The organism is Saccharothrix sp. ST-888 (assembly GCF_000955975.1).
In the GTDB taxonomy this organism is placed as follows: Bacteria; Actinomycetota; Actinomycetes; order Streptomycetales; family Streptomycetaceae; genus Kitasatospora.
This window is the reverse complement of record NZ_JYJF01000038.1, coordinates 1-56150: the sequence shown is the minus strand read 5'-3', so window position 1 is coordinate 56150 and position 56150 is coordinate 1. Positions and strand designations below refer to the sequence as shown.

Annotated in this window: 49 protein-coding genes; 34 read left to right on the top strand and 15 right to left on the bottom strand. The window is 71.2% G+C overall.

The window, feature by feature from the left end:
• Positions 1–185 precede the first annotated feature (185 nt).
• Positions 186–1733: an MFS transporter gene (locus UK12_RS14885; RefSeq protein WP_231591217.1), complete on the bottom strand. Its 1548-nt coding sequence runs from the start codon at positions 1731–1733 to the stop codon at positions 186–188.
• Positions 1734–2045: 312 nt separating this feature from the next.
• On the opposite strand from UK12_RS14885, the gene UK12_RS14880 reads away from it, so the two are divergent.
• The 3 genes from UK12_RS14880 to UK12_RS37985 all read left to right on the top strand — a co-directional run bounded on the left by UK12_RS14880 (position 2046) and on the right by UK12_RS37985 (position 4325).
• Positions 2046–2675 (top strand): TetR/AcrR family transcriptional regulator, encoded by a 630-nt coding sequence (locus UK12_RS14880; protein WP_082119624.1) that lies wholly within the window; start codon positions 2046–2048, stop codon positions 2673–2675.
• Positions 2676–2831: 156 nt separating this feature from the next.
• A complete protein-coding gene (locus UK12_RS14875) occupies positions 2832–3515 on the top strand; it encodes a ribonuclease HII (protein WP_045303421.1) in 684 nt (227 codons plus the stop codon).
• A 336-nt stretch (positions 3516–3851) separates the two neighbouring features.
• Positions 3852–4325, top strand: coding sequence for a hypothetical protein (locus tag UK12_RS37985; protein ID WP_197084864.1), 474 nt, complete (start codon positions 3852–3854; stop codon positions 4323–4325).
• Between the two features lie 256 nt (positions 4326–4581).
• Here UK12_RS37985 and UK12_RS14865 read toward each other — a convergent pair whose 3' ends face one another.
• Positions 4582–5049: a hypothetical protein gene (locus UK12_RS14865; protein WP_197084863.1), complete on the bottom strand. Its 468-nt coding sequence runs from the start codon at positions 5047–5049 to the stop codon at positions 4582–4584.
• 534 nt (positions 5050–5583) lie between these two features.
• Entirely contained in the window at positions 5584–7872 is a 2289-nt protein-coding gene (locus UK12_RS14860; protein WP_045303419.1) for a DEAD/DEAH box helicase, read from the bottom strand.
• Positions 7873–8092: 220 nt separating this feature from the next.
• Here UK12_RS14860 and UK12_RS36585 point away from each other — a divergent pair, with 220 nt between their 5' ends.
• Positions 8093–9772, top strand: coding sequence for a DUF4192 domain-containing protein (locus UK12_RS36585; protein WP_197084862.1), 1680 nt, complete (start codon positions 8093–8095; stop codon positions 9770–9772).
• 140 nt (positions 9773–9912) lie between these two features.
• On the opposite strand, the gene UK12_RS14850 is transcribed toward UK12_RS36585, so the two are convergent.
• Positions 9913–11226, bottom strand: coding sequence for an alpha/beta fold hydrolase (locus UK12_RS14850; RefSeq protein ID WP_045303418.1), 1314 nt, complete (start codon positions 11224–11226; stop codon positions 9913–9915).
• Positions 11227–12434: 1208 nt separating this feature from the next.
• On the opposite strand from UK12_RS14850, the gene UK12_RS14845 reads away from it, so the two are divergent.
• The 7 genes from UK12_RS14845 to UK12_RS14815 all read left to right on the top strand — a co-directional run bounded on the left by UK12_RS14845 (position 12435) and on the right by UK12_RS14815 (position 22278).
• Positions 12435–14540 carry a glycogen debranching N-terminal domain-containing protein gene (locus UK12_RS14845; protein ID WP_045303417.1) on the top strand — a complete coding sequence of 702 codons (2106 nt, stop codon included), beginning with the start codon at positions 12435–12437 and terminating at the stop codon, positions 14538–14540.
• Between the two features lie 296 nt (positions 14541–14836).
• On the top strand, positions 14837–15580 hold the full coding sequence (locus UK12_RS14840; protein ID WP_045303430.1) for an NUDIX hydrolase: 744 nt from the start codon (positions 14837–14839) through the stop codon (positions 15578–15580).
• Positions 15581–15795: 215 nt separating this feature from the next.
• Positions 15796–17130 (top strand): ATP-binding cassette domain-containing protein, encoded by a 1335-nt coding sequence (locus UK12_RS14835; RefSeq protein ID WP_052681888.1) that lies wholly within the window; start codon positions 15796–15798, stop codon positions 17128–17130.
• Positions 17131–17133: 3 nt separating this feature from the next.
• Entirely contained in the window at positions 17134–17964 is an 831-nt protein-coding gene (locus tag UK12_RS14830; RefSeq protein WP_052681887.1) for a hypothetical protein, read from the top strand.
• 235 nt (positions 17965–18199) lie between these two features.
• Positions 18200–19048, top strand: coding sequence for a FadR/GntR family transcriptional regulator (locus UK12_RS14825; RefSeq protein ID WP_269432015.1), 849 nt, complete (start codon positions 18200–18202; stop codon positions 19046–19048).
• 348 nt (positions 19049–19396) lie between these two features.
• Complete coding sequence (locus UK12_RS14820; protein ID WP_331386650.1) at positions 19397–21208, top strand: RNA polymerase sigma factor; 1812 nt, start codon at positions 19397–19399, stop codon at positions 21206–21208.
• A 203-nt stretch (positions 21209–21411) separates the two neighbouring features.
• Complete coding sequence (locus tag UK12_RS14815) at positions 21412–22278, top strand: S1 family peptidase (protein WP_231591216.1); 867 nt, start codon at positions 21412–21414, stop codon at positions 22276–22278.
• Between the two features lie 178 nt (positions 22279–22456).
• Here the strand turns inward: UK12_RS14815 and UK12_RS14810 are convergent, their stop codons facing one another.
• Positions 22457–22687 carry a DUF7455 domain-containing protein gene (locus UK12_RS14810; RefSeq protein WP_045303414.1) on the bottom strand — a complete coding sequence of 77 codons (231 nt, stop codon included), beginning with the start codon at positions 22685–22687 and terminating at the stop codon, positions 22457–22459.
• A gap of 520 nt (positions 22688–23207) precedes the next feature.
• On the opposite strand from UK12_RS14810, the gene UK12_RS14805 reads away from it, so the two are divergent.
• From UK12_RS14805 to UK12_RS14780, 6 genes are all read left to right on the top strand, one after another.
• A complete protein-coding gene (locus tag UK12_RS14805) occupies positions 23208–25319 on the top strand; it encodes a DNA gyrase/topoisomerase IV subunit B (RefSeq protein WP_045303413.1) in 2112 nt (703 codons plus the stop codon).
• 145 nt (positions 25320–25464) lie between these two features.
• On the top strand, positions 25465–25947 hold the full coding sequence (locus tag UK12_RS14800; protein WP_045303412.1) for a CcdC protein domain-containing protein: 483 nt from the start codon (positions 25465–25467) through the stop codon (positions 25945–25947).
• A gap of 31 nt (positions 25948–25978) precedes the next feature.
• On the top strand, positions 25979–27139 hold the full coding sequence (locus UK12_RS14795) for a sensor histidine kinase (RefSeq protein WP_045303411.1): 1161 nt from the start codon (positions 25979–25981) through the stop codon (positions 27137–27139).
• Between the two features lie 30 nt (positions 27140–27169).
• The gene (locus UK12_RS14790; RefSeq protein ID WP_045303410.1) at positions 27170–27916 is read left to right on the top strand and encodes a response regulator transcription factor; all 747 of its coding nucleotides are present in this window, start codon (positions 27170–27172) and stop codon (positions 27914–27916) included.
• A gap of 310 nt (positions 27917–28226) precedes the next feature.
• Positions 28227–28631 (top strand): DUF485 domain-containing protein, encoded by a 405-nt coding sequence (locus UK12_RS37305; protein ID WP_197084861.1) that lies wholly within the window; start codon positions 28227–28229, stop codon positions 28629–28631.
• A gap of 143 nt (positions 28632–28774) precedes the next feature.
• Positions 28775–30379 carry a solute symporter family protein gene (locus UK12_RS14780; RefSeq protein ID WP_045303426.1) on the top strand — a complete coding sequence of 535 codons (1605 nt, stop codon included), beginning with the start codon at positions 28775–28777 and terminating at the stop codon, positions 30377–30379.
• 71 nt (positions 30380–30450) lie between these two features.
• Here the strand turns inward: UK12_RS14780 and UK12_RS14775 are convergent, their stop codons facing one another.
• From UK12_RS14775 to UK12_RS14765, 3 genes are all read right to left on the bottom strand, one after another.
• Positions 30451–30858, bottom strand: a complete 408-nt coding sequence (locus tag UK12_RS14775) for a hypothetical protein (RefSeq protein ID WP_045303408.1) — start codon at positions 30856–30858, stop codon at positions 30451–30453.
• Positions 30859–31073: 215 nt separating this feature from the next.
• Positions 31074–31763 (bottom strand): response regulator, encoded by a 690-nt coding sequence (locus UK12_RS14770; protein WP_045303407.1) that lies wholly within the window; start codon positions 31761–31763, stop codon positions 31074–31076.
• On the bottom strand, positions 31760–33466 hold the full coding sequence (locus UK12_RS14765) for an ATP-binding protein (protein ID WP_045303406.1): 1707 nt from the start codon (positions 33464–33466) through the stop codon (positions 31760–31762). Before UK12_RS14765 ends, UK12_RS14770 begins: the two co-directional genes overlap by 4 nt.
• A gap of 353 nt (positions 33467–33819) precedes the next feature.
• On the opposite strand from UK12_RS14765, the gene UK12_RS14760 reads away from it, so the two are divergent.
• Genes UK12_RS14760 through UK12_RS14750 form a run of 3 tightly spaced genes read left to right on the top strand, consistent with a single transcriptional unit; the run spans position 33820 to position 36596 of the window.
• Positions 33820–34638 (top strand): ABC transporter ATP-binding protein, encoded by an 819-nt coding sequence (locus tag UK12_RS14760; protein ID WP_045303405.1) that lies wholly within the window; start codon positions 33820–33822, stop codon positions 34636–34638.
• On the top strand, positions 34628–35485 hold the full coding sequence (locus tag UK12_RS14755) for an ABC transporter permease (RefSeq protein WP_045303404.1): 858 nt from the start codon (positions 34628–34630) through the stop codon (positions 35483–35485). Before UK12_RS14760 ends, UK12_RS14755 begins: the two co-directional genes overlap by 11 nt.
• A 55-nt stretch (positions 35486–35540) precedes the next feature.
• Complete coding sequence (locus tag UK12_RS14750) at positions 35541–36596, top strand: ABC transporter substrate-binding protein (RefSeq protein ID WP_045303403.1); 1056 nt, start codon at positions 35541–35543, stop codon at positions 36594–36596.
• Positions 36597–36647: 51 nt separating this feature from the next.
• Here the strand turns inward: UK12_RS14750 and UK12_RS14745 are convergent, their stop codons facing one another.
• On the bottom strand, positions 36648–37547 hold the full coding sequence (locus tag UK12_RS14745) for a sucrase ferredoxin (RefSeq protein ID WP_045303402.1): 900 nt from the start codon (positions 37545–37547) through the stop codon (positions 36648–36650).
• A 462-nt stretch (positions 37548–38009) separates the two neighbouring features.
• Here UK12_RS14745 and UK12_RS14735 point away from each other — a divergent pair, with 462 nt between their 5' ends.
• The gene (locus tag UK12_RS14735) at positions 38010–38225 is read left to right on the top strand and encodes a hypothetical protein (protein WP_156178729.1); all 216 of its coding nucleotides are present in this window, start codon (positions 38010–38012) and stop codon (positions 38223–38225) included.
• Between the two features lie 84 nt (positions 38226–38309).
• Here the strand turns inward: UK12_RS14735 and UK12_RS14730 are convergent, their stop codons facing one another.
• Complete coding sequence (locus UK12_RS14730; RefSeq protein WP_045303399.1) at positions 38310–40772, bottom strand: DNA gyrase/topoisomerase IV subunit A; 2463 nt, start codon at positions 40770–40772, stop codon at positions 38310–38312.
• 304 nt (positions 40773–41076) lie between these two features.
• Here UK12_RS14730 and UK12_RS14725 point away from each other — a divergent pair, with 304 nt between their 5' ends.
• The 3 genes from UK12_RS14725 to UK12_RS14715 all read left to right on the top strand — a co-directional run bounded on the left by UK12_RS14725 (position 41077) and on the right by UK12_RS14715 (position 45459).
• Entirely contained in the window at positions 41077–42402 is a 1326-nt protein-coding gene (locus UK12_RS14725; protein WP_045303398.1) for a M16 family metallopeptidase, read from the top strand.
• Positions 42403–42422: 20 nt separating this feature from the next.
• Complete coding sequence (locus tag UK12_RS14720; protein ID WP_231591215.1) at positions 42423–43862, top strand: M16 family metallopeptidase; 1440 nt, start codon at positions 42423–42425, stop codon at positions 43860–43862.
• A gap of 340 nt (positions 43863–44202) precedes the next feature.
• Complete coding sequence (locus tag UK12_RS14715) at positions 44203–45459, top strand: RtcB family protein (RefSeq protein WP_045303397.1); 1257 nt, start codon at positions 44203–44205, stop codon at positions 45457–45459.
• A gap of 106 nt (positions 45460–45565) precedes the next feature.
• Here the strand turns inward: UK12_RS14715 and UK12_RS14710 are convergent, their stop codons facing one another.
• Together UK12_RS14710 and UK12_RS14705 are read right to left on the bottom strand one after the other, a co-directional pair.
• On the bottom strand, positions 45566–46282 hold the full coding sequence (locus UK12_RS14710) for a creatininase family protein (RefSeq protein ID WP_045303396.1): 717 nt from the start codon (positions 46280–46282) through the stop codon (positions 45566–45568).
• Positions 46283–46296: 14 nt separating this feature from the next.
• A complete protein-coding gene (locus UK12_RS14705; RefSeq protein WP_156178727.1) occupies positions 46297–47541 on the bottom strand; it encodes a hypothetical protein in 1245 nt (414 codons plus the stop codon).
• Positions 47542–47764: 223 nt separating this feature from the next.
• On the opposite strand from UK12_RS14705, the gene UK12_RS41270 reads away from it, so the two are divergent.
• The 5 genes from UK12_RS41270 to UK12_RS14685 all read left to right on the top strand — a co-directional run bounded on the left by UK12_RS41270 (position 47765) and on the right by UK12_RS14685 (position 49491).
• On the top strand, positions 47765–48229 hold the full coding sequence (locus UK12_RS41270; RefSeq protein WP_197084860.1) for an ATP-binding protein: 465 nt from the start codon (positions 47765–47767) through the stop codon (positions 48227–48229).
• On the top strand, positions 48226–48381 hold the full coding sequence (locus UK12_RS39715; protein ID WP_156178725.1) for a hypothetical protein: 156 nt from the start codon (positions 48226–48228) through the stop codon (positions 48379–48381). Before UK12_RS41270 ends, UK12_RS39715 begins: the two co-directional genes overlap by 4 nt.
• Before the next feature lie 47 nt (positions 48382–48428).
• Complete coding sequence (locus UK12_RS14695) at positions 48429–48740, top strand: hypothetical protein (protein ID WP_045303394.1); 312 nt, start codon at positions 48429–48431, stop codon at positions 48738–48740.
• Between the two features lie 38 nt (positions 48741–48778).
• Positions 48779–49039 carry a hypothetical protein gene (locus UK12_RS14690; RefSeq protein ID WP_045303393.1) on the top strand — a complete coding sequence of 87 codons (261 nt, stop codon included), beginning with the start codon at positions 48779–48781 and terminating at the stop codon, positions 49037–49039.
• Positions 49040–49197: 158 nt separating this feature from the next.
• Positions 49198–49491, top strand: coding sequence for a hypothetical protein (locus UK12_RS14685; RefSeq protein WP_045303392.1), 294 nt, complete (start codon positions 49198–49200; stop codon positions 49489–49491).
• A gap of 489 nt (positions 49492–49980) precedes the next feature.
• On the opposite strand, the gene UK12_RS14680 is transcribed toward UK12_RS14685, so the two are convergent.
• Positions 49981–50418 carry an SMI1/KNR4 family protein gene (locus tag UK12_RS14680; RefSeq protein WP_045303391.1) on the bottom strand — a complete coding sequence of 146 codons (438 nt, stop codon included), beginning with the start codon at positions 50416–50418 and terminating at the stop codon, positions 49981–49983.
• A 137-nt stretch (positions 50419–50555) separates the two neighbouring features.
• The gene (locus tag UK12_RS14675; RefSeq protein ID WP_045303390.1) at positions 50556–51350 is read right to left on the bottom strand and encodes a GntR family transcriptional regulator; all 795 of its coding nucleotides are present in this window, start codon (positions 51348–51350) and stop codon (positions 50556–50558) included.
• A 251-nt stretch (positions 51351–51601) separates the two neighbouring features.
• Here UK12_RS14675 and UK12_RS14670 point away from each other — a divergent pair, with 251 nt between their 5' ends.
• The 5 genes from UK12_RS14670 (at position 51602) to UK12_RS14650 (ending at position 55337) form a co-directional block, all read left to right on the top strand.
• Complete coding sequence (locus UK12_RS14670) at positions 51602–51967, top strand: SCO3933 family regulatory protein (RefSeq protein ID WP_045303389.1); 366 nt, start codon at positions 51602–51604, stop codon at positions 51965–51967.
• Positions 51964–52173: a hypothetical protein gene (locus tag UK12_RS14665; RefSeq protein WP_156178723.1), complete on the top strand. Its 210-nt coding sequence runs from the start codon at positions 51964–51966 to the stop codon at positions 52171–52173. Before UK12_RS14670 ends, UK12_RS14665 begins: the two co-directional genes overlap by 4 nt.
• Positions 52173–53507 carry an FtsK/SpoIIIE domain-containing protein gene (locus UK12_RS14660; protein WP_045303387.1) on the top strand — a complete coding sequence of 445 codons (1335 nt, stop codon included), beginning with the start codon at positions 52173–52175 and terminating at the stop codon, positions 53505–53507. The genes UK12_RS14665 and UK12_RS14660 overlap by 1 nt, the downstream gene beginning before the upstream one ends.
• A complete protein-coding gene (locus UK12_RS14655; RefSeq protein WP_045303386.1) occupies positions 53504–53695 on the top strand; it encodes a hypothetical protein in 192 nt (63 codons plus the stop codon). Before UK12_RS14660 ends, UK12_RS14655 begins: the two co-directional genes overlap by 4 nt.
• A gap of 169 nt (positions 53696–53864) precedes the next feature.
• Positions 53865–55337, top strand: coding sequence for a replication initiator (locus UK12_RS14650; RefSeq protein ID WP_231591214.1), 1473 nt, complete (start codon positions 53865–53867; stop codon positions 55335–55337).
• 239 nt (positions 55338–55576) lie between these two features.
• Here UK12_RS14650 and UK12_RS41265 read toward each other — a convergent pair.
• Positions 55577–56150: hypothetical protein (locus UK12_RS41265; protein ID WP_045303385.1), on the bottom strand; the 574-nt coding region annotated here is incomplete at its 5' end.

Genomic DNA, 56150 nt, shown 5'->3' with positions numbered 1-56150 from the left:
CTACTTCGTCCGGGGACTGCTGGCCGGATCGGTCAAGGGGTGAGAGGTGTTCCGTCGTGGCCGTCGTGGCCGTCGTGGCCGTCGTGGCCGTCGTGGCCGTCGTGGCCGTCGTGGCCGTCGTGGTGCGGGCGGGGCGGTAGGCCGGGTGGTGGGCGGATCGGCGCGGCCCACCATCCGGACACCGGTCAGTGCATCGCGCCCACTGAGCCTTCGGTGGGCAGGTCACCGCGCTTGGCCTTGATCACGACCACGGACACCACCAGGGCGACCGCAGCCAGCGCGGCCCCGACCACGAAGGCCTGGGCTATGCCGTGTGCCAGGATCTGGTTGTACCAGCTGGTGCCGACGGCGAAGTCGTGGGTGGCGGCGAACTGGGCCTTCTGCTCGGGCGTCCCATGGGCCAGCAGATCGACGGCCTGGGTCTTCGCCTCGTTGCGGGTGGCGGTGGCGAAGACCGTGGTCAGGATCGACAGGCCGAGCGAACCACCGATCTGCTGCATCGAGTTCAGCAGACCCGAGGCGGCGCCGGTCTCGTGGGCCGCCACCCCCGCCACCGCGAGGAGCATGACCGGGACGAAGATCAGACCCATGCCGAAGCCGAAGATCACGGTGGGGCCGAGCACGCCGTCGACGTAACTGCTGTCGGCGCTGGTCTGGGTGAGCCAGCTCAGACCGATGGTGACCAGCAGGGCCCCGCCGGCCATGAACGGCTTGGGGCCGTACTTGGCCTGCAGCGCGGAGGCGAGCTGGGCGGCGCAGATGATCGCCACGCTGATCGGCAGGAAGGCCACACCGGCCTTCAACGGGCTGTAGCCGAGTACGCGTTGGACGAAGATGGTGATGTAGAAGAAGATGCCGAACATGGCTGCTGCCAGGCAGAGCATCATCACCAGGCCGCCGGTGCGGTTCCGGTCGGCGAACAGGTGCAGCGGGGTGATCGGCTGCGCGGTCCGCCGCTCGACGACCAGGAACGCCGCCAGCAGGACGGCGCCGAGGGCGAACGAACCCAGTGAGAGCGCGTCGCTCCAGCCGTCGGAGGCGGCTCGGATGAAGCCGTAGACCAGGCTGACCAGGCCGATCGTCGAGGTCAGCGCGCCGGGCAGATCGAAGCGGCCCGCGCGGCGCTCGGACTCGCTGATGTACAGCGGTGCGGCGATCGCGATCAGGACGGCGATCGGGACGTTCACGAAGAAGACCCAGCGCCAGTTGAGGTACTCGGTGAGCAGGCCGCCGGCCAGCAGGCCAATGGCCGCGCCGGAGCCCGCCACCGCAGAGAAGACCCCGAAAGCCCGGTTCCGCTCGGGCCCCTCCTTGAAGTTGGTGGCGATCAGTGCGAACGCGGTCGGCGAGCAGATCGCACCACCGATGCCCTGGAGGGCCCGGGCGGCCAGCAGCATGCCGGAGTCCTGCGCGAGACCGCCGAGCAGTGAGGCCAGGCCGAAGAGCAGCACACCCGTGATGAACACCTTGCGGCGTCCGAGGATGTCACCCGCCCGACCGCCGAGCAGCAGCAGGCCGCCGAAGGTGAGGGTGTAGGCGTTGATCACCCAGGACAGGCTGGTGTCGGAGAACTTCAGGGCGTCCTGGATGTGGGGAAGGGCGATGTTCACGATCGTGGCGTCGAGCACGACCATGAGTTGGGTGGCCGCGATGACCGTGAGGGTGATCCCCTTGCGCTGCCCGTGACCGGCTTGCGGCGGTGCGGTCTTTCTCAGCGTGTTCGAGATAGCCACTTTCTGCCCCCTGTTGGCTATGGCTGATGAGTTCGGCCGATTCCGCCGACGCCGCGCGTAGCGCACCCGAGGCGCACGGTGTGCACGTGCGGTGCACGTGTGCAGCGCGCCTGATGCGCGGTTGCCAGGACCCTCCCCGCTGCCCGTGAACGTCCTGAACTGCGGCCCTGCCGGAAGCTCTGCTCGAAACGGTGGTGAAGTGCTGGTTGGAACCGGGTATCGAGACTATGCGTCGAGAGTGAACGGATACGTTCACTACGATGGACAGTAGCCGACTGAGATTGTGAACGCAAGCGTTCTTTAGGATTGGTGATGATGGATCAGATCGTGCAGCAGAAGGCGGTCGACGCTGCCGGGCCGACCCGGAAGCGTGGCAAGGCGCTGGAGGCCGCGATCTTCGAGGCGGCCCTCGACCAGCTCACCTCCGGCGGCTTCGCGCGGATGACGATGGAAGGCGTGGCCGGTGCGGCACAGACCGGGAAGGCAGCGCTGTACCGGCGGTGGGCCTCCAAGGCCGATCTGGTCCTGGATGCCCTCGGCTCCACTCTGCCACCCCCCACGGACATCCCCGACCTCGGGTCCGCACGGGCCGAGTTGATGCAGCTCATGGAGTACTTCGGCGCTGCGATCGACTCCCGGGCGGGAGCTGCCATGCGGGCCCTGATGGCTGAGCTGGACCACGAACGGGCCCGGTTCTTCAAGGACTTCATCGTCGAGCGGGTGCTGCAGCCGGCCACTCTGGCCACCCTGCAGATCCTGCGCAGGGGTGAGCTGCGCGGCGATGTGAGGCCCGGAGCCGCGACCCGGCTGGTCGCCGAGGTCGCCCCGGCCATGCTCCTCTACCGGGCCAAGCTCTGCGACGGGCGGCTGGATCCGGGCTTCGGCGAGGCGATGGTCGACGAGGTACTGCTCCCGATGGTGCGCCCGAACGATCGCAGCTGAGCGCCGGCCGCCGCCGGTGGCGGCCGCTGCGGAACCATCCGGTTCCGGCGGGCCGCAACGAGCTGCGGCGGGCTTCGGGGCGGAGTCGGGGCGGGAGTCGGGATGGGAGCCAGGACGTAGGCTGGAGGCGCCCAGGACGCAGCCGAAGGACCTCCGATGCCCTACGATCCCCCGACCCACTCGGTCGAACGCTCCCTCCGCCGGGCCGGTGCCCAGCTGGTGGTCGGCCTCGACGAGGTCGGCCGTGGCGCCTGGGCCGGACCGGTCACGGTCGGTGCAGCGGTGACCGGGCTGCGCAGGGCGCCGGAGGGGCTCACCGACTCCAAGCTCCTCACCGAGCGCCGCCGCACGGCGCTGGCTCCGGTCCTCGCCGACTGGGTCACCGCTTATGCGCTCGGCCACGCCTCGCCGCAGGAGTGCGACGAGCTCGGCATGACCGCCGCCCTGCGCCTTGCCGCGCTGCGCGCGCTGGAGGCTCTCCCGGTGCGGCCCGATGCGGTCATCCTCGACGGTAAGCACGACTACCTCGGCGGTCCGTGGCGAGTGCGCACGGTGATCAAGGGGGACCAGTCCTGCATCTGCATCTCGGCCGCCTCCGTCCTCGCCAAGGTCCACCGCGACGGCCTGATGGCCGAACTCGGCGAGCAGTACCCGGCCTACGGCTTCGCGGACAACGCAGGTTACCCGTCGCCGATCCACCGGTCCGCGCTGGAGGAGTACGGGCCGACCGAGCACCACCGGCTGTCCTGGGCGTACCTGGATGCGCTGCCCAAGTGGAGCCACCTGAAACGAAGGAGAGCGGCGGAGCCGCAGGATGAGCAGCTTTCGCTGGGTTTCTGACGTCTGCTGACGTTTCGTCCGCCTGCCTGCACGGGAGGCCGGTTGGGCGCGCGGGTCCCGACTGGTGGGGCGCCCGTGCGCACCCGACCGGCATTTGATAGATATCCGGGTATGCCTGTCTTCCCCGAGGAGCCGGAGATTCGCGAGAGTATCCCGGGCCCCGGCGTTCCCAGCCCCCGCGAGTCGGACGCACACGCCCGCCGTAAGCCTGCCGTCGGCAGTGCGACCCCTGCCCCTGCAACCGCCCCTGCCCGCGGCGTTGTCGTGACCGGGCCGCGGCCCGCTCCGCCCCGCCCGGCCCCGCCCAGGAGTGCGGCCCGGCCGACGCCGCCGCCGGTGCGAAAGTCGATTCCCAAGCCCGGCCCCGGCGTTCGCCGTTCCGCCGCCGATGGGCAACTCCCGGTCGGGCAGCCCGAGGTGCGCGTGGTGGCGGCGGCCGTGGCGGATGCGATCGAGCGGGCCGACGAGACGGTGGACCTGCTGCTGGAGTCCGGGCGCTGCCCGGACGACATCCTGGTGCTGACGGTGGGTGAGCCGCACCCCTGGCAGCAGCACGAACTCTCCTTCGGCGCGGACCGCTACTGGGCCCAACTCGCCGAGGGCGGCGACGTCTTCTACGCGGAGGTCGCCTCGACCAGGCCGCTCCGGCGCGATGTCGTGGTGCTGGCCGTCAACGAGGCTCGTTCCGAGCGGGTGGAGCAGGCGGCGCGGAAGGCACTCGGTCACGCCGGAGCGTTGCTGGTGGTCTGCGGCGAGCCGGAGCTGACGGCAGCGGTCTTCCCTGACGCGAACCGACCTGTCCCGGCCTGAGCCAGCCTTGATCTGAGCCGGCCTTGATCTGAGGCAGCCTTGAACTGAGTCGGCCCTGGCATGAGTCGGTCCCGGCCCGGGCGGGCCGGGTCCTGCCGATGCGCCCGTCCGTGCCAGTCCGGCTCGTCGGCTCCGGCTGATACCGACCGCCGACCGCCGCGCGGCAGCCCGGCGCCCCGGGCCGTACTTCCAAGCCCTGCCAGGGTCCTCCAGGACCGCCCCGACCGTCCGTACCGGAGGGCTTCGGGCAGGCCGGTCAGCGCGCGGCCGCGCGGCGGACCGTCTCGATCGAGGTGATACCGGTCGGTCGCCAGGCCCGGTCCTGCGCGAGCTCCCGGGTGGAGCGCGGCGGGAGCTCGGTGACGGTGTGCACGGGCCCCTCGGCCCAGGACCCCGAGTGCGGGTTGCGTCCGCGTCGGCCGTCGCCGAGCGACTGCCAGCCGGTCGGGGTCAGGGTGATGTACGACCCGCAGCGCAGACCGTGCAGAGCGGTCGCGTCCCGAAGCGCCCACATCCACGCGCCGTCCTGCTCCGTCCAGTCTCCCGAGCCCTCGCGGCAGCGCAGCAGCACCGCCGTTCGGGTGGGCCTGGCCAGCCGCAGGTCGTGCGGGGTCACCTGGCGCAGGTGTGCGAGGATCGCGTTCCGGTGGTGCCAGCCGTCCTCGACATGCGGCCGTGGAGCGAACGAGGCGGAGGCCGTCACGCGGTGCTGGGCATCCAGCACGGCCACCACGGTGGTGCCCGGTTGCGGCAGGTGCAGCCGGTGCAGCTCGGCGACGAACTCGCGCGGCGCACGCAGCAGTGGGATCCCGGCGCCGGTCCAGGTCTCCAGGTCGATGGACCGTTTCCGGGCGGTGGGATACCGAGGCCGGTCGATGCCGCTGATCGCGATCCTCCTGACCCGCCCGCCGGGCGTACTGGTACCCGCGTACGCCTAAGGCCAGGTCCACTGGACCAGGGGCGGGGTACGGACCAATTCTCAGGTCAGATCGGCCTGACCGGCAACGACGACTTGATGTATGCCGCCCGCATTCGGACGGTCTGTCGGACATATTCCGCCTTCGGGCGGTCGCCATTCGCCGTTTGGCTGAGACGTTGGCCGGAAGTTTGGCCGACACGCCGCGCGGTGGTTCGGACGGCCACTCGAAGGACCATTCGGATACAGGTTCGGGCGGGTGTCCAGGGGCCTGCCCGGGCAGCGGCTCAGGTCGCGTGCGGCTGCCCGGGACGGGATGCCGGACCGACGGTGCGGCCCGGCTCACGCCTGCACCGCCAGGACCAGTGGCAGCACCGCACTCGCACCCGCCTGGCGCAGCAGCCGTGCGGCCACCGTGACCGTCCAACCGGAGTCCACCAGGTCGTCGATCAGCAGTACCGGACCGGGTGTCGCGGCCAGCGCCGACGCGAGCCCGGTCGGCACCACCAGCGTGCCGGCGAGTGAGTTCAGCCGCTGGGCACTGTTGCTGCGCGGGCCGTGCGGTGACTGGCCGGTGGCGTACTCGAGCCGACCCAGCAGCGGCAGCCGTCCGATCGCGGCGAGCTCCGTGGCCAGGCTCTCCACCAGCGTCGACCGGGTGGCGGACGTCATCGCGACCACCCCGACCGGCCGGGTGAGGCGGCTGCCGTCGGCGGCCTCGGGACCGGCCCAGCCACCGGGACCGCGTGCCCAGTCGGCGAGCACGTCGACCAGCGCGTCCCGCACCTGGGCCGGGACCGGGCCGTCGGGTGCCTGCTCGGACAGCAGCGTGCGCAGCCGGGTGCCCCAGCCGATGTCCGAGAGCCGACCCAGGGCCCGGCCGGTCTCGGCCTGCTCGCTCGCCGGGATCCTTCCCCTGAGCGGTACGCCGAGTGCGTCCATGCCGGTGGGCCAGAGCCGGCGCGGTTCGAACGTCACACCCGGCCGCCCGAGCGCGGCCCTGGCGGCGGCCAGGGCATCGGCGGAGACCTCCGACGAGTGGCGTGGGCCTGCGCAGTTGTCGCACCGGCTGCAGGCCGCCGCCTCCTCGTCGTCCAGCTGGCGCCGGAGGAACTCCATCCGACAGCCTGCCGTCGCCGCGTACTCGCGCATCGCCCGCTGCTCGGCTTCACGGGACTCGGCGACCTTGGCATAGCGCGCGGCATCGTAGGCCCAGGCTGCGCCCGTGGCCGTCCAGCCCCCGCGCACCCGGCGGACCGCGCCGTCCACGTCGAGCACCTTGAGCATGGTCTCCAGCCGCGCCCGGCGAAGATCCACCCGGGGCTCCAGGGCGGCTGTGGACAGCGGCCGCCCGGCCTCGGCGAGCGCGTCGATCGTCCGGCGGACCTGCTCCTCGGCGGGGAAACCGAGCGAGGCGAAGTACCGCCAGATCGCCTCGTCCTCGCGGCCCGGCAGCAGCAGCACCTCGGCCTGCGCCACACCGCGCCCGGCCCGGCCGACCTGCTGGTAGTAGGCAATCGGTGAGTTCGGCGAACCGAGGTGCACCACGAAGCCGAGATCCGGCTTGTCGAAGCCCATGCCGAGAGCTGAAGTCGCCACCAGGGCCTTGACCCGGTTGGCCAGCAGGTCGGCCTCTGCGGCCCGCCGTTCGGCGTCCTCCGTGCGGCCGGAGTACGAGGCGACCTGGTAGCCGCGGGCACGCAGGAAGGCAGTGACCTCGTCGGCGGCGGCCACGGTGAGGGTGTAGATGATGCCGGAGCCGGGCAGCTCGTCGAGGTGGTCGGCCAGCCAGCCGAGGCGGTGTGCGGGGTCGGGCAGTGACAGGACCCCGAGGCTGAGGCTCTCGCGGTCGAGCGGGCCGCGCAGCACCAGCGCGCGAGTGTCGGCGCTCGGCGTGGTCGCGGCGCCGGCGGCGGCCGTCGTCCCAGAGGCGGTCGCGGTGCCGGACCCCGCGCCGGACCTGGTCGTGGCGCTGTCGGAGGCGCCTGTGCCCAGCTGCTCGGCGACATCGGCGGTGACGCGGGCGTTCGCGGTGGCGGTGGTGGCCAGGACGGGCACGCCGGGGGACAGGTCGGCCAGCATCGTCCGCAGGCGGCGGTAGTCCGGCCGGAAGTCGTGGCCCCAGTCGGAGATGCAGTGGGCCTCGTCGACCACGAGCAGGCCGGTGGAGGCGGCCAGCTTGGGGAGCACCTGGTCGCGGAAGTCCGGGTTGTTCAGCCGCTCCGGGCTGACCAGCAGGACATCCACCGCTCCGGCGGCGACCTCGGCCTGGATCTCGTCCCACTCCTCGGGGTTGGCCGAGTTGATGGTCCGGGCGTGGATCCCGGCTCGACCGGCCGAGTCGACCTGGTTCCGCATCAGGGCGAGCAGCGGAGACACGATCACGGTCGGGCCGGCGCCACGGGCGCGCAGCAGGGCGGTGGCGATGAAGTAGACGGCCGACTTGCCCCAGCCGGTGCGCTGGACCACCAGGGCCCGGCGGTGGTCGATGACCAGGGCCTCGATCGCGAGCCACTGGTCCTCGCGCAGCACGGCGTCGGGGCCGGCCAGCTCGCGCAGCACGGCCTCGGCCTGAGCCCGGACGGCGGCGCGGTTGGGGGCGGTGTCTTGGGCTTCGATGGGTGCGTGCATGGCTCCATGAATACCGGGTGGGACGGACAACCGGCGAACAGCGGAAATGTGCGGAGTTAGGAATATCAGCAGACAGTCTGCCGAGTAGGCGCTATTTGTCCTGAAATCTTGGCAATTTCGTTTCACTCGAACGAGTGAGTTAATGCTGTACCCCCCGGTTTGTCCACAGGCGGGAGCCAACTTCAGCCGGAGGGGTCCGGGCTGCGGCACGCTTCCCGGCATGAACGAGGACCTCACTCCCACCGCGCCGTCCGGGCCTGTTCCCGGGCACCTGTCCAACCAGCCGCCCGTTCGGATGCGAGGGCCGGCCGACATGGCCGAGATGCTGCCCTACCTGCTGGGTTTCTTCCCCGACGACAGCATCGTCGCCGTGGGTCTGCAAGGACCGTCCCTCCACCAGGGCGGGGTGATCAGGATCGACATCCCCGACGACACCGCCCTGTGGGAGTCGATCGCGACGGACACGGCGCGGCTGCTGGTCGAGCTGTCCGAGCAGCGCGATCGCCGCCCCGACCAGGTACTGCTCTATCTCTGTCGCGATCCCGCGGACGGCGACGGCCGCAGCGTGGTCGCGGCGCTCAAGCCGTTGGCGCAGTACCTGGCGCAGGCGTTCGGCGACCGCAACGTGGTGGTGAAGGAGTCCCTCTGCGTCTCCGCCGGTCGCTGGTGGTCCTTCCTCTGCGAGGGGACAGGCTGCTGCGACCCGAAGGGCGTCCTGGTCCGTCCGGCCAGGACGGCGAGCCCGGCCGCGGCGGCGGCCACCTTCGCGGGCCTGGCGCCCAGAGGCAGCCGGAAGTCGATCGTCGCGGGCCTGGCGCCGATCGGGGCACCCGGCGACGCGCCGCAGCGTGTCGCGATCGAGCGGGCGGGCCCGCTGCTGCTCCACGAGATGGTCGGGCCCGGTGGCCGCCAGGCCACGCTGGCGCGCACGGTGGAGCTGCTCGACGAGACCATGGCCGAGTTCCAGGCCGGTGCACGCGAGGTCACCCCCGAGCGCGCGGCGAGGCTGCTGGTCGGCCTGCAGGACAAGATGGGCAGGGACCGCGCGGCCGAGTACGCGGAGTCGGAGGAGCTCGGCTCGGCCCAGCGGCTCTGGCGGTTCCTCGCGCAGCGCTGCGTCCCGCCGTTCGAACCCCTCGCGGTGGCTCCCCTGACGCTGCTCGCCTGGACGTCCTGGCTCGCGGACGACTCCGCAACGGCCCGGGTCGTGCTGGCGAGGGCACTCGACCTCGACCCCGAGTACACGCTGGCGCAGCTGCTCTACGAGTCGCTCAACGGCGGGCTGCTGCCGGACCAGCTGCTCGACAGCGTGCGCCAGGAGCGGGCAGCTCACCGGGAGGTGACTACCCCGCCCGTGCCTGTCACGGAGGCGGTTGTCACCGGAGCACCCGTCGCGGAGAGACCGCTTTCCTCTCCGCCGGCTGCCCACCCGTCAGCTGGCGGGCCGGAGAGCGTCCCGGCAGGGCATCGGCTGCCCGGTGGCCGGGAGACGGCTCGGTCGTCGGGAGGCGTACCGGAAGAAGCCCCGGAGGGCGAGGCGGACGGCCCAGCCACCCCGGGCCCGGACCGGGCGTCCCCGGGCGGTGCGAGCGCAGGTGCACCGTCGGGCGACGGCGACGGCGACGGCGACGGCGAGGGTGAGGGTGAGAGGCCGGGCTTGCGCGACGGGCGCAGTCCCGGGGCCGACTACGACTCGCCCAGCCGTGCGGCTGATCCGGGAGAGCGACGGCAGGTCGGCCGGGGCGGCCTGCGCAGCCAGGTTCGCCAGGCCGGGCGGCGGCTGTCCGACAGACTCCGAACGGCGGGGCCCGGAGTGACGGCGGCTCAGCAAGGCGGCATCCCGCAGTGTGGCGCCGACGCCCGGCGCAGGGCGCCGAGGGGGAACAGGAAGCCGGTATGAGCCAGCCCTTCTCGCCCCGGGCCGTCGCACCCGCCGGGCCCCGGGCGGTGGCCACCACGCAATGGCCACCGGCCCGACCCCGGCGTGGAGTCCCACCGGCCGGGTGCCTCGCCCGCCTCGGCCGGTGGACCGCGGCTCGGCTACAGCTCGCCGCGCGCCATCCTGATCAGCCGGTCCAGCACCGCACCACCGCTCACGCGCAGGCCGTCGTGCTCCCACTCGTTGGTCACCCAGGTGCGCAGTCCTCGCACGGCGCGCGCGGTCTCCAGGGAGTCAGCAGTGTCCACGAACATGTCGTCGTGGAACACCGCCGCAACCACCGGCACCCGGTTCTCGGCCAGCCGAGCCGGGTCGTAGAGGTCGGACCAGTCACGGCGCTCCGCGAGCACTCGGGCGACCTCGCGCAGCGGCTGAAGCGCCGGGTCGGTCTCGAACAGCGCCGGGTAGATCATCTCGCCGGTGAACAGCACCGGCCGACCCTCCGCCAGCGCCAGTTCGGCGTCGAAGTCGGGGAACTCCTTGCGGACGCGCTCCGCCGCCCAGCCCGTACCCGCCGGGTCCACCGAGCGCTGTCCGTAGATCGACTCGTGCAACACGGCGTACAGCGGCCCATGAGCGAAGGACAGCTGCGCCTGGACACCACCGAGGAAGGTGTCCGACAGTTCCGGGCCGTCGACGCCCTCGACCCAGGCTTCCTCCAGCAGGTAGTGCAGGGTGTGCGAGCCGGCCCCGGTTCCGAGCAGCATGCCGAGCCCCTGGAACCCCTGAACGGTCAGCAGGCCGCCGTCGGGGAGCCGGGCCGGTCGCCCGACCAGGTGCTCGGCGATCCGTCGAATGCGGTCCACGTCCTGCGGGTAGCGCGCGTAATGCGCCTCGTTCTTCGTCGCCACGCGCGGGTAGGCGGCGCGGTACACGTCCTCCGCCGAGCTGCGAAGCCCGGCCAGACCGCCCGTCACGAACGCCTCGCGCAGGCCCTCCGGAGCCAGCGACAGGTAGGTGAGCGTGCAGAAGCCACCGAAGCTCTGGCCGAGCAGGGTCCAGCGGCCGTTGTCACCGAGCAGCCGACGGCGGATCAACTCGGCATCTCGGACGATCGAGTCGGCCCGGAAGTGGGCGAGGTAGTCCGCCTGCTGATCGGGCGTGCCGCGCCGAGCCAGGGTCTGCCGATTCGCCGGGGTGGAACGCCCGGTGCCGCGCTGGTCGAGCAGCAGCACCCGGTAGTCGTCCAGGGCGCGGGTCAGCCAGGTGTCCCGGCCGAGCGGGCGCCCGGCCTTGCCGCCGGGCCCGCCCTGGAGGAACAGCAGCCACGGCAGCTCGTCCGACTCCCGCCCTGCGGCGACCACTTCGCGGGCGTAGACCTCGATCTGCTCACCGTCGGGCATGTGGTGATCCAGCGGCAGCTGGAAGACGTGGTCGGTCGTGACGATCCCGGGCAGTCGACTGGTAGTGGACATGCAGCTCCTCGGTATCAGCTGGTCACGGGTGCGGAGCGACGGATACCAACCGGGTTCCCAGCGCGAGGCCCGCCGCCCCCGCACCGTATCCTGACGCCGCACCGGAGCCGGTACGGCAGGCAGCTCCGAGGGCCGGCCGACCTTGGGGGAACGGCTCCGTTCGTTCAGGTGCCGTCAACTGCAGCCACGGCTGTCGCAGACAACAGCGCAGCCCGAAACAGCCCGAAGCAGCTCGGAGCCGGCCGCCGGCTCAGGCACTCGACTCAACCGATCGAATCATTGGCTCGATTCACGGGGGTTCGAGCGGATCTCGAGCGGATGTCGACGGCACTCGATACTGGGGCGGGCGCTGTCGGAGCGGTTGTCGGCGGCACGGCGTGACCTGGGGGAGGTGCGCTGCGTTCATCCTGCGGGGTGCAGTCCCTACGGGTGTTGCCACCCACCGATCCGGTGTCGAGTGCTCAGGAGGCGGAGCTGCACAGGGGGGCCGTCCTGGCTCCGCCCGTGAGGGGACTGTGGCGGTGCCCGGCGGGGCCTGCCCCGGCTCGGACGAGGAACGGCGGGCCGGGCAGCAGGCCTGACCGGCCCGCCGAACGCCGCCGGGCGGGGACGGGCAGAGCCGGGACGCTGGGTTTTTGGGGCGCCGTTGGGGGCGGTGCCGAGGGCAGGGCGGAGAGCCCGGCCGCTCGCGGGGTGGTTCACCCGTACCGGCGGCATAGACATCAGATCGCGATCGAGCACGCTCGCGGCCGACCGGCACGGCAGCCGTCGGTCGGCCGAGGGAGGAGAGCCAGGTGACCGCCATGAGGCCACCAGAGGCAGTGCCACAGACAGCGCCGCCGACCGCACCACCATCCGTACCGCAGTCCGTACCACCGACATCGACCAATTCCGGCCAGGTGGTCGTTCCGGCTGCTCCGCCGGTACCGACTGCGCCACCACCGTGGGATGACGCGCCGTTCGGGGCGTCGCGGCCGGGGCTGCCTCAGTCCGGCTCCGCCCAGCTGGGTGGGTCTGCCGCCGCTGCCGGGGTGGTCCTGCCCGGGGTCGCTCCGGTCGAGGCCGCCCCGCGCCCTGCGGTCCGCTCCGACCAGCCGGGTACAGGTCAGCTGCGCCCGCCGAACCAGCCGCGCCCGCAGCAGCCGCCCACGTACACGGCTGCCCAGACCGCAGCCCATGCCGCGGTCCTGTGCGTGAATGCTCCGGCGATGGCCGCTTCAGGGGCCGACGGTCAGCTCCGCGGCCAGGGTCTCCACGGCTTCTACCGCTCGGGTATCCGGGTTCTGGCCCGGATGGAGCTGCGCCTGGGCGGTGTCGAGCCGCTGCCCCTCCAGGGCGCGCTGACCTTGGCGGCCGAGGCGCGCTTCGTCGGTGCCGTCCGCATCCCGGGAGACCCGGATCCGGATCCGGCGCTGACCGTCGAGCGGCTCCGCCACGCCGACGGAGTGGAGACCATCACCGTCCGGAACACGGGTGGTCGTCTTGCGCGCCTTCCCCTGGAGATCGCACTCGGGACGGACCTCGGCCTGCTGGCCGACACCGCCGCCGGACGACGTCTGGCCGACCTCCCCGGCCAGGTGCAGTCGGCCGGGCTGCGGTGGGTCAGGCCGGGGCACAGCGCCACTGTCGCGGCGCGCCCGTCCCCGCACGCCGTCCTCGCCGGGGCCGGGGTGCTGCGCTGGGACTTGGAGCTGCAGCCCGGTGCCCGTTGGTCGGTCGAGCTGCGGGCGGAGATCGAGTCCTCGGTCCCGACGGCCTTCCGTCCGCCGACAGGTCGAGCTCAGGCGGTGCCACTGCCCTGGTCGGAGCCGGCGGTGCGGTGCGACGACTCCCGGGTGGAGCTGCTCGTCCCGCGCTCTCTGGACGCGCTCGGTGGCCTGCTGCTCGCCGACGCCGACCGTCCGACGGACCTCTACGCGGCCTCCGGTGTGCCGTGGCGCTTCGGGCTGACTGCGGCCGACGCACTCTGGGCAGCCAGACTGCTGCTGCCCCTCGGCACACGCCTCGCGGCCGGGACTCTGCGCTCCCTGGCGCGCCGTCAGCACCAGGGCACCGGTTCCCCCGGCCCCGGCGGCTCGGCCACCTGGACGACCTCCGGTACCGCGAGCACTGCGGGCGCCCCGGCCGCCTCCGGGGCGCCTGGTGCGGCAGGCGGGCCCGCTGCGGGGCTGGGCCCGTGGGCCCGGCCGGAGGGTCTCCTCCCGGGCGGGCTGAGGCACGGCGGCCCGGAACTGCCGCCGTCCTGCACGGCCACCGAGGCCACACTCCTCTTCGTGACCCTGCTGGCCGAGGCGTGGCGCTGGGGGTTGCCGGAGCAGGAGGTAGCCGAGCTCCTCCCGGCCGCCGAGCGTGCCCTCGCAGCACTGCGGGCCAACGTGAGCGACGACTCGGGGGCTTTCCTGGCCGATGGCCCCAGCAGTGTTGTGACCGATTTTGTGACCGATCTCGGGCGCTCTGCCGAGGAGCGCGCTGCCCGCCCGCTGCCTGCGCGCTGCGAGGTACAGGCCCAGGCGTACCGGGCGGCGCTGCACGGGGCCGAGCTGCTGGACGCCTTCGGCCGCCACGGTGGGGCGGAGTGGCGGGCGTGGGCAGCCGGCCTGCGTGAGCGCTTCCGAGAACAGTTCTGGATCGACGACCTGTCAGGGGGGCGGCCGGCGGCGGCGCTCGCCGGTCCGGGGCGCCCGGTGCCTGCCGTCGCGGCCTCGTTCGTACACCTCCTCGACCTCGGTCTGTCGGCCGACGGCGCGTATCACGAAGGTCTGCTCGATCGGGAGCAGACCCGGGCCCTGGCCCAGCGGCTGGCCGCCCCCGAGTTCGACTGTGGCTGGGGTCTGCGGACGCTGAGCGCGAAGTCCCTGCGCTTCAACCCGCTCGGGCACCGCAGCGGCGCCGTCCGGGTGCACGAGACTGCACTCGCCGTGGCGGGCCTGTCCGAGGCGGGGTTCGAACGGGAGGCCGGAGTCCTGCTGGAGGGTCTGCTGGATGCCTCGACGCACTTCGAGGGCCGACTGCCCGAGATGTACGCGGGGGAGCAGCGGATGTCGGGCTGTCCACCGGTGCCGCACCCGGCCGCCTGCCGCCCCGCGGCAGTGTCGGCGGCCGCAGCGGTTCACATGGTGCTCACTCTCGCTGGTGTCCGCCCCGACGTCCCGGCAGGGCGAGTGGTGGTGCGCCCGGCCAGTACGGCTCCGCTGGGAGAGCTGGAGCTCACGGGGCTGCGAGTGGCCGGGGAGCCGTTCTCGGTCAGGGTCAGCCGGATCGGTGTCGCCGTGGTGGAGGAGGCGCCGCCGGCACTTCAACTGGGAGCCCGCTGACGGGAGCCCGCCGACGGGGCCCACCGAGTCGGAGGAGATGTCGAACAAGCCGGAGGGAATGTTGGGCAAGGTGGTGCCGGTCGACTGGTCGACCGGTGCGGGCAGAGTCGAGGTGATGTGACGAGGTGAGGCCTGGGCTGGGAGTGGTGGAGGAGCCGGCGGGGCAGTGACGAGTCGGTGGGGCAGTGTGGTCTGCGAGCTGGGGAGGGGCGCGATGGTGCAGTCCGACAGACCTGTCCGGTCTGTCCTTGCCCAACCCTGTGCTTATCGTCAGAAAGACGACTATGATCGTCGCCATGTCGCGTTATGACCGGTCGGCCTTCCCCCCGTTCGCTGTCACGGTCGACCTGGTGGTGCTGACGGTGCGGGAGCACGCGTTGTGCGCACTGCTGGTACGCCGTGGCGAGCCTCCGTTCCAGGGGTACTGGGCGCTGCCCGGCGGCTTCGTCCGCCCGGACGAGGGCCTGGCCGAAGCGGCCTCCCGAGAGCTTGCCGAGGAGACCGGACTGCGCGCCCACTCCACCCCGGGCCAGGGTTCGGCCGGTGCGCACCTTGAGCAGCTCGCGACCTACGGCCACCCTCAACGCGACCCCCGGATGCGGGTGGTCAGCGTGGCGCACCTGGCGCTCGCCCCCGACCTGCCCACCCCGCGCCCGGGCGGGGACGCCCGCAGTGCTCGCTGGGCGCTGGTCGCCGAGCTGATCGGACAGGGTCCGGACGCGGGCGTGCCGCTGGCCTTCGACCACGGCGGGATCCTCGCCGACGGTGTGGAGCGGGCCCGGTCCAAGATCGAGTACTCCTCGCTCGCCACCGCGTTCTGCCCGCCTGAGTTCACCGTCGGTGAGCTGCGCCAGGTCTACGAGGCTGTCTGGGGCGTGGCCCTGGATCCGCGCAACTTCCATCGCAAGGTCACCGGCACCCCGGGCTTCCTGGTGCCGTCCGGCAGCACCACGACCCGTCAGGGCGGCCGTCCCGCGCAGCTCTTCAAGGCGGGTGGGGCGACTGTCCTCAACCCGCCGATGCTCCGTCCGGAGTCCTGACGGGTCGGCCCGACGCCGGGTGGGCCCTGGTGAACTGATCATCTGTCGTAGCTGTCGCCTGATTGAGTGAGCTGCGCGGCCACACCGTGCACGATGCATTCGTAATGCCCGAAATATCCGATGGTGCGCCCTAGTGTGCTGGCGCGGGCACGCACCCGGAGACCAATCGCGATGCCCGCGGACCCGGTCGGCCGAAGACGTGGGAGCAGGCATCGATGATCCAGATCACCGGACTGACCAAGGTCTACCGTCGGGGCCGCCCACCGGCTCTGCTGGACCTGACCTTCGACGCCCGTCCCGGCGTGGTCACCGCGCTACTGGGAGCCGAGGGCGCGGGGAAGACCACCGCCCTGCGGCTCATGGTGGAACTGGAGCGCGGATCGGGCATCACGCTGTTCGACGGGCGCACCTACCGCAGGCTGCGCCGTCCCGAGCGGGAGGTCGGTGTGCTGCTCCCCGGCGGGCGTCCGCTGGCGGGGCATCCGGGGCGCCGAGCGCGCAACCACCTGAAGATGCTGGCCGGAGCAGTCGGGGTACCGTCCGCCCGAGCCGATGAGCTGCTGGACCAGACCCGGCTGGCCGCGGTCTCGTCCCACCGGCTGCGCAGCTTCTCGCCCGGTATGCACCGGCGACTGGCTCTTGCCGCAGCCCTGCTCGGTTCCCCGCACACCCTGCTGCTCGATGCCCCCACCGAGGGCCTGTCACCCCGGAACGTCGAGTGGCTCCACTCGTTCCTGCGCTCCTTCGCGGCCTCGGGCGGGACGGTGCTGGTCACCACCCGCACCCCGCAGGAGGCAGCGGTGCTGGCGGACCGGGTGATCACACTGGACCAGGGGCGGCTGCTCGCGGACCAGCAGGCGGTGGAGTTCCGCCGGACACGACTGCACCCGGAGGTATCCGTCCGCGGCCCGCAGATGGCCCGGTTGGCCGACCTGCTCGCCGGGCAGGGGGCTCAGGTCCGGCGGGACGGTGGCGCCGGGATCGCGGTGAGCGGCATCGACCGCACCGAGATCGGCGAGCTCGCCTACCGGAACGGCATTCTGCTGCACGAGCTGTCCGACCGGGTGGTCGAGCAGCTGGTCCCGCACCTGAGCCTGCCGTCCGCCTCGGACAGATCGGGCCATGTCCAACTCCGGCCTGCAGCAAGAGCCGCAGCAAGAGTCGCGGCGAAGCCCGCAGCTCACCGCGCAGAACAACCCACAGGACAGTCCGCAGCGCAGCCCGATGACGCCCCGACGCCGGACACCCTTCCGGTGGACGCGCAGGCCACCGGCGGAGAGCTGGTCGGACCCAGGAGCACCGCATCGGCCCAGCCGGTGATCGGACAGCCTGGACGGCCTATGGGCAGCCGAGCACTCGGCAGGCAGTCCGGCCGGGCCGGAGGCCAGCCGGTGGATCAGTCGGCGGGGCGGTCCTTGGTCAGCCGCCCGACCCAGGCCGACCGGGCGGCGGCGCCGCCGTCGGTGTCCGTGCCGACACCGGGGCCGGAGCCCGAGCCCATCGTGCTGTCCCAGCCCCTGCCCGGCCTCGACCACCACCGGAGCGAGTGAATCGTGCGAGTCCTTGCCTACGAGCTGCGGCGACTGCGCGGCCTCCGTTCCACCTGGTGCGTCCTCGCCGCGGTGCTGCTCGGCGATGCCGCCGTGGCCGCGGTGATCGCCCATCAACTGCCGTCGGGGACTCTCTCGGTGTCCGCAGCCGTCCGTTCGCTGACCGCGATCGTCCCGCTGCTGCCGCTCCCGATCGCCGCGCTCGGGGCGGGCGCTCTGGGAGCCCTCTCGTACGGGCACGAGGTCCGGCACCCCGGTCTGGCGGCCTCGCAGGTCGCGTACCGGCGCAGGATCGGGCTGCTGGCCGGGAAGCTGGCGGTGATCGGCCTGCTCGCGGTGGCGCTCGCGGTGGCCACCATCGTGCTGGACGTCGTGGTGCTGCGCTTCGCGCTCCCGCTGCGGGTGGACGCCGGGCAGCTGTTCGCCGGGGACGTCCCGAGCCTGCTGGCCGCGGGTCGGGCGCTCGCGGTGTTCGGGGCCCTGGTGGTGCTGGCCGGCTGGTCGGGGGTGCTGACGACCTCGCTGGTGCGCAGTGCGGCCGCAGGGATGCTCATCCTCTGCGCGCTCCCCGCGCTGCTGGAGCCCGCGCTCGTGCTGGCGCTCCGCCAGGTGGGACGGCCGCTGCCGGATCAGGTCCGTGAGCTGCTGCCGTTCCAGTACGGGCTGGACTGGCTGGGAGTCACGCCCCAGGGCACTGCTCCGACGCTCGGTCCGGCGCTGAGCCCCGAGCTGCAGTCGGTGCTGCAGCCGGTGTTCCTGGCGGCCTCGCTCGCCCCGGCGGCGGCACTCCTGGTCGCCTGCCTCGTGGTGCAGGCCCGGCGTCGGGCCCTCTGACGGTCACTGTCGTCCGGCCCGGCGCAGCGCTCGTCGCCGGGCCGGACGGACGGGCTCGGTGGCAGCCCGTCAGGGCCGGCGGAGGGAAGAGATCGAAACAAGCGCTTTCTGCCTGATAAGAAGTCAATTATCCGATCATGGGCGATCACCCTTTCGTGTGCTTTTCACGAGAATTCTCAAGCCAGCCCCGCCGATCGCCGACAAAGGACGTGTGAGTACCCTTGCGCACCCCACCATGACCGCAGCTCGATCGGCAGACCCTGTCGGCGCCGGCGAGCTGGACCGCTTCTCGTACGCCGATCGGCCCACCCCGCCCGTGCCTCGCTGGGAAGGCGCGGAGACCGACCTCACCCGGGTCGGCCGGAAGACCACCAGCAGCCGTGGCCGTGGCCTCCACGGCCAGCTGGTCCAGCAACTCGGCCAGATGATCGTCTCCGGCGACCTGGGCGCCGACCGTCCGCTGGTCCCCGAGGAGATCGGCCAGCGGTTCGAGGTCTCCCGCACCGTCGTCCGTGAATCGCTGCGGGTGCTGGAGGCCAAGGGCCTGGTCAGTGCCAGGCCGAACGTCGGCACCCGGGTCCGCCCGGTCAGCGACTGGAACCTGCTCGACCCCGACATCATCGAATGGCGGGCCTTCGGGCCGCAGCGGGACGAGCAGCGCCGTGAGCTGTTCGAGCTCCGCTGGGCGATCGAGCCGCTCGCCGCCCGTCTCGCGGCCGGACACGGCCGGGAGGACATCCAGCAGCGGCTGGTGGAGCTCACCGAGGTCATGGGCCACGCCGGCGCCCAGGGCGACCTGGTCAGCTTCGGCCGGGCCGACGCCGAGCTGCACGCGCTGGTCCTGCAGCTGGCGGGCAACCGGATGCTGGAGCACCTCTCCGGGATCGTCGCCTGCGCCCTGCAGGTCTCCGGGGGCACGGCGACCACCTGTGAGCGGCCGTCCGACTCCTCGGTCGGCCTGCACACCCGCCTGGTCGACGCGCTCGGCACCGGGGACGGCACCGCCGCCGAGGCGGCCGTCCGGGCGCTGCTCACCGTCCACCCGGAGATCGAGCCCTCGGTGCCGGGACCGCGCGAGCACTGACCCGACGGGGCGCCGCCCGGCCGAGCACCGCCCCGACGGGTCCAGGTCCGACTGGGCCTGCCTGCCAGGGCCCGCCCGACGAGTCCAAGCCCGACGGGCCTGCCCGAAGGGGCGCCGACCCGGCCGGGCCGAAGTGGGCAGGGTCGCACCGCCGGGACCGGGCACCTCCAGGGACAATGGCACCCATGGCCCTTCGGCTGAACCGCCCGAGCTTCGCGACCGCCGCAGTCCCCGGACCGCTGCGGTCGCTCAGCCGTCCGAGGCAGCCGGAGGGCCGTGCTCGTGCCGAAACACCGGTGTGACCGGCGACACGATGGCCATGCGTAACACTTGAGGTGCGGCAGCGATGTGTACGGAGCGGAAGCAGCTCCGGAATACCAGCCAGTGTCAGAATGCTGTGTTGGTCTGCGGCGCTGCTGCCGTCCTACAGACCCAGTCCTCAAACCCCGAGCCGGCCGGAATCGACACCGCGCGCTGCCGCGTGTTCTTTCCCCGCCCCCTCGGGCGGCCAGGTACGGGGTTCGAGTCCACTCATCGTCCGAGAGGTTGTTCGTGTCGGCCAGCACATCCCGTTCGCTTCCCCCCGAGATCGCCGAGTCCGCGGCTCTGCTCGCGCTCATCGAGCGGGGCAAGGCCCAGGGGCAGATCGCCGGTGACGACGTGCGCCAGGCGTTCGAGGCAGACCAGATCCCGGTCACCAAGTGGAAGAACGTCATGCGCAGCCTCAACCAGGTGCTGATTGAGGAAGGGGTGGACCTGATGGTCAGCGCTGCTGAACCTGCCGGGTCCAAGCGCAAGAGCGTTGCCGCCAAGAGCACCACCAAGCGCACCGCGACCAAGGCTGTCACCACTCGGACCCCGACTGCCCCCACCCGTCCCCCGGTGCGGATCGCCCCTGCTGCGACCCCGGCTGTCCCGGCCGTCGCCGCGGTGGTGTCCACCACCGAGGTCACGATGGTGGAGGGCGTCGAGGTCACCGAGATGAAGGCCGTGGCCAAGAAGGTCGCTGCCCCCGCGAAGAAGGCCGTGGCCAAGAAGGCCGCCGCGCCGGCCAAGAAGACCGCTGCCAAGAAGACCGCCGCCAAGGGCAAGGGCGACGAGGAGCTGCTCGGCGAGGAGGAGCTGCTCGAGGACGCCGCGCTGCCCGGCGACAAGGCCGAGGGCGACGCGCCGGAGGAGGAGTCGGAGGGCTTCGTCCTCTCCGACGACGACGAGGACGACGCGCCCGCTCAGCAGGTCGCCGTTGCCGGTGCCACCGCCGACCCGGTCAAGGACTACCTGAAGCAGATCGGCAAGGTCCCGCTGCTCAACGCCGAGCAGGAGGTCGAGCTCGCCAAGCGCATCGAGGCCGGCCTGTTCGCCGAGGACAAGCTCAGCGCCGCCGACAAGCTGGCACCGAAGCTCAAGCGCGAGCTGGAGATCATCGCCGAGGACGGCCGCCGTGCCAAGAACCACCTGCTGGAGGCCAACCTCCGCCTGGTGGTCTCGCTGGCCAAGCGCTACACCGGCCGCGGCATGCTCTTCCTGGACCTGATCCAGGAGGGCAACCTCGGTCTGATCCGTGCGGTCGAGAAGTTCGACTACACCAAGGGCTACAAGTTCTCCACCTACGCCACCTGGTGGATCCGCCAGGCGATCACCCGCGCGATGGCCGACCAGGCCCGCACCATCCGTATTCCGGTGCACATGGTCGAGGTCATCAACAAGCTGGCCCGCGTCCAGCGCCAGATGCTCCAGGACCTGGGCCGCGAGCCCACCCCGGAGGAGCTGGCCAAGGAGCTCGACATGACCCCGGAGAAGGTCATCGAGGTCCAGAAGTACGGCCGCGAGCCCATCTCGCTGCACACCCCGCTGGGTGAGGACGGCGACAGCGAGTTCGGTGATCTGATCGAGGACTCCGAGGCGGTCGTCCCGGCCGACGCGGTCAGCTTCACCCTGCTCCAGGAGCAGCTGCACTCGGTGCTCGACACCCTGAGCGAGCGCGAGGCCGGCGTGGTCTCGATGCGCTTCGGTCTGACGGATGGTCAGCCGAAGACGCTGGACGAGATCGGCAAGGTCTACGGGGTCACCCGTGAGCGCATCCGCCAGATCGAGTCGAAGACCATGTCCAAGCTGCGCCACCCGTCGCGTTCCCAGGTTCTGCGCGACTACCTGGACTGATCTCGGATCGTCCCCGAGGGGCCCGGAGCCTTGTGCTCCGGGCCCCTCGGCATGTCCGGACACGGCGGGCCGACGGGCACCCGTCATCCGGCCGCGCGTCGGATCCCTCGTCAGGGTGGTGCGGTGGCGGGCGTCGGCACTTTGCGTAGTCGATCACATACGCTGTGCCGGTTGCCTGCCGCCGAACCTGTCTGGAGAAACCGGTGCTGCCCATCCTGGACGCCCATCCGGCCGTGCTGCCCCGCAGGCGTCGCCGCCGGGCGGTGGCCCTGGCGCTGCTCGCCGCCCTCCCCGTCCCGCTGATCGCACTCTCCGCCGCCGTGCCCGCCGCGGCGCAGCGGCGGGTCGTGGGCGGTGGGGCGGTCACCACCGCCACCCACCCGTGGATGGTGGCGCTGTCCAGTCGCCGGGAGTACGGAAACGCTCGGTCCGGGCAGTTCTGCGGCGGCGCCCTGGTGGCGCCGACCAAGGTGGTGACGGCCGCGCACTGCTTCTACGCCGAGAGCAACGGCCACCGGGTGGACCGTCCCGGGCTGCGGGTGATCATCGGCCGGGACGACCTCACCCGGCGGGACGGCAGGGAGGTCGAGGTCCGCGAGGTGCGGATCCACCCGAACTACGCCTACGCGGCCAACATGCAGGATGTGGCGGTCCTCACGCTTGCCGAGCCCCAGCCGGCCACCGCCGTCCTCGACTATCTGGCGCCGGGCGAGACGGAGCCGTACACGCCGGGCGTCCGGGCGCAGGTCTTCGGCTGGGGTGACACCAAGGGGGACGGTAGTTACTCGAACACGCTGCGCAGCGTCGAGGTGCCGATCATCGCGGACGAGATCTGCGCGCATGCCTACCCGGGCGGCCCGGACGGGATGTTCGACGCCAGGGGGATGGTCTGCGCCGGGGAGCAACAGGGCGGCAAGGATGCCTGCCAGGGCGACAGCGGCGGCCCGTTGGTGGTCGCCGGTCGCCTGGCCGGGCTGGTCTCCTGGGGCGCCGGCTGTGCCGATGTCAACCACCCCGGTGTCTACACCCGGGTGGCGGCGGTCTCGGACTGGCTGCACTCGGTGATCTGACGGGCACACCATGTGCGCAATGGCTGACCCTGGGTGTCGGAGTGCGCACTCTCCGACATGTCGTCAGTTCGCCGGGGGTGTCTGGAAAAGCCGCAGCCGGACGGCAAACCCCTTGCGGGGCCTGCCGTCCGGCTGTTGTCGGCCTGGCTCGACTCAGCTCGCCGGGCGAGCGTCGAGGTCAGCGCTCGTCGTCGTCGGCCGAGGCGGCGGTCGTCGAAAGGCGACCCGTCTCGTCCTGTATCTCGACGGCGATCTTCTTGAGCTCGGGCTCGAACTTCCGGCCGTGGTGGGCGCAGAAGAGCAGCTCTCCGCCGCTTGCGAGTACGACGCGCAGGTATGCCTGGGCGCCGCAGCGGTCGCAGCGGTCAGCCGCGGTGAGCGGGCTCGCAGGTGTCAGAACAGTAGTCACGTCGCCTCTTCTCTAGCTCGACGAGCTGTCGTACCAGGGTCAACATCCAACCAGGCCGAAATCGTTCCCGCTCGTGGCTTTTCTTCTCTGAGGATTCTGCTGTGTTGTTGCTGAGGACGTGCCCAGGGCGCCGGTGGTTCATGCGTACCGATTCCCAGGATCCGCTTCAGCCCTCGAACGTCCTAACGAAGCGAGGTCGAGGTCCGCGTAGCATAATCCTCTGCTGGGTTGGAGCATAAGCCCCGTCCCAGGCACCGGTAGCCTGCATCGCAGCAGTTCCGCCGCCTGTTGTTCGCGTCGCGGTCCGCCAGGACCCTTGGGGGCAGGTGGAGATGGCGCTCCCGAGCCCCGGTCCTCGGCGCAGGTCTTGTTCGCGCAGCGCGTACAAGCTGCGCGGGCCGGGCCACCTGTGTCTCAGGCATTGGGAACACTGTGCGAGTCGGCCCGGTGACCGGGTCGGAAGTCAGTCGAGCGTCGGGCGGAAGCCGGACGGGATCAGAACTTCAATGAGGAGCACCGCGTGAGCGCTGAAAAAACCGTGCCGTCCGGCTTGTTGGCCGGAGACGACGGTTCCAATTACACCGCTCGGCATCTGCTCGTCCTGGAGGGCCTCGAGGCCGTCCGTAAGCGTCCGGGTATGTACATCGGGTCAACGGACAGTCGCGGTCTGATGCACTGCCTCTGGGAGATCATCGACAACTCGGTGGACGAGGCGCTCGGTGGCTTCTGCGACCGGATCGAGGTGCTGCTGCACGAGGACGGCTCGGTCGAGGTCCGCGACAACGGCCGCGGCATCCCGGTCGACGTCGAGCCGAAGACCGGCCTGTCCGGTGTCGAGGTCGTGATGACCAAGCTGCACGCGGGCGGCAAGTTCGGCGGTGGCTCGTACGCCGCCTCCGGCGGTCTGCACGGCGTCGGCGCCTCCGTGGTCAACGCGCTCTCGGCCCGCCTGGACGTCGAGGTGGACCGCAGCGGCCACACCCATGCGATCAGCTTCCGGCGCGGGACCCCCGGCATCTTCACCGAACTCAGCCCGGACGCACCCTTCGACGCGGCGAGCGGCCTCACCAAGAAGGGCAAGGCGCCCAGGGGCCGCACCGGCACCCGGATCCGCTACTGGGCCGACCGGCAGATCTTCCTCAAGGACGCCAAGCTCTCGCTGGAGAGCCTGCACAACCGGGCCCGGCAGACCGCCTTCCTGGTCCCCGGCCTCACCATCGTGGTCCGTGACGAACGCCTCACGGAGAGCGAGAAGGTCGAGGAGGCCACCTTCCGGTTCGACGGCGGCATCGGCGAGTTCACCGAGTTCCTGGCCCCCGACAAGCCGGTCTGCGACGTGCTGCGACTGCGCGGCGAGGGCAGCTTCAAGGAGACCGTCCCGGTCCTGGACGAGCTCGGCCACATGACCCCGACCGAGGTCACCCGCCACCTCGGGGTGGACATCGCGCTGCGCTGGGGCGCCGGTTACGACTACACGCTGCGCCCGTTCGTCAACATCATCGCCACCCCCAAAGGCGGCACCCACGTCACCGGTTTCGAGCGCTCGCTGGCCAAGACCGTCAACGAGGTGCTGCGGGCAGCCAAGTTGCTGCGGGTCGCCGAGGACGACATCACCAAGGACGACGCCACCGAGGGCCTCACCGCCGTGGTCACCGTCCGGCTCGCCGAGCCGCAGTTCGAGGGCCAGACCAAGGAGGTGCTCGGCACCTCGGCGGCCAACCGGATCGTCGCCGCCGTGGTGGCCAAGGAGCTCAAGGCCTTCCTGAGCTCCACCAAGAAGGACGAGAAGGTCCAGGCCCGGGCGGTCCTGGAGAAGGTGGTGGCCGCCGCCCGTACCCGGGTTGCCGCGCGCCAGCACAAGGAGGCGCAGCGCCGGAAGACCGCACTGGAGACCTCCTCGCTGCCCGCCAAGCTGGCCGACTGCCGCAGTGACGACGTCGAGCGCAGCGAACTCTTCATCGTCGAGGGCGACTCGGCGCTCGGCACCGCCAAGCTGGCCCGCAACTCGGAGTTCCAGGCACTGCTGCCGATCCGCGGCAAGATCCTGAACGTGCAGAAGGCGTCCGTGAGCGACATGCTCAAGAACGCCGAGTGCGCCTCGATCATCCAGGTGATAGGGGCCGGTTCGGGCCGGTCCTTCGACATCGACCAGGCCCGCTACGGCAAGGTCATCTTCATGGCCGACGCCGACGTCGACGGATCGCACATCCGCTGCCTGCTGCTGACGCTCTTTCAGCGCTACATGCGGCCGATGGTCGAGCAGGGCCGGGTCTTCGCCGCCGTCCCGCCGCTGCACCGGATCGAGCTCACCAGCCCCAAGCGCGGCCAGGAGAAGTACCACTACACCTATTCCGACGCCGAACTGCGCAGCACCCTGCTGGAGTTCCAGCGCAAGGGGCAGCGCTGGAAGGAGCCGGTGCAGCGGTACAAGGGCCTCGGCGAGATGGACGCCGACCAGCTGGCCGAGACCACCATGGACCCGCGCCACCGCACCCTGCGCCGGATCAACCTGGGCGACCTGGAGCAGGCCGAGCGGATCTTCGACCTGCTGATGGGCAACGAGGTCGCGCCCCGCCGGGAGTTCATCGTGGACTCGGCCGCCACCCTGGACCGCTCGCGCATCGACGCCTGACGCGTGCCCGTACCGAGGGGCCCTCCACCTACGGGTGGAGGGCCCCTCCGTCGTGCGGATCAACCCTGGCTCCGAGGACCGGGAGGCCCGCGCTCCGTAGCGTCGAGGGTGTCAAGGAATCACCGTCGTCCGGTCGGAGAACCCGATGTCTTCCCTCGCCAACGTCCTGATCGCGGTCGCCGTGATGGCTCTGGTCGTCAGCCGTCAGCTGCGAGCCCGCAAGCTCGACACCGAGCGCCGGTTCTGGCTGCTGCCGGCGATCCTCGCGGTCGTCGCGCTGCGCGGCCCCGGGCTGATCGACTCGGCACACCGGTCCGAGTCGGTCGGACTGCTCGTCGCCTCGGTCGTCGCGGTGCTCGCCATGGGGTCGGTCTGGGGCTGGACCGTCCGGCTCTGGCGCGACCGTGACGGCGCCGTCTGGGCCCAGGGCACCAAGGTCACCCTCGCCGCCTGGGGCGGCATGGTCGCCATCCGGATCGGTCTCTACGCCCTCGGTTCGGCACTCCACGTGCACCAGGGCAGCAACGCGCTGCTGCTCAGCCTCGCCGCGCTGCTCCTGGTCCGCGGTCTGGTGGTGGACTGGCGGGCCCGTAGCCTGGAGCAGCCCTGTGGTCTCGTCGGCGTCTGAGCCGGCGGCCCGAGTCGTGGGAGGACCGTCCGTGCCGTTGCAGGAGTGGGCCCGCTGGCCGTCGCGGGAGGGGCTGGTCGACGACCGTCAGAGCACGCCCCGGAGACTCATCTCGGTGGCCACCCGGCTGGTGCTGCTGACGGTGATGATCTGGGGCACCTTCTCACGCGGCCACTTCGGGTTCTGGGCGACGGTCGCGGTGGGAGCGGAGATCCTGGCGGCGGTCGTCCTCGCGGTGGCGTTCTTCCGGTTCACCCGGGCCCAGCGGCTGGGGCCCGCCGTCGCGGCCACGGTCGGGCTGCTTGCCCTCGCCTCGCTGGCCGAGTGGCAGCACGCCGTCCCGCTGTCGGACGTCCTCTGGCTCGGCCTCGGGGTCATCGCACTGGTCCGGCTGCCGCTGGGGGTGGCCGCGGTGGCGGCGACCGTCACCTTCGGCGCGTACACCCTGGTGAGCTGGGACAGCTGGCTGAGCACCGCCAGCACGGTCGGCGGTCTGGCCCTGCTCGGGTATCTGCTGCGGCTGGACGCCGAGGCCCGGGCCAACGCGAAGCGGATGCTGTCCCAGGAGCGGGCCGCGCATGCGGCCAGGGCCGAGTCGGCGGCACTGGCCGAACGGGCCAGGATCGCGCGGGAGATCCACGACGTGCTGGCGCACAGCCTCTCCGCACAGCTGGTCCACCTGGAGGCGGCCCGGCTGATGCTGGACGGCGGGGCCGAGCGCGAGCAGGTCAGGGAACGGGTGGTGGCGGCCCGGCGGATGGCCCAGGACGGCCTGGCCGAGACCCGGCAGGCGCTGTCGGCGCTGCGTGGCGAGTTCACGCCGGTGGGGGAGTACCTGGTGGAGCTGACCGGTCAGGAGGGCGCGGTGCTCACCGTGCAGGGCACGGCCAGGCCCTTGGTCGCCGAGGCCGCGCTGGCGATCCGGCGCACCACCCAGGAGGCGCTCACCAACGTCCGCAAGCACGCGCCCGGCAGCCGCGCCACGGTACGGCTCGCATACCTGGTGGGCAGCGTGGAGCTGGAGGTGCGCAACACCCGTCCACCGCGTGGCGCGGGGTCGGGAGAGCTGGCTGTCAGTGGAAGTGGGTACGGTCTGCTGGGGATGCGCGAACGCGCCGAACTGCTCGGCGGTGAACTGCTGGCGGGCCCGGAGGACGGAGGGTGGCGCGTGCTGCTGCGGGTACCGGCGTGAGTGGGGCCGAGGAGCGAACGGGGCCGGGGCATGACTGAGCGGAACGAGGCGGGGGCACCCGGGGCCGGCGGCCGGGGGAGGCCGGCCAGGGTGGTGGTGGCCGACGACCAGACGGTGGTGCGCGAGGGGATCGTGATGCTGCTGGGGCTGCTGCCGGGCATCGAGGTGGTCGGTGCGGCGGCCGACGGCGAGGAGGCCGTGCGGCTGGTGGCCGAGCAGACCCCGGACGTGGTGCTGATGGACCTTCGGATGCCGCGCTGCGACGGCGTCGAGGCCACCCGGCGGATCCGGGCCGAGTACCCGCACACCGAGGTCGTGGTGCTCACCACTTTCGCCGACGACGCCTCGCTCTTCCCCGCCCTGCAGGCCGGCGCACGCGGGTACCTGACCAAGGACGCCGGCGGCGAGGAGATCGCCCGGGCCATCGCGGACGTCCGCTCCGGCGCGGCCGGGCTCTCGCCGCAGGTGCAGCTGCGGTTGCTGGAGCGGCTGTCGCAGGCGCCTGCGCCGGACGCCGCCGGGCAGCGCGGGCCCGCACCGGGCGAGTCGAAGCCGGCGGCGCGGGCCGAGCTGCCCGACGGGCTCACCGTCCGGGAGGCCGAGGTGCTGGCGCTGATCGCCGACGGGCTGTCCAACGCCGAGATCGCGCGGGAGCTCTTCGTCAGCCAGGCGACGGTGAAGACGCACATCAACAACCTCTTCGCCAAGACCGCGGTCCGGGACCGCGCGCAGGCGGTGGCGTACGCGTTCACCCATGGGATTAGACGCCGTTCGTAAGCTGACGTTTTGCTCACCTGATCGGGTGAACGTATCTGCAACTGGCCGTAAGAGTGTGCGCAAGGGCACCATCATGGTGCGGTCAGCGGGTGCGCGGAACCGCATCCTCACCCTCCGCCGCCTGCACCACCCCACACCGACGTCGCAGCCCCCGCGCGGTGTCGTAGGTCCAGGAGCAGCAGTGGCACAGCAGGAGAGGTTCGACTGGTGGGCGGCAGAGCCCACCGGGCGCAAGGCGGTCCTCCGGTCACCGGTGGGGCGCCTCGCACCGGGGCGTCCCGCGGCGGCCGCGCCCGCGGAACCGTCGCCGGTGGACTTGCCACTGCCGGACACGCCACCGGCCGTCGGCCCGGCCTCGGCGGTGACGGTGGGGTCGATGGCGTCGGCGGGGTCGGCAACCGGTGCCGCCGAGGTCTACCGGGCGGTGCAGGCCAGCGCGCCGTTCCAGGACATCCGGCGCGGCTACCGCGGTTTCGTCTTCCCCGCCACCGCGGCGTTCCTGCTCTGGTACCTGCTCTACCTCGGAGCACAGGCCGCTGCCCCCGGGCTGATGCACGGTCGGGTGGCCGGTCCGCTCAACGTCGCCTGGCTGCTCGCCCTGCTGCAGTTCGCCTCGACCTTCGCGATCACCTGGCTCTACGCCAGGAACGCCCGCGACAAGCGCGACCGGGCCGCGCTCGGGCTCCGCTGGGACACCCAGGACCAGCTGCGATGACTCCGACCCCGGACCCTCACGCGGTGCACGGCACGACCGCCCAGCCCGCCGCCCCGTACCTCGCGCCGCACCCGGCGCCGCTCACCACGGTGCCGCCGCACCCGGCGCCCGCGCCGGCGTCGGCACACTCCGTCGTCGGGACGCTGACCACCGGGGCGCACCACGAACTGGCGATCGTCCTGTTCGCGGTCATCGTCCTGATCACCCTCGGCATCACGCTCTGGGCCGGTCGGCGCGGCCAGGCCGCCGAGGACTTCTACACCGGCGGGCGCGGCTTCACCTCGCTCCAGAACGGCTTCGCGCTCTCCGGGGACTACCTCTCCGCCGCCTCCTTCCTCGGCGTCACCGGCCTGATCGCCCTCTACGGCTACGACGGCGTGCTCTACAGCATCGGCTTCCTGGTCGCCTGGCTGGTGGTGCTGATGCTGGTCGCCGAACTGGTCCGCAACGCCGGCCGCTACACCCTGGCCGACGTGCTGGCCCTGCGGATGCGCCAGCGCCCGGTGCGGGCCGCCGCCGGTACGGCCGGGGTGGTCGTCACCCTGCTCTACCTGATCGCGCAGATGGTCGGCGCGGGCAGCCTGGTCGCCCTGCTGCTCGGCACCAACAGCGGCCTCGCCAAGACGCTGACCATCGTCGCGGTCGGCGCACTGATGATCATCTATGTGACGGTCGGCGGGATGCGGGCCACCACCTGGATCCAGATCGTCAAGGCCGGACTGCTGCTGGTCGGCGCCGCGCTGCTCACCGTGCTGGTACTGGCCCGCTTCCACGGTGACCTGTTCGCGCTGATGCGGGCCGCCGCCCGGGGCAGCGGCGTCGGCCAGGCGTACCTGGAGCCCGGGCTCAAGTACGGTGCGAGCGCGACCAGTCGGCTGGACTTCTTCAGCCTCGGCCTCGCCCTGGTGCTCGGCACGGCCGGTCTGCCGCACATCCTGTCCCGCTTCTACACGGTGCCGACGGCCCGGGCCGCCCGGCGCTCCACGATGTGGGCGATCGGCCTGATCGGGGGCTTCTACCTGATGGCCATCGTGCTCGGTCTCGGGGCCACCGCCGTGATCGGCGCGAAGACCGTGCGGGCCGCCAACCCGGCGGGCAACACCGCGGTCCCGCTGCTCGCCCTGGATCTGGGCGGCGGTTCGGGCAGCACCGGGGGAGTGGTGCTGTTCGCGCTGATCTCGGCGGTGGCCTTCGCCACCATCCTGGCCGTGGTCGCCGGACTCACCCTGGCCTCCTCCGCCGCCTTCGCCCACGATCTCTACGCGCGGGCCTGGCGGCGGCCCGGGAGCCGGGAGATGACGGATCGCCAGGAGGTGGTGGCGGCTCGGGTGGCGGCCGTGGTGATCGGGGCGGCGGCCATTGTGCTGAGCCTGTTCGCCCAGCAGCTGAACGTGGCCTTCCTTGTCGGTCTCGCCTTCGCGGCGGCCGCCTCGGCCAACCTGCCGACCCTGCTCTTCACCCTGTTCTGGAGCCGCTTCACCACTCGCGGCGTGGTCTGGTCGGTCTACGGGGGGCTGGTCCCCGCGGTCCTGCTGGTGGTGTTCTCGCCGGTGGTGTCCGGGGCGCCGTCGGCCCTCTTCCCAGGTGTGGACTTCCACTGGTTCCCGTTGGAGAACCCCGGGCTGGTCTCCATCCCGATGGGCTTCCTGGCGGGCTGGGCCGGCACCGTGACCTCGCCGGAGGCCGCCGATGCCGATCGGTACGCGGAGCTGGAGGTCCGTTCGCTGACCGGAGCGGGCGCCGCGTAGCGGTCCGCTCGGCCACCGACGGTCGGGGGCGCGGGGCCGGACCGGGTGTCCGGTCCCGCGCCCCCGAGGTGTCAGCGCGTACAGATGGTGACCTGCTGCTCGGCGCTCTCCGCCGGGCCGCCGGTGGCGCAGACCATGGTGCGGTAGTCGGTCACCACCGCGGGGGTGGACAGCTGTATCGAGCCGCTGCGGATCATGGTGGAGGAGGCGACCGTCTGCCAGGGGCTGCCCCAGGCGCGCTGGATCCTCACCTCCACCCGGAGCAGGGTCAGCTGGTCGTCGACGGCGTCGACCCGGGCCGAACCGATGATTCCGGTGCCGGTGGTGTTCGGCTGCTGCCAGGCACAGGGCCGGTTCAGGGCCGCCAGGCAGGCGGGGTTGACGGCCTCCGAGGCCGCCGGGGCGGCGAGCGCGGGGCCCGCCGCCGCAGCGAGGACTGCCGCCGTGCCTACGACCAGACCTGCGATACGCGAGATCATGGCACTGTTCTCCTTTGAATCAGAGCCGAAGGTGCTTGCGCTGCCGACTATTTCATCCATGTAACGCGACAGTCACTATGGGTTACATCACGTTTGGTGACCGGTTGGTGTGAGAAGAGTAACCAGTTTCGAGCATTTCTGTCAGGTCCGCGTCGGGTGCTGGCTGTCGATCTCCGGCCGACGCCCTTCGGCTTTCGCTCTCCGGCTGCCGGCCGTCAGGCGCGGGACGGCAGCACGTAGCGGTGCTCGGGGCGGCCGGTGCCGCCGTAGCGCAGACTCAGCCGCAGGCGGTTGTCGCGTTCCAGCTGCTTCAGGTAGCGCTGGGCGGTGGAGCGGCTCAGCCCGGACTGGTCGGCGACCTCCTGGGCGGAGAGCGGGCAGCCGGCCCGCCGGAGAACACCGAGCACCAGGTCGGTGGTGGGCGCCGAGTGGCCCTTGGGGAGCGTGGCGGTGGGGGGAGCGGCGCTTCGCATGGTGGCGAACATCCGGTCCACCTCGTCCTGGCAGGTCTCGCGCGCGGCCGGTCCGGCCAGTGCGTGGCGCAGCTCCGCGTAGGCGACCAGCTTCTCCCGCAGGCCGGCGAAGGTGAACGGCTTGACCAGGTACTGGAGCGCGCCGTGCTGCATCGCGGCGTGCACGGTGGAGACGTCCCTGGCGGCGGTCACCATCATCACGTCGCAGCCGATCCCGGCCGCGCGCATCCGGCGGACCAGGGCCAGGCCGTTCTCGTCGGGCAGGTGGTGGTCCAGCAGGACCAGGTCGACCGGTCGGCGTTCGAGGGCGGCCAGTGCCTCGGCGGCGCTGTGCGTCCGGCCGGCCACCCGGAAGCCGGGGACCTTCGCCACATAGGCGGCGTGCACCTCGGCGACCCGGAAGTCGTCGTCCACCACGAGTACGTCGATCACGGTGCCTCCACGAGCAGGGGGATCACGGCCTGGGGCCGGGAGCGCAGGTGTTCGGGCCTCGGCAGGGCCGGGTCCCCACCGGCGCCCGGCGCGAGGTGGGTCGGCGCGCAGCCGGACGGGGCCGGGGCGGTGGCGGGGGCGTGCAGGGCCTCGGGCAGGTGGACCGTGAACCGGGCGCCGCCGAGCGGGCCCGCGCCGACCTCGATCCGTCCGCCGCCGCGTTCGACCAGGCGGTGGACCATGGCCAGGCCGAGGCCGCGCGGACGGTTCGCGGGTGCGTCCTTGCTGCTCCAGCCCTCCTCGAAGATCCGCTCGCGCAGCTCGGCGGGGATGCCGGGCCCGCTGTCGGCCACCTCGATCAGCAGGGTCGCGCCGCTCGCCCGCAGGGTGACCTCGACCGTGCCGCCGGTGAGCGCGTCCAGCGCGTTGTCGACCAGGTTTCCCAGGACGGTCACCACGGCGCGCGGGTCGACGGCCGTGTCCGGCAGGTGGCTGTCGGGGGTGACGGTCAGCCGGATGCCGCGTTCGGCGGCCACCGCCGCCTTGCCCGCGAGCAGCGCGGCGGCATGCGGGTCCTGGACCTGCTCGGCGATCCGGGCCGCGAGGGCGGCGTGCGAGCCCGACTGCTCGGAGATGAACTCCGCCGCCTGTTCGTGCCGGCCGAGTTCCAGCAGGCCGAGCAGGGTGTGCAGCCGGTTGGCGTGCTCGTGGTCCTGGGCGCGCAGGGCCTCGGTGAGACTGCGGGTGTTGTCCAGTTCGCGGACCAGCGACTCTAGCTCGGTGCGGTCCCGGAGGGTGACCACGGCGCCGCCGTCGGCGGTGGCCATCCGGTTGACCACCAGCACCCGGTCGTCGCGGACGGCCGGCAAGTCGGCGCCCTCGGTCCGTCCGGTGAGCACCTCGGCCAGCCGTCCGGGCGGCAGCACTTCGTCGATCGGGCGGCCGGTGCAGTCCTCGGGCAGGGCGAGCAGCCGGACGGCCTCGTCGTTGGCCAGCCGGATCCGCCCGCGTGCGTCGAGGGCGACCATGCCCTCGCGGATGCCGTGCAGCATCGCCTCGCGCTCGACCAGCAGCGCCGAGATGTCGGCGACGGCGATGTTGTGGGTGCGCCGCTTGAGGCGCCTGGCCAGCACCAGGGTGGCCACCGTGCCCGCGGCCAGACCGGCGCCCGCGCAGAGCAGAATGCCCGCGACCATGCCCAGCAGCCGACGACGGATCGAGTCGTCGCTGATCCCGACCGAGACCTCGCCGACGATCCGGCCGTCGGCCAGCCGCAGCGGTACCTTGCCGCGCGCGGTGCGGCCGAGGGTGCCCTCCTGCATCGCCGTCACGTTCTCGCCGTGCAGCGCGGGCTCGGGGTCGGTGGAGACCCGCTGTCCGATTTTCGCCGGGTCGGTGTGCGAGAGCCGGATGCCGACGGTGTCGGTCACCACCACGAAGCTGGCACCGGTGGCGAGGCGGATCTGCTCGGCGTTGCGCTGCACGGCCGCGGTGTCCCGGGCGGAGGCGGCCCGCGCGATCGACTCGTCGGCGGCCGTGGACTGGGCTATCGACAGGGCCCGCTGCATCGCGTCGCGGTCCAGCTCGCGGCTGACCGGGGCCAGGAACAGCCCGGCCGTCACGGCGGTGACGCCGACCGTGACCACCGTCTGGCTGAGCAGCAGCTGGGCGAAGACCCGGCGGGGCCAGTGCGGACGCCTCATGGCTGGCTCTCCTCTCGTCCTGCCCTTGTCGCCGGGCCTGCCCCGGTCGCACCGCCCGGGGCACGGGGACCGGTGCGACGCGCCCGCCACCGAGGTGCCGGGTCACCCGCGCGGTTCTCGCGCCGATGAGGGGTCGCCCCGCCGGGCAGTGCCTAGCAGTCGGGTGCGGGACGCACACCCTATGTTTCGGCCGTGTTTCTGTCAGCCCTGCTCCGCTGTTGTAGCGGAAGCAAAACGAGCAGAACAGCCCTCAACGCCCGAAAGCCGTAGTACGCCCGCAAGACTCCCGCCGGGCCCTCGGCCGCTCCTAACCTCCCGGAGCACAGCACGGAACCAGGACGAGACGAGGGCCGATGAAACAGGCTGGAACAGTGCCGGCGATCGAGTTGACCGGTGCGACCAAGCGGTTCAGGACACCCTCGGGCGCCCTGCACACCGCCGTACGGGACCTTGATCTGGCCGTCGCCGAGGGCGAGTTCGTGGCCGTGGTCGGGCCGACCGGTTGCGGCAAGTCCACCACGCTGACCCTGGTCAGCGGCCTGGAGGAGCCCACCGAGGGCGAGGTCAGGGTGGCCGGGGTGCCGGTCGAGGGGATCAACGCGCAGGTCGGTTTCGTCTTCCAGCAGGACGCGGTCTTCCCCTGGCGGACCGTGCTGTCCAACGTGATGGCCGGTCCGCGCTTCCGGGGCGTGCCCGCGAACGAGGCCCGGGCGCGGGCCAGGGACTGGCTGGGCAGGGTGGGCCTGGCCGCCTTCGAGGACCGCTACCCGCACCAGCTCTCCGGCGGCATGCGCAAGCGCGTCGCACTCGCCCAGACCTTCGTCAACGACCCGAGGATCCTGCTGATGGACGAGCCGTTCTCGGCGCTCGACGTGCAGACCCGGGCCCTGATGTCGGACCAGCTGCTCGACCTGTGGGCCGGTACCGGCTCCTCGGTCGTCTTCGTCACCCACGACCTGGACGAGGCGATCGCCCTCGCCGACCGGGTGGTGGTGATGACGGCGGGCCCCGCCACCGTCAAGGAGGTCTTCACCGTCGACCTGCCCCGTCCGCGCACCGTCGAGGCCGTCCGGCTGGAGCCCCGCTTCGTGGAGCTGTACCGCGAGATCTGGGCCTCGCTCGGCGAAGAGGTGCGGATCACCCGTGAGAGAGGAGCGGGTCGTGCCGCTTGAGAGTGCCGTCCGGACCCCCGCCGCCACCACCCGGACCGAGGTGCGTGAACGAGCCGCCCGCAACCGGAAGTTGACCGTGCACGCGGCGCGCGCCGGCGTGCTGGCCGCCTTCCTCGGACTGTGGGAGCTGGCTGCCCGCACCGGGGTCGTCGATCCGTTCAACTTCTCCCAGCCGTCCCGGATCCGGGACCAGATCTGGCAGTGGATCACCCACGGCACCGCGCAGGGCTCGCTCGGCGAGCAGATCGGCTACACCCTCTACGAGGCGCTGAGCGGCTGGGTCATCGGTGTGGTCGGCGGTGTGCTGCTCGGCATCGCGCTCGGCCGGATCCGTTTCCTCGCAGACGTGTTCGGCCCGTACATCAAGGTGCTGAACGCGATCCCGCGGATCGTGCTCGCGCCGATCTTCCTGATCTGGTTCGGCCTCGGGCCGGCCTCCAAGGTCGCCTCGGCCGTCGTGCTGGTCTTCTTCCCGGTCTTCTTCAACGCCTTCCAGGGTGCCCGCGAGGTCGACCGCAACCTGGTCGCCAACGCGCGCATCCTGGGTGCCCGCGACCGGCAGGTGACCGTGCAGGTGGTCGTCCCCGCCGCCACCACCTGGATCTTCACCAGCCTGCACGTCAGCTTCGGCTTCGCCCTGATCGGCGCCATCGTCGGTGAGTACATCGGCGCCACCAAGGGCCTCGGCCTGCTGGTCGCGGCGGCCCAGGGCACCTTCAACGCGGCCGGTGTGTACGCCGCGATGACCATCCTCGCCGTGGTCGCCCTGCTCACCGAGGGCCTGCTCACCTTCGCCGAGAAGCGCCTGTTCCGGTGGAAGCCCGCCGACTCCGGCGACGGCCGCTGAACCCCTTGCGCCGAACCCCCTTGCGCCGAACCACTTTGCCAAGAAAGGCCATTCCATGCGCAGAACCGCCGCAGCCGCCGTCGCCGCCGTGCTGCTCCTGCCCCTGACCGCCTGCGCCAACGACGCGGCCTCCTCCTCGCACACCGGGGCCGCCCCCGCAGGCCCCGGCGTCGACGGTCCGAAGGTGAAGATCATGGTCGGTGGCCTGGACAAGGTCATCTACCTGCCCGCGATGCTCACCCAGCGGCTCGGCTTCTTCGCCGAGGCCGGGGTCAACGTCGAGCTGATGAGCGAGCCCGCCGGGGTCAACGCCACCACGGCGCTGCTCGCCGGGGACGTCCAGGGGGCCGTCGGCTTCTACGACCACACCATCGACCTGCAGGCCAAGGGCAAGAACGTGGAGTCCGTGGTGCAGTTCGCGCAGGCACCCGGCGAGGTCGAGGTGGTCTCCGCCAAGCAGGCGGACGCGATCAGGGGCGCTGCCGACTTCAAGGGCAGGAAGCTGGGCGTCACGGGCATCGGCTCCTCCACCGACTTCCTCACCAAGTACCTGGCCGTCAAGAACGGTGTCGCGGTGAGCGAGTTCAGCCCGATCTCGGTCGGTGCGGGACAGACCTTCATCGCCGCCATGCAGCAGGGCAGCATCGACGCCGGGATGACCACCGACCCGACCGTGGCCACCATCCTGGACAAGAAGATCGGCACGGTGCTCTACGACATGCGCACCCCCGAGGGCTCGCGCGCCGCACTCGGCGGGCTCTACCCGTCCTCCTCGCTCTACATGAACACCGACTGGGTGAACCGGAACAAGGACACCAACCAGCGACTGGCCAACGCCTTCGTCAAGACCCTCAAGTGGATGTCCACCCACACCCCCGCCGAGATCGCCGCCAAGATGCCGGCCGACTACGCGCAGGGCGGTGCCGAGCAGTACGCGGAGGCGATCAGGGCCACCCTGCCGATGTTCACCACTGACGGGGTGATGCCGTCCGACGGACCCGGGACCGTCCTCGCCGTGCTCGGCGCCTTCCACCCGGACGTCAAGGGCAAGGAGGGCGCCATCGACCTCGGCCGGACCTACACGACGGAGTTCGTCAACAAGGCCGGCTGAGCCCGGGATCCGTGGCGGCCCGGCACCTTCCGGACAGCGGGTGATGGGCCGTCACGGCTGCTGCCGGAGCTCCCGGAGCGCGACCACGTCCATCCGGGGCGGCGTGCCGGGCGCCTTCCCGCAGCTCTCCGGGCGGGGCGGCTCGCTCGCCCGCTCGGCGACGTCGGCCAGCCAGCGGCGTCCGTCCGTGTGCCGGACCTCGATCCCGTCGTCGGTCCGGCGGACCGTCAGAGCCTCGGCCGAGGTCTCGCCGGTCAGCAGCCGTACGGCGTGCTCCGCCGCCTGGCCCGGACGGTCCCAGTGCGAGCGGCCCCTGGACCACTCCGGCACCGTGCGTCCCGCGGCCGTCGCCGCCAGCACCTCCTTGGCGATCTCCGCGGTGAGCCGCCCGTACGCGTAGCCGTAGGGCAGCACCAGCATCGTCGGCGAGAAGCGGTGACCGCCCAGATGCGTCACCTCCCAGACCTCGCTGTGCCCGGCCACCGCGATCTCCGCCGCCAGCGGTCGGCCCAGCAGCGCGCAGCAGCGGTCCCGGCGGCCGTTGGTGCACACCAGCGCGATCGGGCCGCCGGTGTGGGCGGTGCCGAAGCCGCCGTGCTCACCGCCGCCCAGCGCGGTGAAGTCCAGGCCCAGCAGCTCCGCCGGATCCGCCACGACGGCCCGCCGGACCCAGGAGCGGCCCGGCGCCGTGTGCGCCACGATCACCTCGTGCCCCGCTGTCGGCAGGCAGTCCGCGTGCCGGCCGGGGCGGCGGATCAGTGCGATCCGGACCCCGGTGCCCGCGCAGGCCGCGTCCAGGGCCCGGCCGGTCCCGGTGTCCAGGTGGCTCTCGGTGAGCGCCTTCGCTCCCCACGGCCCGCTCTGCTCGATCAGCAGCCAGGTGGTGGCCGTCGCGGCGGTGGCGGCCAGCGGCTCGGTCAGTTCGCGCGACAGTGTCGTACAGGTGCTCACCCCGGCAACCCTACCCGCGGGCGATCGGGCGGTGGCGGCGGGCGTTTCGGCGCCCGCCCGAGCCCGTCGGACGAGCGGATCCACGCGATCGCGGCCTCGCACGGGCTGAGCGCCCGCTCCGCAGGACCGTTCGGGATCAGCCTGACGCCGGTCACCGGACAGGCATCGGAGGTCCGGCATGCCTGGGATACGGCCCGAGCCGCCCGCGCCCGAACCCGGCTTCGACTTCGAAGTCCCGGTCCACTTCCACGACCTGGGCATGCACCTCAGCGAGGAGCAGCGCTGGGCCCACCTCGGCGAGGTCGCCGCCGAGACCTGGTCCGGCGGCACCGGGTACCAGCGGCAGACCGTCCGGCAGCTGTACGCGGACCTGGCCGGCGCCGGCGATCGTCCGGTTCACCGGTCTGCAGTGGACGCCGCCACCGGCCGCCGAGGGCGAGCCGCCGGCCGACCGCGATATCGATGGCCAGGGTGGACGTCCACCTGCCGCCCCCCGAGGTCTCCTCGCTGCTGGTGATGTCGCTGACCACACCCTCGCTCCCGGAGCTGCCGCACCACGTCGCGCTGCTCTCCGAACCCGCCGAGACCGTCCAGGTCCTGGGCGACGGGCCACCACGCACCGTCGCCGGGCAGCAGCACCCCGCGAGCACGGCCGGAGTCCGGGCTGCCTTCGGCTGACCGGTGGCGGACGGCAGCCGGGCAGGGCCCTGGGGCGCAGCAGCCTGCGCCCCGGGACCCTGCCCGGATCGATCCTCGCCCGGGTTACCAGGCCGGGCCCGCCACCGCCACGATCGGCTTCGACACCGGCGTACCCGAGCCGTCCCGGCGCGGGTCGCGCTCGGGCAGCTCCACCGGCACCCCGCCGGCCGCCGTGGCCAGTGCCGGGGCCGCGCCCGCCCAGCCGAACGCCAGCGCGTCCTCACCGCGCAGGAAGCGCTGGCAGCGCACGCCGCCCGTCGCCCGGCCCTTGCGCGGGTACTGCTCGAACGGGGTCACCTTCCACGAGGACTGCGCCTCGCCGGTCAGTGTCCCCGACGTGCCCGCCACCGAGACCACCACCGCGTCCGCGGCCGGATCCACCGCGGTGAACGACAGCACCCGGGCCCCGTCCGAGAGCTTGATGCCCGCCATACCGCCCGCCGGACGGCCCTGCGGACGCACCTGGTTCGCCTGGTAGCGCAGCAACTGCGCGTCGGAGGTGATGAAGACCAAGTCCTCCTCGCCGGTCCGCAGTTCCACGGCACCGACCAGCTCGTCGCCCTCCTTGAGGGCGATCACCTCGAACTCGTCCTTGTTCGCCGGCCACTCCGGCACCACCCGCTTCACCACACCCTGCACCGTGCCCAGCGCCAGACCCGGCGAGGACTCGTCCAGCGTCGTGAGCGCCAGCACCCGCTCGCCGTCCTCCAGCCGCAGGAACTCGCTCACCTGGGCACCGCCCGCCAGCGAGAGCGAAGGCGTCGGCGGCAGCGCCGGCAGATCGATCACCGGCAGCCGCAGCACCCGGCCGATCGACGTCACCACGCCCACATCGGCCCGCGCCGTGGCCGGCACCGCCGACACCACCACGTCGTGCTTGGCGCGCTTGCCCGAGGGCTCCGCCAGCTCCAGCGGCTCGCCGTCCGCCGTCCGCGCCAGCAGGCCGGTCGAGGACAGCAGCACCCGGCACGGATCGTCCGCCACCTCCAGCGGCACCGACAGCGCCGCGGTCGGCACCGCGCCCGCCTCCAGCAGCACCGTCCGCCGCTCGGTGCCGAACTGCTTGGACACCGCGCCCAGTTCGTTCGACACCACGCTGCGCAGCTTGGTGTCCGACTCCAGGATCTCGGTCAGCTCGGCGATCTCGGTGTTCAGCTTCTGCTGCTCGTCCTCCAGCTCCACCCGGTCGAACCGGGTCAGCCGCCGCAGCGGAGTGTCCAGGATGTAGGCGGTCTGCGTCTCCGACAGCGAGAACCGCTCGATCAGCCGCTCCTTGGCCTGCGAGGCGTTGTCGCTGGAGCGGATGATCGCGATGACCTCGTCGATGTCGACCAGTGCCACCAGCAGGCCCTCGACCAGGTGCAGCCGCTCCTGCCGCTTGCGCCGCCGGAACTCGCTGCGCCGCCGCACCACCTCGAAGCGGTGGTCGACATAGACCTCCAGCAGCTCCTTCAGACCCAGCGTCAGCGGCTGGCCGTCCACCAGCGCCACGTTGTTGATGCCGAAGGTCTCCTCCATCGGCGTCAGCTTGTAGAGCTGCTCCAGCAGCGCCTCGGGGACGAACCCGTTCTTCACCTCGATCACCAGGCGCAGGCCGTGCTCACGGTCCGTCAGGTCCTTGACGTCCGCGATGCCCTGGAGCTTCTTCGCGCCCACCAGGTCCTTGATCTTGGCGATCACCTTCTCCGGGCCCACCGTGTACGGCAGCTCGGTGACCACGATGCCCTTGCGGCGCGCGGTGACGCTCTCCACCGAGGCCGTCGCCCGGATCTTGAACGTGCCACGGCCGGACTCGTACGCGTCCCGGATGCCCGTGAGCCCCACGATCCGCCCACCGGTGGGCAGATCGGGACCCGGGATGAAACGCATCAGCGTCTCCAGGTCCGCGGTCGGGTGCTTGATCAGGTGCCGGGCGGCGGCCACTACCTCGGACAGGTTGTGCGGCGGCATGTTCGTCGCCATACCCACCGCGATCCCCGAGGCGCCGTTCACCAGCAGGTTCGGGAACGCCGCCGGGAGCACCGTCGGCTCCTGCTCGCTGCCGTCGTAGTTCGGCCCGAAGTCGACGGTGTCCTCGTGGATCGACTCCACCATCGCCATCGACGCCGCCGTCAGCCGCGACTCCGTGTACCGCATCGCGGCCGGCGGATCGTCGTTGCCGAGCGAACCGAAGTTCCCGTGACCGTCGATCAGCGGCAGCCGCATCGAGAACGGCTGCGCCATGCGCACCACCGAGTCGTAGATCGACGCATCACCGTGCGGATGCAGCCGACCCATCACCTCGCCGACCACACGCGCGCACTTCACGTGCGCCCGGTCCGGGCGCAGGCCCATCTCGTTGGCCTGGTAGAGGATTCGGCGGTGCACCGGCTTCATGCCGTCCCGCGCGTCCGGCAGGGCACGCGAGTAGATCACCGAGTAGGCGTACTCCAGGAAGGAACCCTGCATCTCGTCGACCACGTCGACATCGAGGATCCGCTCCTCGAAATCTCCGGGTGGCGGGGTGGGCGAACTACGGCGGGCCATCGCGGCTGGGCTCCCTTGTGTCTGTCGGCTGCTCGGTCGGCTGCTCGGTCGGTTGCTCGGTCGGCTGCGTCGATCCTGTGATAACTGACTCGAACCGTACGGGGGCACGGCGCCCCCCATTGTGGACCCTCCCGCTGACAGCCACCGTCAAGGGCTACCCCGAGCCCGTCCCAGGGCCGCTCTTCCGCCCCTGGCGAACGCCCCGGGAACGCGGACACATCCCGGCCCCTCGCGCGTTGGACCACAATGGGGGACACGGTTACGTGCCCCGACCAGAGTCGAAGACGGGAAGGACCCCAAACGCATGGCCAACCCGGCCCCCGCCGCCACCCAAGGCCTCGCCATCACCGAACACCGCCTGGCCAACGGCCTGCGCGTGGTGCTCTCCGAGGACCACCTCACCCCTGTCACCGCCGTCTGCCTCTGGTACGACGTGGGCTCCCGACACGAGGTCAAGGGCCGCACCGGCCTGGCCCACCTCTTCGAGCACCTGATGTTCCAGGGCTCCGCCAACGTCTCCAACAACGGCCACTTCGAACTGGTCCAGGGCGCCGGCGGCTCCCTCAACGGCACCACCAGCTTCGAGCGCACCAACTACTTCGAGACCATGCCCGCCCACCAGCTGGAGCTCGCGCTCTGGCTCGAGGCCGACCGCATGGGCTCGCTGCTCGCTGCCCTCGACGACGCCTCCATGGAGAACCAGCGGGACGTCGTCAAGAACGAGCGCCGCCAGCGCTACGACAACGTCCCGTACGGCACCGCCTTCGAGAAGCTCACCGCGCTCTCGTACCCCGACGGCCACCCGTACCACCACACCCCCATCGGGTCGATGGCCGACCTCGACGCCGCGACCCTGGAGGACGCGCGGGCCTTCTTCCGCACGTACTACGCGCCCAACAACGCCGTCCTCGCCATCGTCGGCGACCTCGACCCCGAGCAGACCATCGCCTGGGTCGAGAAGTACTTCGGCACCATCCCCGCGCACAGCGGCAAGCAGCCCCCGCGCGACGGCACCCTCCCCGGCACCATCGGCCGCGAGATCCGCGAACTCGTCGAGGAGGACGTCCCCTCCCGCGCGCTGATGGCCGCCTACCGGCTCCCGCACGACGGCACCCGCGAGGCCGACGCCGCCGACCTCGCCCTCACCATCCTCGGCTCCGGCGAGTCCAGCCGCCTCTACAACCGCCTGGTGCGCCGCGACCGCACCGCCGTCGCCGCCGGATTCGGCCTGCTCCGGCTGGCCGGTGCGCCCTCGCTCGGCTGGCTCGACGTCAAGACCTCGGGCGATGCCACCATCCAGCAGATCGAGACCGCAGTCGACGAGGAGCTCGCCCGCTTCGCGGCCGACGGCCCCACGCCGGAGGAGCTCGAGCGCGCCCAGGCCCAGATCGAGCGCGAGTGGCTCGACCGGCTCACCACCGTGGCGGGCCGGGCCGACGAACTCTGCCGCTACGCCGTCCTGTTCGGCGACCCCAAGCTGCTCAACACCGCGCTCACCAAGGTCCTCGACGTCACCGCCGAAGAGGTCAAGGCCGTCGCGGCGGCCCGCCTGCGGCCCGACAACCGCGCCGTTCTGGTCTACGAGCCGACCACCGCCGACGACCACACCGAGGAGGCGGCGGCAGAATGAGCGAGCGAAGCGAGCGAACCATGAGTGCAGCACCCGGCGAAGCCACCACCGAGCGCAGCGAGCAGGGCGGCATGAGCGACTACACCCCCACCATGACCTTCCACCCCCAGCCCACCCCAGGCACGCCCACCCCGTGGGCCTTCCCGGCACCCGAGCGCGCCGCCCTCGGCAACGGCCTCACCGTGCTCCACTGCCACCGCCCCGGCCAGCAGCTGGTCGCCGTCGAGGTCCTGCTCGACGCCCCGCTCGCCACCGAACCCGCCGACCTCGACGGCATCGCCAACATCCTCGCCCGTGCCTTCAGTGTCGGCACCGACACCCTCGATGCCGAGCAGTACGCCGCCGAGCTCGAACGCGCCGGCGCCACCCTCGACGCCCACGCCGACCACCCCGGCATCCGGGTCTCCCTGGAGGTCCCCGCCTCCCGGCTGGAACGCGGCCTCACGCTGCTCGCCGACGCCCTGCGCGCCCCCGCCCTCCCCGAGGACGAGATCGAACGCCTGGTCGCCAACCGCCTCGACGAGATCGTGCACGAGCTGGCCAACCCCGCCCGCCGTGCCGCCAAGGCGCTCCACGCCACCCTGTTCGCGGACGCCGACCGGCTCTCCCGCCCGCGCAGCGGCACCGCCGAGACCGTCAAGAACATCACCCGCGCCGCCGTCCAGGTTTTCTACCAGGCCCACATCCGGCCCGCCACCAGCACCGTCGTGGTCGTCGGCGACCTTGCCGGGACCGACCTGCTCCCGCTGCTCGAGGACACCCTCGGCACCTGGACCGGCACCGCCGCCGAGCTGAGCGGCCACGCCCCCGTCACCGCCGACGACTCCGGCCGCGTCGTCATCGTCGACCGGCCGGGCTCCGTCCAGACCCAGCTGCTCATCGGCCGGATCGGCCCCGACCGCCACGACCCCGGCTGGGCCGCCCAGATCCTCGGCACCTACTGCCTCGGCGGCACCCTCACCTCCCGCCTCGACAAGGTCCTGCGCGAGGAGAAGGGCTACACCTACGGCGTCCGGGCCTTCGCCCAGCCGCTGCGCTCCGCCGCCGACGGCACCGGTCGCGCGCTGCTCGCCATCAGCGGCTCGGTGGACACCGAGTCCACCGCCCCCGCCCTGGCCGACACCTGGACCATCCTGCGCACCCTCGCCGCCGAGGGCCTCACCGACGCCGAACGCGACGACGCCGTCCAGTTCCTCGTCGGCGTCGCCCCGCTCAAGTACGAGACTGCCAGCTCCGTCGCCGTCACCCTCGCTGACCAGGTCGAGCAGTTCCTGCCCGACGACTACCAGGCCGAGGTCTACCGGCAGCTGGCCGTCCTCGGCACCGACGCCGCCACCGAGGCCGTCGTCGCGGCCTTCCCGCCGGACCGGCTGGTCACCGTCCTGGTCGGGGACGCCGGCGTCATCGCCGACCAGGTCAGGGAGCTCGGCATCGGCGAGGTCACCGTCATCCCGTCCTGACCTCCCGGCCTCCCGGCCGCAGTCCCACCCGGTGGGCCCGACGGAGCATCAGCTCCGCCGGGCCCACTCGCGTTTATTTCCTTGCGCGCCCCTGACGGGCCGTGGGTAGATAGCCCCGTACCACCGAACGGACCACACCGGGAGAGGAGGCGATCACCATGCGGGTCGAGCCCACCACCGAGAGCAGGCGCTCCCCACGATCGCCCCGGCTCCGACGCCGTTCCGTCTGAGCCGCGCCTTCTGCGGGCACCCAGGTCTTCCCCGAGCCACGCCGGAAGCTTCGCGTGGCAGCACACCACACCTAGGCTTGAATCAGCCGACCTTTGGAGGTCGTTCAACCATGTCGTACACCGAGGTACCCGGTATCCGTGTCCCGATCCGGATGTGGACCGACCCGGCCACCGTCGAGGGCCAGGCCATGCAGCAGCTGCGCAACATCAGCTCCCTGCCCTGGCTGCACGGCCTCGCCGTGATGCCCGACGTCCACCTCGGGAAGGGCGCCACGGTCGGCTCCGTCATCGCCATGAAGGGCGCCGTCTGCCCGGCGGCCGTCGGCGTGGACATCGGCTGCGGAATGAGCGCGGTCAAGACCTCGCTGACCGCCAAGGACCTGCCGGACGACCTCTCCCGGCTGCGCTCGAAGATCGAGCAGATCATCCCGGTCGGCCGGGGAATGCACTCCGACCCGGTGGACCCGCGCAAGCTGCACGGGTTCCAGACCGCCGGGTGGGACGACTTCTGGAGCCGCTTCGACGGGGTGGCGCACGAGGTGAAGTGGCGGCGCGAGCGGGCCATGCAGCAGATGGGGACGCTCGGCTCCGGCAACCACTTCACCGAGGTGTGCCTGGACGACACCGGCGCGGTCTGGCTGATGCTGCACTCCGGGTCGCGCAACATCGGCAAGGAGCTGGCGGAGCATCACATGGGGGTGGCGCGTTCGCTGCCGCACAACCAGGGGCTGGTCGACCGCGACCTCGCGGTGTTCATCGCGGACACTCCGCAGATGGCGGCCTACCGCCAGGACCTGTTCTGGGCACAGGAGTACGCCAAGAACAACCGCGCGATCATGATGGCGCTCTTCCAGGACGTCGTCCGCCGTGAGTTCCCGAAGGCGAGGGTCGCCTTCGAGGAGGTGATCAGCTGCCAGCAGGAAGATAGTCAAGGTGTGATGAGGACGGTCGAGTACCGGCCCGGCATTGTCAGCTGCCACCACAACTACGTCAGTGAGGAACGGTACGACGATATCGACCTGCTGGTGACGCGAAAGGGTGCTATCAGTGCGCAGTCGGGGGAGTGGGGCATCATCCCCGGCTCGATGGGTACCAGCTCGTTCATCGTCCGTGGCCTGGGCAACTCGGATTCGTTCAATTCGGCCTCACACGGCGCTGGCCGGAAGATGAGCCGGTCGGCGGCGAAGAAGCGGTTCACAATCCGGGACCTTGAGGAGCAGACCAGGGGAGTGGAGTGCCGCAAGGACAGCGGCGTGGTGGATGAGATCCCCGGCGCCTACAAGTCGATCGACAAGGTCATGGCTCAGCAAAAGGATCTTGTTCAGGTCGTCGCCGAGCTGAAGCAGATCGTCTGCGTGAAGGGCTGATTGCCACGCTTCGGCAGGATCCTCGCTGCCAAGTCATCGTGCAGCCGGGAGCCCTCTTCTCAACGAATGAGAAGAGGGCTCCCGGCTGTTCACTGACTGTTGCCGGTTACGTGAGTTCCGTAAGGACGGTGAGGTGGGCGGCGGCGCTGCGGGACAGGCTGTCGAGGATGGCCTTGCCCTTGGCGGGAGTGCCGAGTGAGGGCTGTCCGATGATCCCGTTCCCGGTGTAGCCGGCCATGCCGACGGTCAGCAGGTGGGGCCGGTGCGGTGCGGAGTGGTCGTCGTATTCGATGCCTTCGCGGACGAGCTCCGGTGCGCCGTGCAGGAGCAGGGAGACTTCGAGTTCGCCACCGTGCATGTCCTCGGCGCTGCTGCTCTCCAGCTTGGCTTCGGCGCGGGCCCGGTGCCAGTCCTCGCGGACCGGGAAGAGGGCTATGTGCCGGCCGGTGGTGTTGGCCTCCTGGACGACGTTGGCGAGGACGTAGTTCCCGCCGTGGCCGTTGACGATGATCAGGCCGGGTACGCCGGACGCCTGGAGCGAGCGCCAGATGTCGTTGACGACCGCGTAGAGGGTGGTGGCGCTGATGCTGACGGTGCCCGCCATGGGGGCGTGTTCGTGGGAGCAGGACACCGTGATCGGCGGCAGGAGGAACAGGTCGTAGTCGGCGGCGATGCGCTGAGCGATCATGCTCGCCACCACCGTGTCCGTGGTGAGCGGCAGGTGCTCCCCGTGTTGTTCGAAGCTGCCCACCGGCAGCACCGCCACCTTGGGGCCTCGGCGGCGTTCGTCGGCTGAAGTGGCGTCCGTGATCAGTGAGTCCATGGTCTGAGCTTCTCTCATCGGTTCGGTAAGGGGCTCCGTGCGGTCGCCTGGTACGCGGTGGTGAGGCGCGAGGAGAACACCGCGACCGCCGGAACTTCAGCCCATCTGCTCAACGCTTGAGCGGCCGAGCGCAGCTCACCCATGGCTCGGGCGGATTCGGTATCCAGCACGATCGACAGGGCGCGGTCGGCAGCGGCGGCACCTTGCTCCGGTTCGCCGGCCACAGCGTAGGCACGTGCCAGGCGGGAGAGGTAGACGCCATGGTCATTTCGGTACACGTGCGGTAGCTGTCGTAGCTCGGCTTCGAAGAGCTCGGCGGCGTGGTGCGGATCGCCGAGTTCGATCAGGCAGTTGGCGCGCTGCATCTCGATGTAGGTCGGGGTGCAGTAGGCCGTGTCGAGGGTGTCGTCCCGGTGCGGCTCGTCCGGTGCGGCGGCAAGTTCGTGGGCCTCGTCGAACTTGGCCTGGGCGAATCGAGGATTACCCAGGAGAGCGTGGCCTTGGGCCTCCTGCTGGGCTGCCAGCGCCCGGATGTGCGCGGTTGCCCCAGGTGCGCGTTGAGCGGCCCGTGCCAGGCTCACGGCCTGCTGCGGGACTCGTCTGGCGGTGGCCTGGTTGCTCTTCCGGAACAGGATGTAGGCGGCCATCGTGTCGTCGCTGTTCTCCTGGGCCCACTCCATTGCCCGGTCCGACCAATAGGTCGACCTTTGGAAGTTGCCCAGATCCTGGTGGAGCCAGCCCAGGAACTCGGCGCTGCGGGCACCGATGCCGAGTAGGTCGCCCCTGGCTGCGCCGCCGGTCTGCTCCTGAACCCGGTCGATCAGTTGGACGTGGCGTTCGACCGCGTCGAGCGAGTGCCGTCCGCCAAGGAGGTTTGCGGTCTTGTAGTGACCCGGCATCAGCTCTCTGATGTGTGCCGCGAAGAACTCGGGATCGATGTGGCCGCCTGGGTCGGCTTTGCTGAAGGGCTGTGCATCGGACTGGCGCCCCTTCCCTCCGGGCGCGGCCGGCTGTTCCCAAGCTCGGTCTGCGAGGCCGAGTAGGTGGCCGGGGATGTGCAGGCCGTCGGCGATGCGCTCGACCAGGTCGATCTTTTCGATCTTGCGTTTTCCGGCGATGACTTCGCCGACCCGGCTCGGGGTCAGATCGCATGCCCGCGCGATCATCGATGGGTACATCCCTGCGCGCTTGAGCAAGCCGAAGATCACCGAGAACTCTCGGGTGGCGCAGGCGTTGATCATTTCAGGGTCGGAGAGCAAGGCTCTTGGAAGTCTCGGTGGTACGCCTGTCTCCGGCATGTCGTTCCCTTGAGTAGGGTGCCTGATCTCTGTTGCACCGCAGGCAAGTTGAGTACCGGGGAGTTTACCCACCTTGGGTAATCACGGTGGGTATATCTGCAAGCCCTGACCTCGCGATTCTGAAGACCTGAGGCCGGAATGACCGGTTCTGGATCTTTCGAGTTGTGTGGGAGGTGGCGTTGCCGTGATCGATTCCGAGAGTCCGACCGTAGGTGCGGTCGTGCCCAAGTCGTTTGATGAGGACACTGCCTGGACCTGCTGGTTCACGCGCCACCGCGCTTCGGTCTCGTCGGCGCGGGAGCTGCTTCGAATCTTCCTAGACGGCTCGGGGGATGGCGAAAGGCTGCTCACGGTAGGTGAGGTGGTCCTGAGTGAGCTGATGACGAACGCTGTGCTGCACGCGGTCGTTTCGCCCGGCCGGATGATCGCGGTGCGGCTGGAGTTGCTGGGCGGCCAGTTGCGGATCGAGGTGCATGACGCGAGTGACGCGTGGCCGATCGTCCGGCCGCTGAGCGGTTGGGATGGTGACTCCGGTCGGGGTCTGTGGCTGGTGGATGCCCTGTCGGTTGCCTGGGGCTGCTGTTCACGGCCGGGCGGCGTCGGGAAGTTCGTCTGGGCTCTGGTGGATGGGAAAGGCGGTGGCTGGTGATGTTGGCCAAGGGGCCCCAGGTGGGTGGGCTGCGGTGTCACTACTGCGGGGCTGGTCTGGCGAAGGCGCTGGCGCGGTTGTTGGTGGTCAACGGCCAGGTGGTGGCGGTTCACAAGTACCACCCCCGGCGGCCGGGCGAGGTCTCGGCGTGAGTGCGGAGGATCGGCGGCCGAGCCGGTGGGACGGGGTTGCTCCGGAGGTGATCACCGACTACCGGGCGGGCGCGTCGCTGGCCTCGATCAGCCGGGAGCACGGAATTCCCAAGGGGTCGATTGTGGCCCTGCTGGCCCGCCATGGGGTCGAGCGCGATCGTCGCAACCGGCCGAAGCCCTCGGCCGATGTGGTGGTCCAGATGTACGTCAAGGAGCGGCTGTCGATGCGCGAGATCGCTGCGGACCTGGGCACGAGCGCGAACGTTGTCCGTGAGGTTCTGGACCCGCGCGGGGTGGAGGTGCGCCCTTCGGGCCGCCACAGCAAGGGCTGGTCGCTGGATGAGGCAGGGGACGAATGATGATCAGAGGAAAGGGTGGGGGTGATGGACGGGGCCCGGTGACGGTCGAGATTGAGGGGGTCACCGAACCGGCGATGTTCCGCGATCTCGCCAAGGCGCTGGATGCGCTGTGGGTTTCGCTGCGAGCGCTGCCGCTCGGCTCGTACCAGTACGAGGCGTACAAGGACTTCTTCGGGCCGGATGCGGCGGAGCGGGTGGCCGAGTTCCTGGAACGGGACGGGCGGTTGGACCTGAGCTTCAGCATGTCGGGCCGCTCGCACCTGGTCCGCGTGCACCGGGCCAAGAAGGCGGCGGCCTGAACAAGGTCAACTGAAGACTTGCCGGACCACCCCGTGACCTTGGCGGGGATGGGGTGGTCCGGTGGGCGGTAGCCCGGTGCCGATGGTACCGGGGCTGTCGGCATGTCCGTACACGGATTCCCGGTCAGGGCTGGTGGTCAAGGGGAGTTGACGGTCTGTTGGACGGGGATGGCGACTTCTTCGGAGAGTCGGCGGAGGGCCTGGAGCCGGACGAGTGGCTGTGGGTGCGCGGGGTGGACTACGCGGCCGGCTGGCGTGAGGCACATGCTGCGGCCGGTGAGTTGAACGTGCTGCTTGCCGGCTGCGGTGTGGAGCGGTGGCAGTTGCGGGCGATTGCGGACACGGATGCGCAGGGGCGGGGCGTGGTGCGGCTGGAGGGCGTGGCGGCGGGTTGGCTGCGCCTGGAGGAGCTGTTGGCCCAGGCGGCCGAGGTTGGGCGGGAGGCCGCCTGACGGGACGGCCCGGTGGGTGGTCAGCGTGTGCGCGCGGGCGGTGGCGGGAAGGTTTGGGCGGTGTCCTTGCCGTGCTGGGGTCGGGCGTGGCCGGGGGGCCGTAAGCTGGCCCGCGATCTCGGGCAGGCTTCTGGGCCTGACCGCAATTTGGCCGAGTGGCCCCCCGGTTGCGCTCGACGCGGGTTCCGGCTCGGCAAGGTGCGTAAACCTTCCCGCCACCGCCAGCCCCAGCCATTGCGCGGCAGCCTTCGATGCTCGGCGTGGTGGCCGGCCAGTGCAGGGCGGCCTGCCGCCCGGCCCGGAACGGCCGTCAGGCCGCATGCCCGGCCGGAGCGGCAGGGGTCGCCCGGCGGCGCGCACGCGCCGCCGCTTGAGTAAGTGAAGAAGATATGCGACAGCCGCCGCGACCGGCCGGAGTCGGCAGTCTTACAGGGGCTGGTTTCGCGATGGGCCGTACCTGCAGAGCAGGTTGCAGGGGGTTCCGTCCGGTCAGCGCGATCGCTTGGGAAGCCGCGACGGGTACCAGATGCTGAAGTCCGGCCCGGGATAGAGGGTGTCGTTGATGGAGAGGCAGTCGCTCCACACCTGGCCTGCCGCTGGTCCAGTAACGACAAGTCGCGCAGCGGCCTCACCGTCACGACCAATGAGCATCGATCCGGTTGTCAGTGCGTCCCACTCGTGATCGTCGAGATCGTCCGCGTGGACCGCCTCGGTGTGCGGGAATGGAGTCGCCAGGAAGCCGGGCCACCCGGACTCCACCCAATCGCCGTAGCTGCTGGCGAGACGGGAGATGCTCGACGCGGAGCCGTAATCCGGTTTTGTGCCGTCGCCCACCGTCATGATGAACGCCCGGTACGACGGAGGTAGCAGTACCCCGTACCGCTCTTCGAACTGGCGAACCTGCCTGGTGGAGAGGACCGGGTTCATCCCCGGCCGCCTGCGCGGTGGCCATGGACCGGCGCCCATCAATGCCGCGAACCGGGCACTCCAGTTCCCCATCGCTCCCCCTGTCGCAGCTGCGTCCGGCGGCGAGCATAGGTCATCCGTGATCCACAAGACAGGGCTTATAGGCGGGCGCCCTTGGCGTCGCTGGTCCGCTTGGGCGTGGGCTCCTGGGCGTCGATGGTGTACGCGAGGGCTGTGGTCTCGGCACCGAGGCGGACGGTCTCCAAAATGAGCGGCTGCCCGTTGGCCCGATCCATGGTGACGCGGTAGACGACCAAGAGGAGATCGGCCTCCGACAGCTTCAGGACCTGGCGCTCCTCGGGGGTGGGCACCTTGGCGGTGACCTGTTCGCGCCAGGTGAGGTCGTGGCCGGCGGTGGTGAGGATTGCGTATGCCTTGGCGGGTGACACGTCCGGGGTGTCGGCGAGGGGTGTGCCGTCGATGTGTTCCATGGGCAGGAGTAGACGGTGCAGGGCGCGGGTGCCGCTGGCGGGGTCTGCGATGAGCCGGTCGACGGAGATCATCAACTCGCCTTCGTCCATGGCCAGGAGCGGGGCGGTGACGGCGTCGGTGTGGGTGCGGAAGACGGTCGGCTCCTCGACGCCGGTCCACCAGTCGTCCGAGGGTGTCTCGTAGCGGCTGCCGCTTTGGGTGACAGTGCGCTCGATGGCGGTCGCGGGGCCGAGAGCTGCGGTTCGGACGAAGGTTCCCCGGCCCTGCTTCACGTCCAACAGGCCCTCGGTGCGCAAGGCGGCGACGGCGAGTCGGATGGTTGGTCGGGAGACGCCGTAGGTCTGGGCCAGGTCGGTCTCCGTGGGGAGCTGGCTACCGGGCGGCCATTCGCCGTTGCCGATGGACTGTCGCATTGCCGTGGCCACCTGCTTGTGCAGGGCCTCGTTCCGGATGATCGCCATGTCGGCTGAACCCCTTGCGCGGGCACCTGGGTTGGCCCGCTTCGCGTCGTTTTTTGAGTCGCTGTGAGTGATCGTTTGCCCAGCTCGGGCGGCATGTAGTGGATCTGTCGTCAATTGCTAATCGTCAAACGTAAGCATGAATCCCTTGCGCTGAGGCGTCAAGGTGCTCCATCATCGTGACTCCGCCAAAGGTAAGTACGTTTGACGACTGTCGTCATGCGGCCTTTGGTGGGTTCCAAGGAGTGTGCTTCATGCAGTCCATCCCTGTGGACCTCGCCAGGCTGGGCACGATGACCTGCATCGTGGCCCCGGAGGCGCGGCTGGCGAACCGGGAGACCGGAGAGGTCAAGAAGGACCGGGAGGGGCAGACGGTCTTCACCGTCGGTGTCGCGGTGCGCCAGGAGGGCCGCCGGGCCTCGATCATCGAGATCAGCGTCTCGGGCGAGCCGGTCGGCATCACCGAGGGCGTGCGAGTGGCGGTCACCGGCCTGGTCGCAGTCTCGTGGGCTATGGGCGACCGGCACGGGATGAGCTTCCGTGCGGATGCCATCACCCCCGCCCCCGCCGCTGCCCCGACCGCCTCGGCCGCGTCCGGGCGTAAGAGTGGTGACGCGTGAGCGGCTCGCAGATGAGGGTGCGCTTGCGCCGGGTGCTGGTGGAGCTCGGCGAACTGGCCCCGGAGATCGACCCGTTCGCATCCGACCAGACCGGCGGCCTGCTCTTCCCCCACATCACCGCCCTCGCGGACAAGGCCGGCGCCCTGGCCCGCGACCTGGTGACCGAGGCGCGCAACGCGGCAGCGGAGAACGGGAACGGGATCTGATGGCCCTCCAACTGCTGTGGGTGCTGCTGCTCGCCCTCGTCATGCTGGCCCTCGCCCTGGGGCCGGTGCTGCGGGATCGGCACCCGTACGTGTGGTGGTGCCTGCTCGGCTACCCGGCCACCGTGGTCCGGGCCCGGCTGAGCTGGCGCCGCCTGACCACCATGCTCGGCCTGGCGGTTCCCCGCCGTCCGGCCAACGCCCTGCTCGGCGACCTGGTCGTGAGAGGTGATCCGCTCAAGCCGGTCCCTCCCCAGCTCGGAATGCCGAAACTCCTGCGCGGCGGCCTGTCGATTCGGGTGCGCCTCCACCCCGGACAAGTCCCCGAACAACTCGCCCTGGCGGCAGACGCCATCACCCACGCCTGGCGGGTGTACGGGGTCCGCGTGACCAGCGGCGCCCGGGGCTTCGCGACCGTGACCGCCATGGCCTGGGACCCTCTGGCGGCCTCTTCCGTCCCGTACCTGCTGCGACAGGAGATGCTGCGGGCCGTCGTCGGCATGCGGGAGGACGGCGAACAGTGGGTGATCAACTTCCGCCGGGTGCCGCACTGGCTGATCGTCGGCGCCACTCGCTCCGGTAAGTCCACCTTGATCGCGGCCCTGGTCAGCCAGCTCGCACGCCAACGGGTCGCCCTCTTCGGGATCGACCTCAAGGGCGGCATGGAACTCTCCCTGTTCGAACCCCGACTCTCCGCCCTGGCCTCCGACCGCAGCCAAGCCGCCCAGCTGATCGGCGAACTGGTGCGTGAGGCCGAGGCCCGGATGAAGCTGTGCCGCACGGCCGGCGCCCGCTCCATCTGGGACCTGCCCGGCAGACACAGGCTGATGCCCATCGTCGTGATCGTGGACGAAGTCGCCGAGCTCTACCTGACGGCAACCCGGGACGACAAGGCGGAAGTCGGCGAGATCTCCACCAACCTGCTCCGCCTCGCCCAGCTCGGCGCGGCGCTCGGCATCCACCTGGTCATCGCCGGACAGCGGGTCGGCTCCGACCTCGGCCCCGGAGTGACGGCCCTGCGGGCCCAACTCGGCGGACGGGTCTGCCACCGGGTGAGCGACCCGGGAACGGCGGAGATGGCACTGGGCGACCTCGACAAGGACGCCCTCACCGCCGCCCAGCAGATCACCCCTGCCGAACAGGGCATCGCGATCACGACCGGGGACGACGGCCGGTGGCTCCGGGCCCGCTCCATCCACACCACCCCCGGACAGGCCCGCCGCACCGCCCGCAAGCACGCCCACCTCGCACCCACCTGGCCCGGACTGACCGAGACGACCGAACCGGCGCAATCCGACGACACCGAACCCGACGACACCGAAGGGGTCTACCTGTGAGCCTCGCCGTCATCCTGATCGCCTTCATGGCGGTGGTCGTCTTCCTCCTGATCCGCTCCGGCGAACTGCGCACCTGGCACGTCACGCTGGTCGGCCTGCTCGGCATCTTCCTCGACCGCGTCCACGTCACCGACCCGATCGTCTACGCCGTCACCTGGATCGCCCAGGGCCTCACCCACACCACCTGACCACCCGCAGCCACCCCGGAAAGGACCCCCTCATGCCCCAGAGCCCAGCCACCGGCCACCCAGCCCCCGGCCACCACACCCCCACCCGCCCCAACGCCGCCCCCGGCCACGCCAGCACATGCCTGGCCTGGCCGGGGCCCGGCACCCCCTGGCCTTGGAGACACCCCCCATGACCGCCAGCACCAACCCGCACACCGACCCCGCCAAACGCCGAGCCCACCTCGACCGTGACGCCCGGCTGCGGGCCCTGCCCCTCGTCGACCGGGACCTCGTTCGCCTCGGCGAGACGCCCCAACTCGGCCGCTGGCTGGAACAGATCACCGCCACCGGCGGCTGCGCCCACCCCGTCTACCTCGCCGGACACACCACCGTCCACGACACCGTGACCGGCGAGGTCCTGCGGCACTACACCACCGCCACCGAACCCGGCGGCCGCCTGGCCGTCCGCTGCCGCAACCGCCGCGCATCACGCTGCGCACCCTGCTCCCGGGAGCACTCCGGCGACACCTTCCACCTGGTCCGTGCCGGCCTGTCCGGCGGCAAGGGCATCCCGGCCAGCGTCCGCAGCCACCCCCGCCTGTTCGTCACCCTCACCGCGCCGAGCTTCGGCCCGGTCCACCGGGCGGGGGAGTGCCACCCGGCTCGGCGCGGGAGCTGCGAACACGACCGGCGGCGCGGCTGCGGCCTGGCCCACCCGGACAACGCCCCGGCGATAGGTCAGCCGCTGTGCCCGCACTGCTACGACTACGTCGGCCACGTGCTGTGGAACGCGGCGGCCCCGGCGCTGTGGAAGGCGTTCCGGGACAACCTGTACCACCACCTCGCCGCCCGCACCGGAGTCGGCCGCACCGCCGTGCGCACCCTGGTGCGGGTCTCGGCCGCCAAGGTCGCCGAGTACCAAAGACGCGGCGCCATCCACTTCCACGCCGTCATCCGCCTGGACGGACCCGACGGTCCCGACACCCCGCCCCCCGCCTGGGCCACCACAGACCTCCTGACGGAGACGGTGCGTTCGGCGGCGGCCGCCGTTGCGCTCGCTCCACCGGAGTCGGCCGCCTACGGGAACGTCCGCCTGCGCTTCGGCACACAGCTCGACATTCACCCGATCTCGGGCGGCGACGGAGGCCGGATCACCGACGAAGCCGTAGCCGCGTACGTCGCCAAATACACAAGCAAGAGCGTGGAGACCGCAGGCGCCGTAGACCGACGCATCGACTCCCTCACCGAAATCCGCGCCCTGCGCGTCACCGACCACGTCCGGGCGCTGATCGCCACCGCCTGGCGCCTCGGCGGCTTGCCCGAACTCGAACACCTGCGCCTGCGGGCCTGGGCCCACATGCTCGGCTACCGGGGCCACTGCCTCACCAAAACCCGCGCCTACTCCACCACTTACGGCCAGCTCCGGGCCGCCCGCGCCCACCACGCCCGCACCCAGGCGGCCGGTGACCGCCAGCTCTTCACCGACTGGGACACCGACACCACTACTGAATCCGTCTGGCGCTACGCCGGCTCTGGCCACGAGACCCTCGCCCAAGCACTCATCGCCGCAGGCATCGCCGAAGACCTCGCCACCAATCGGGTCGTGGCCAGAGAGGAGATGGCGACCTACGGCAGCCGGAGAGGTGGCGAGACAAGTGCCTGAGCGGTCGGCGCGGGTACATCGCCGCACTTGGCGGCAGGGGCGATCAGCAGCACGACCGGTGGCTCCGGTAGCTGGCAGTGCACACGACGGACAAGAGACAGGCGCCCCGACCGAGATCGAGGCGCCTGAACAGGACTTGACCGAAGCCGAGAGGGCTTGGGTCGCCAAATGGGTGGAGAGTTCGCCGGACTGGAGCGCTGAGAAGTGGGACCGGATGGGTCACACGCTCGGCGTCAAGTTCAGCTGACGTCCTCCTCTTTCCAGACAGGGACGACGGTGTCCGGATCGAACTTGTGAGATCCCTTCACCCCCGGCAGGACGACCACGGCTTCCAGTGCGTCGAAGATGACTCCGCGCTTCTGCTGGAGATCCATGCCTTCCCACTGCTCACGCACATTGGTGACCTGGTGCTTCCTCGTCTCCTGCCGCGTCGCCCAGGTCCTCCGCTCGTTGGAGAACCGCTTGATCTCGGCCTCCTCCTTCTTGAGAAGAGCGAAGAACGTTGAGTCGCTGATCTCCTCGGCGTGCCATTGGGCTTCCAGAGCGGCCTTCCGGCGCTGGGCGGCGTCCAGCTTCGGCTCCTCCGACCAGACTTCCTCAACAGGCTGACGCTCAGCGTTCCGCTTCTCCAGCTTGGCGAGCACGAGATGCTTGATCAGCTTGTCGATCGCCGGTCCCTGACGACTGAGCTTGTTGCAGCCCCCGTCCAGCAGTGACCGGCACCGGTAGGCATGCGTCTTCCGGGCAGGCGCACCGTACAACTTCGCGTTGCACGCGCTGCCGTTCTCCAGCTTCCTGCCGCAGCGAAGGAGG

Bases quoted from the DNA above. Each gene is read 5' to 3' on its own strand.
- UK12_RS14680 (WP_045303391.1), bottom strand. From the start codon at position 50,418: ATGAACCCGGTCCTCTCCACCAGGCAGGTTCGCCAGTTCGAAGAGCGG.
- UK12_RS14670 (WP_045303389.1), top strand. From the start codon at position 51,602: ATGCAGTCCATCCCTGTGGACCTCGCCAGGCTGGGCACGATGACCTGC.
- UK12_RS14850 (WP_045303418.1), bottom strand. From the start codon at position 11,226: ATGTCCACTACCAGTCGACTGCCCGGGATCGTCACGACCGACCACGTC.
- UK12_RS14880 (WP_082119624.1), top strand. From the start codon at position 2,046: ATGATGGATCAGATCGTGCAGCAGAAGGCGGTCGACGCTGCCGGGCCG.
- UK12_RS36585 (WP_197084862.1), top strand. From the start codon at position 8,093: ATGAACGAGGACCTCACTCCCACCGCGCCGTCCGGGCCTGTTCCCGGG.
- UK12_RS14675 (WP_045303390.1), bottom strand. From the start codon at position 51,350: ATGGCGATCATCCGGAACGAGGCCCTGCACAAGCAGGTGGCCACGGCA.
- UK12_RS14725 (WP_045303398.1), top strand. From the start codon at position 41,077: ATGGCCAACCCGGCCCCCGCCGCCACCCAAGGCCTCGCCATCACCGAA.
- UK12_RS14840 (WP_045303430.1), top strand. From the start codon at position 14,837: ATGTCGCGTTATGACCGGTCGGCCTTCCCCCCGTTCGCTGTCACGGTC.
- UK12_RS14825 (WP_269432015.1), top strand. From the start codon at position 18,200: ATGACCGCAGCTCGATCGGCAGACCCTGTCGGCGCCGGCGAGCTGGAC.
- UK12_RS14710 (WP_045303396.1), bottom strand. From the start codon at position 46,282: ATGGACTCACTGATCACGGACGCCACTTCAGCCGACGAACGCCGCCGA.
- UK12_RS14790 (WP_045303410.1), top strand. From the start codon at position 27,170: ATGACTGAGCGGAACGAGGCGGGGGCACCCGGGGCCGGCGGCCGGGGG.
- UK12_RS14765 (WP_045303406.1), bottom strand. From the start codon at position 33,466: ATGAGGCGTCCGCACTGGCCCCGCCGGGTCTTCGCCCAGCTGCTGCTC.
- UK12_RS14775 (WP_045303408.1), bottom strand. From the start codon at position 30,858: ATGATCTCGCGTATCGCAGGTCTGGTCGTAGGCACGGCGGCAGTCCTC.
- UK12_RS14760 (WP_045303405.1), top strand. From the start codon at position 33,820: ATGAAACAGGCTGGAACAGTGCCGGCGATCGAGTTGACCGGTGCGACC.
- UK12_RS14715 (WP_045303397.1), top strand. From the start codon at position 44,203: ATGTCGTACACCGAGGTACCCGGTATCCGTGTCCCGATCCGGATGTGG.
- UK12_RS14860 (WP_045303419.1), bottom strand. From the start codon at position 7,872: ATGCACGCACCCATCGAAGCCCAAGACACCGCCCCCAACCGCGCCGCC.
- UK12_RS14800 (WP_045303412.1), top strand. From the start codon at position 25,465: ATGTCTTCCCTCGCCAACGTCCTGATCGCGGTCGCCGTGATGGCTCTG.
- UK12_RS14730 (WP_045303399.1), bottom strand. From the start codon at position 40,772: ATGGCCCGCCGTAGTTCGCCCACCCCGCCACCCGGAGATTTCGAGGAG.
- UK12_RS14650 (WP_231591214.1), top strand. From the start codon at position 53,865: ATGACCGCCAGCACCAACCCGCACACCGACCCCGCCAAACGCCGAGCC.
- UK12_RS14845 (WP_045303417.1), top strand. From the start codon at position 12,435: ATGGCCGCTTCAGGGGCCGACGGTCAGCTCCGCGGCCAGGGTCTCCAC.
- UK12_RS14875 (WP_045303421.1), top strand. From the start codon at position 2,832: ATGCCCTACGATCCCCCGACCCACTCGGTCGAACGCTCCCTCCGCCGG.
- UK12_RS14735 (WP_156178729.1), top strand. From the start codon at position 38,010: ATGGCCAGGGTGGACGTCCACCTGCCGCCCCCCGAGGTCTCCTCGCTG.
- UK12_RS14835 (WP_052681888.1), top strand. From the start codon at position 15,796: ATGATCCAGATCACCGGACTGACCAAGGTCTACCGTCGGGGCCGCCCA.
- UK12_RS14660 (WP_045303387.1), top strand. From the start codon at position 52,173: ATGGCCCTCCAACTGCTGTGGGTGCTGCTGCTCGCCCTCGTCATGCTG.
- UK12_RS14720 (WP_231591215.1), top strand. From the start codon at position 42,423: ATGAGTGCAGCACCCGGCGAAGCCACCACCGAGCGCAGCGAGCAGGGC.
- UK12_RS14750 (WP_045303403.1), top strand. From the start codon at position 35,541: ATGCGCAGAACCGCCGCAGCCGCCGTCGCCGCCGTGCTGCTCCTGCCC.